Source organism: Synechococcus sp. PROS-7-1, from assembly GCF_014279795.1.
Lineage (GTDB): Bacteria > Cyanobacteriota > Cyanobacteriia > PCC-6307 > Cyanobiaceae > Synechococcus_C.
This window is the reverse complement of record NZ_CP047945.1, coordinates 944,566-994,469: the sequence shown is the minus strand read 5'-3', so window position 1 is coordinate 994,469 and position 49,904 is coordinate 944,566. Positions and strand designations below refer to the sequence as shown.

Sequence of the window (49,904 nt, the reverse complement as noted above, 5' to 3'; positions counted from 1 at the left end):
TCAACCAGACACCGTCGCGTCAGGAACTCAACCAGCGCTATCGAGCGCTCGTGGAACAGCACCCTTCACCATTCAGTGCTCTACCCCAGGCCTGGCTGTACATCGGCCTGTTTCCAAGCTCAGTGTTGGTGTTCTACCCGGAATCCGCGGGCTTTTACCGCTCGATCCCTCTCAGCACCACCCAGTCCATCATGAACGGAGCCGATTACAGCTACGCCAATGAAAGCGAAAGCATGAAACAAGCAAGGGACATTGCCACCGACATCAACGACATCGTGCTGAAAGAAGACAAACACATCTGCGCACTTCATTATCAGGCCACAGCATCAAAATATTGGCATCAAGGCTACTTCGGCGATTCAGAAAAAGCCCTTCGCGAACACCACGACAAACTGAGAAGCCTGATTCCCGAACTAGAAGGCAATCGCATCTGAGCTAAACAATTTTAATTTTCTCCATCGTCATCGATCAAAACCATTCATTATCAGATCATGCCAGCCAAAAGCCAGGAGAAGTTTGAGCAAAAGGCCCTTCAATACGGAATTATTGCCAATGCCTTTATGGCTGGTTATGGCCTCTGGGCAAGCGTAGCCTCCAATTCATCGGTTGTTCTATTTGATTCTCTTTATTCGACAGTGATGCTTTGTTCCATCCTGGTCGGAAAGAGCATCAGTCGTAATGCCAGTCGACCTCGAGACCGCAGCTATCCCTATGGATACGGAGGCCAGGAGGCTGTGTATGTGATGTTCCGATGCCTGGTGCTAGCGGGCGTCCTTGGCTTTGGAATCTTCAACGCTGTGTACACGATATGGAGTTATATCGACGGCGATGTTCCCCCTGCTCTTGAACTGGGACAGATTCTCCCTTACACCATCATCATGACCATCATCTGTGGTCTTCTTTGGATGAACTACAGGTCAAACTGGATCAAGCTTGGCCGCCAATCACTCATCCTCAGAAATGAGATGCAGAATGTCGTGGCCGATGGTGCCTACACTGTGGTGACGGGTATCGCGCTCCTGGCAAGCCCACTCCTGCAGATCACGCCTCTCGCCGTGATATCTCCGATTTTCGACTCGATTCTCCTGATCATCTGCAGTGTTGTGATCGGGAAAGATGCCATCCAGGGTTTTATTTTCAATCTTTGGCAGGTCAGCGGCGGCACAAGTGATCTCGCTAACGACAAGAGCCTCGAACAGCAAGTTGAGGGCATCTGCTCGAATCACGCGATGGCCCTCCAGAATCTCCTGATCACACAACTTGGCCGTTCAGTTTTAATCGTTGCGTATTGCAATGCAGAACATGCCATACAACCATCTCAAATTGACAACACACGTCATGCAATCAACCAGGCTCTGCAATCAGAGCTGCAAAATCCCAATGTTGCTTCTGAAGTCATTCTCACCTCCGAACCCGTCTTTGTGAGTTCAACATGACCAACATCACCTGCACCTACACCGGTGATCTCCATTGCGAGGCCACTCATTCGGGATCTGGAGCCAGGCTGAGCACCGACGCGCCCCTGGATAACGAAGGCAAGGGAGAAGCGTTCTCCCCCACTGATCTCCTGGCCACTTCGTTAGGCACCTGCATGCTCACAATCATGGGAATCACCGCCCGCAGCCGGGGCTGGTCGCTTGAGGGAGCAAGCGCCAGTGTGGACAAAGTGATGAGCAACGACGGGCCAAGACGCATCGACACCCTGCGCGTCACCCTTCAACTCCCAGAGCAACTCGATCACGACCAGCGTGCACTGCTACAACGGGTCGCCGAACAGTGCCCTGTGAAACGCAGCATCGTTCCTTTGATCAACGCCGAAATCCACTGGGCCTGATTCTGCCCCCCGCAGTCACAACGCCTGCGCAAGAACAGTTGTCAACGCAGTGTCCACACTCAGAATTCGACCGCCGAGGTGAACCCTTTGCGCACCCATTTGCTCGGCCAGCGTCAGCTCGAAGGGCACAAAACCACCCTCTGGCCCGATCATCACCACGGCGGGCTGCACCGCAACAGCCGACAAGCGAACGTTGGCGTCCTGGTGAGCAATCCAGCAAGGCCGGCCCTGGCAGATCTCAGGCAACCGGTCTTCAACAAAAGGGCGGAACAGCCGGTGGCGGTGCACCTGAGGAATGATTGTGTCGCTGGAGCGCTCCATTCCCATGCGCAAGGCCTCATCCACCTTGGCGTCTGAAAGCAGAGGGCTCTGCCAGTAACTCCTATCCACCCTGGCAGTGTGGATCAGATGAAGATGGCTCGCACCGAACTCCGCCACGGTGCGCAGAATTCTCCTGAGCATTTTGGGTCTGGGCAAGGCCAGCACAAGATCAAACCGGTGACGCGCAGGTGGCGAATCGCCCAACTGCACAGTCATCAGCACAGAGCGATCATCGATGGATTGGATGCATCCCGTGCCCCGCTGGCCTCCCAGCATTCCAACCCGCAGGGTGTCCCCTTGCTGGGAGCGCAAAACCTTGCGGATGTGCTCAGCACGGCGATCCCTGAGGAGGACGCGCTGCGTGTCAATCCACTGGTCGTCGCTGTTGAGCAGGATCAGATTCATGAACCTCAATCATGGCCTGAGGCAGCCGCAGAAATGGAAAAAGGTCAGCTGCAATCAGCAGCAATCCTTCCCCGCATCCTGCAAACCATGTCAAGCGACTGGCCCTCTTCAAGTCCCTCCTGAAGAGCTGTCACCACCCTCTTGGCGATTTGATTGAGCGTGGCCTCCCTTTTGGAGGGATCACGCAGTCCGGCCTCCAGCGAACCCTCAAGCATGCCGATCTCGAGCATCGAGACCCCCTTGCGGGGACCGCCCAACATGCCTCGGTAGTCGTAGGGGTAGGCACCGAATTCCTTGGCCAGCGCTTCATCCATCACCGAGAACCCGAAGGCCACGGCGGGAATGATTCCAGCGCCGATGCCATGGGGCGCATAGGCGTCGTAATGGATCTCCACCACGTAACCACCCTTGGCGGCATGCTCGCCCCCCACACTCCAATTCGTGCGGGGGTCATCGCCATTGCGAATCGTGCGCACCCCCGGGTCATAAAAGGTGATATCCAACCCTTGGCGCTTGCCCTCCGCCACAACAGCCTTCGCTGTGCGCAAGTTCCAGTAGAGCTCGTCAGTGATGCCGGCTTGCATCGGAGCTGCACCACCAAGATCAACTGCTCGACCAGGCGTTCCTGACCCGTACATCCTCTGGGAATCCGCATGGCCGGCAAGCACCAGAATCGGCATGTCTTTCTTGGGCATGCGATCGCCGACCCAGTTCTTGCCTCGCCCGGGCGTGGGAGGCAGCGGCGGCAATTGAGGCTCATTGCGCACAGGCGGAGCTGGCTTCATGCTCTCGAGAATGTCCATCAGCCCTGCCTCCGCAGCAAGCGGTACGGCGAGGACACCCACAAGAGCCAGAGCGATGCGACGCATGCGTTTCAGCGTGAGTGCCCCATGCTGCCCGCTTGCCGCTCAGCTGTCACCCTTTGATTCGATCGTGCCCTTGCTAAGTGAGGACAAGATGTGAATGCCCCATGGCGGACCTGATCAACCTCCTGGTGGCCTGGCGCTGGCCTGGTGCCTCAGTTCTGATCGCACTGGCTGTGAGCCGAGCCTTGATCAGCATTGCCCGCCATGGGATCAGGGTTGAGATCTACACCCGCCAACCCATCCTTGTGGGAACAGGACGGGCACCTTTGAGAGCGGAGGTCGGGAAAGTACGGATTTGAGATAAGAGGTAACTTGGTTTGCTGGTTTCAGCGGGGAACAGCCGCTGATGGAAACGGGGAAAGAACGGTGCAAATCCGTCGCTGTCCCGCAGCTGTGAAGCTTCGCCCCACGCGAAGTCAGTCAGAACGCCCGCCAGGCCATTTCACGACGAGGATCGACCTTGACTTTTTCCACTCCTGGAGCAGCTGTGCGCAGGGCAGGCCTGGTGGCAGCCCCCTTGCTGCTCAGTGTTTCGCTTGCGGCACCAGCCAACGCCCACCATCCCTTCGGCATGGGTGACAGCACTGGCTTGACGGCCTGGCAGGGACTGCTGAGCGGAATCGGCCATCCGCTTCTTGGCCCTGATCATCTCCTGTTCCTCCTGGCGATTGCCTTCATCGGCCTGCGCCGCCCGATGGCCTGGGTGATTCCCCTCCTCGCCGTGGGTCTCGGGGGAAGCGCCCTGTCGCAGTTCATTCCTCTCTCCGAGGCCATCGCACCTTGGGCCGAGGCACTGGTGTCCCTGTCTCTGGTTGCCGAAGGGCTCATCGCGCTCACCCTGTTGCCGGCGCAGTGGCTGCTGCCACTGATCGGTCTGCATGGATTTCTGCTGGGCAGCACGATCGTGGGAGCCGAGCCCACACCTCTTGCCACCTATTTCCTCGGCCTGCTGATCGGTCAAGGGGCATTACTGCTGCTGGTCACGGCATGCTCCAAGGGCGTTGTTGCCAAGCTGGGGGAGCAAGGCCGCCGTCTCAGTGCTGGCATCTGGATGGGCATTGGCCTGGCTTTTGCCTGGGTTGCCTTGATCGACTGAATCTCGACTCAGCGAGCGGAAGTTTGAAGTACTGATCTCTTTCCGGCCGACATCAAAATGTCGGCCTTTTTTATTGATCTGATTCAACCAGAATCAGAAACTAAGCGTCAGTCCAGTGCCCACGTGGTGCTGGAATCCCACTCCCCAGCCATTCCCACCTTCGGTGCTGTAAACAGGTTCCCAATGGGCAAACAACACCACATTCTCAGCCACTGGGTATTCCAGTTCGATCTCACCGCCCCAGTCCGTCCGTTGAGACAGGCCTGAGTAACTGCCTGGAGTGTAGAAACGTGGACCGCCAGACAGAGTGATATTGAGGAGGTCGACATTGAAGCCGAAGCCGAGCCAGGGGTCGGTGTAATTACCGATAAAGGTGCCGTCGCTTTCCCATCCTGTGCGGTTTTCAACGGAAACAAAGATTCCGTCAACCATGTCTTCCAGACCATCACCAAGAGCGAAATTCACATCGCCATCGCCAAAGGCATAAATCACCTGAGCACCCACTTCATTTTTCAGGCCAGTACCAAAATCCTCACCCTCATCTCCAGTGACGTAGTAGGGCATCCAAGCCACAGAGAACGCAAGACGTTCGTTCGGTTGATAGCGGGCCTCCAGATATCCCTTGATATCCGTCCGGCGGAATGGCGCACCTGAACCATGGGCATGCCCATGGTGGGCATGATCGGAATGATCATCATCGTGATGATCCTCCTCATGGTGGCCCTCGGCGTGGTCGCCATGGTCATCATCGCCATGATCCTTCTCATGGTGACCCTCGGCGTGGTCGCCATGGTCATCATCGCCATGATCCTCGTCATGGTGACCCTCGGCGTGGTCGCCATGGTCATCATCGCCATGATCCTCATCCCCATGATCATCGTGGCCCTGTTCAACGTGAACACGGCCGTAGAAGTGTTCAGCTTCACCCCACACCAACGATGGGCCCATGGAGGCTTCGATCGCGAAGCTGCCGTTATTGGGAAGACCCCATTCCAGAACAACCCCGAACTGGCCATCAATCGCGTAGTGCTGAGGGCGGCCATCCAGATTGTTCTCAAATCCACCGTGGCCTTCGATCGTGATGATCGGAATGGTGCGGAATTCACCAGCAGGCAGATCTTCACCATCGCCTCCATGACCGCCATGGGCCTGTGCACCGCGAACGGCAGCATCGCCAGCCATCAACAGAGCAAGGGTTGAGATGGTGTTGAGTGCAACGGAGCGAAAGCGAGCCATTGGGGGACGAAGAGAAATGGGAAAGAGAACTGAAAAAGAGAGTGATAAAAAAGGATCAAAGATGAACACGATCAATTGATCGCAGCCCAGCGCTTCTGCAGCTGATCAGCCGCCTTCTGATCGCACGTCCCTCCTTGAGACACCACGAAATTGCACACATTGCCGGTGGCTGTCTGAATCAGGCTTTGTCCAGGTGCCTGACCATCGCCGAACAACGGTCGCTTGGCCAAAGGCACACCGCTGGAGCGACTGATCCGGCGCATCGTCTTCGAAGGAGGTAACGCGTCGGGGAAGATCACCTTGGTGCCGGAAGCCTTGATGGCCTTGCTGATGGCACGCAGGCTGGAAGGACGCATCCGGCCACCGGTGGCGTACTCGTCAATCACCGGAAGTTCACGGATTCCATAGCGCCTGGCCAGAAACGAAAAGCCGCGATGGCCAGTCACCAGAACGCGCTGCGCTTTTGGAACAGTGCGGATCTGAGCTCCAGTCCAGGTTCCCAAGGCTTTCAACACAGAGTCCATCGATAACCGCCTGCGATTGATGGCCGTGTCTTGCTGACCCTGAAACAGCGGCTTCAACTTTGAGGCTGTGGTGTTGACCATGGCCGCCGCATTGGATGAGTCGTGCCAAATGTGCGGATCCTTGACCGGGTTCTTCGGTACAGCGATCTCACCGATCGACACCACAGGGCCACCTGCTTTGACGCCATTCAGCGCTGGCGTGAGGTTGTAGCCATTCACAAGCACCAGATTGGCCTTGCTGAGATTGGTGCGATCGGCAGGACGCAACGCCAGGGTGTGGGAATCGGCGCCGGCAGGAATCAAACAGACCACCTTGGCCTGATCAGCCACCAGCGTTTTGGTGATGTCACAGAGCACTCCATCCGCAGCAACCACGGTGGGCACCGAAGCGGCAGCAGCAATCAGGACCCCTGAGGCCGACGGAAGAAGAGGGACGAACAAGACGCATGGAAACGCGATACCAAAATGATAATCATTCTCATTCGCTTGTCCAGAAATGGGCTACCCGGCCAACTTCAGCCTCGGCAGGCATAGAAGCGCCATGCACACCACCCCGATCAGGGGACCGGGAGGCAGGTTCAGGGGCACCGCCAGCAAAAAACCGATGGCACTGACGGCCAGTCCCATGCAAGCGGACTGCACCATCGCCGCTCTCAGACTGCCCACCCGACGCAAGCCGGGCAGCACTGGTGCGCAGAGAAGACCAATCACCAGGATCACTCCGACAGCCGCCATCGCACTGACAATCACCATCGAGGTCACCAGAGCCTGCATCAATTGCAAACTGCGCACCGGTAAACCAGAGGCTTGCGCACCTTCAGGATCCACCCCGAGAAACACGAGCTGGCGGTAGCGCGTCAGCAACAGCAACCCCATGGCCGCGGTCGCCACCAGCACCCGGGTCAGATCCGACCAGTCCACGATCAGGAGATCGCCGAACAGCAAGCCCTCCAGATCCAGGCGCAGATTGAGTAGGGGAATCAGCAGCACGCCCAGCCCGAGAAATCCAGCCAGCACGGTGTTGATCACCGCTTCCTGGCCAGCCGACTGACCCCGCTGCAAGCGTTCCGCCAGTAGGGATCCCAGCAGACCGCTCAGCACTCCACCGATCGCAGGATCCAAGCCGAACGCCACGGCCACAGCAACGCCAGGCAGAACGGCATGGGAGATGAGATTCGCCTGCAACACCCGCCTCTGCGTCACCAACAGGGTGCCGGTCACCGGACAGAGCACGCCGACCAGCAGGGCCATCAACAGGGGAACAAGCCAGAGATCGATCTCAGTCATGGCAGTGGGCTCCCGGATCGAGTTGATCGCCAAGCCGATGCCGAATCTGATCAGGCGATCCGTCGGCCAGCACGCGTCCGTCGAGCACGATCACACGGTCGTACTGATCGAGGGCCGAGCCCCAGTCGTGACTGCTCACCAGCAAGGTCTGGCCTGCATCGGCCAGCTGCCGCATCAGCTGAAGCAACTGCGCCCGCGAGGGGGGATCAATGGCGGCACAGGGTTCATCGAGCAGCAGCACGCGAGACGGCTGCACGATCGCACGCGCCAGCAGAGCTCTCTGCTGCTGGCCTCCGGACAGGGCATCCAGGCGACGACCGGCTAGGGCTGTCAGACCGACCCGTTGCAGTGCTGCATCTCTGTCACAACAGCCATAAGACCTGGATCGCACCGATCCGAGATCCACGAACTCCCGCACCGTGATCGGAAACGACCAGTCAATCCGTCCGCGCTGGGGCATGAGCACCACTTGATCGCGGCACATCTGCACGGGAACGCCATCGCAGAGCACCCGGCCGATCGTGGGGGAGAGCTGCCCCTGCAACAGATGCAGGAGGGTGGATTTCCCGGCACCATTCGCGCCAACCAAGGCCGTGAGCGTGCCTGGCTGGAGTGTCAGAGACACGTCTTGAAGAACGACGCGATTGTCAAAAGCAGCCGACACCGCGTCGGCAACCAGGGGAGCACCCCCCATCCATCATGAGAACGATTCCCACTCAACCTATCGAGACCCTCTGGATCTGCCAGCCCAGGCCCCACCGGCAGGGAGCCAACGGGCCAGCACCGCAGGCTGGTCCAGAACGGTCAGATCCAACGTGCGTCCGCTAATTAAGGCCACCCGCCCGGCATCATCGTCCCCTGGGCGGCGCAGCACCGTGAGCAATTGATCGCTCACCGGATCAAAGTCGAGTTCAGCTCCGGAGCTGAGGCGCCATTCGTCGAGGGATCGATTCAGAAGCGTGCGGCCTTCGGCATCGAGCAGCAGAAGCCGATCTCGGGCCTGCTGTCCCGCCTCACGAAGCACGAGCCACAACCGCTCGCCACCGTTATCGCAGGCGGCAGCCATCACACCGGCCTCACCGATCCACACCTGGCGTGGTGGACGCCCGGGAATCACCAACTCAACCGAACGGCGATAGTCGGGCCAGTGCCGAACCAGGAGCGCACGACCAGACCCAGAACAGAACGCTTTCACCTCACGGCTGCCAGGCAGCGTCTGCCGTGAGGCGGCTCCTTGCTTGGACTCCAGAGGCAACAATTCAAGCCCCTCGAACGAGGGAAGCACCAGCCCCGTGCCGTCAGGGAGCAAGCGCAGGGCACCGCTGGCCTCAAGCGCAAGGCGACGACGTTCCGAGCCTTGCTCAAGGATCCAGATCCGGTCACTCCCGGGTTCAAATCCCCCGAGCTGAATCAAGAGATCACCGCGCTGATTGGCGCTGAGATGCACGAACAGCAGTGAACCCGATTCCAGGGTCTCCAGCGGGCCCAGGTCAGGGTCGCCCAGCCCTGATGGCACGGCGCTGAGAGAGCGCTGATCGATCCGGCGAAACAACACCTGCTGGGTGGTCTCGGCGTCATCGCCCACCACGGCCACACCCCGTCCGTCACCGAGGGGCTCCACCTGGAGAATGCGTTGCTGCGCCGGCATCAAGGAACGCCAGCGGCCATCACGGAGCCGCATCAGCAAGCGCTCGCCGTCGTCCCCGGGTGCCACAGCAAGCAGAAAGGGCCTGGGATCCCACCACAACGATTGCGGCTTCATCGGCAGGCGGCGCAGGTCCTGGCCACGAAGATCCAACTGCAGAGGACCTGAAACAGGGTCGCCGGACTCCAGAAGCAGCCGCATCCGGGTCTGCCGGCCGAGCCAGCGATGGGGGGACTCGGGCACGAGAGGGCTATCGGCCACCGTGGCGCGATCCATCGGTCGGCTGAAGGTCACATCCAGAGCGGCAGCACCGGAGCGGATCGGCTGTACCGCCACCGCCAGCAAACGGGGCGGCCGCCGCGCCAGCAGCTGTTGCTGCAGCAGCGCCACCCCGGCCAGCAACGTCAGACTGGCCGCAAGCCAGTGCCCCTTGGATCCAGAGAATCGGCCTGTCATGGTTCCAGAGGGCGCTCCGGCCGGGGAATCGCCTTGATGCCCTTGGGTTTCACCACATTCGTCGGCACGCCGTTTCGGTCCTGCACCGTCATCGTTCCCTCGATCTCCAGCCATTGATCCGGCTTTGGATCCGTTCCCTCAGGCCAGTCCACAGGCAAACCGGCGGGCGTTGCATCGGCCAGACAGCAACGCACGGTGAGACGGGCCAGCTGCGCAGGCTCCCCAGGCCGCGCCAGAACGAAACCACTGATCCGCAACGGATCTCCAGCATGCAGATCCGGATCAGGCTGACTGCGCAGCAAGCGCACCCATTCCGTCAGTGTGCGCTGCTCGGGGGGGAGGAAAAAACTGAGCTGGGGAGCCTCAGGGAGACTGTCCTGACGGTTGGCTGCCAGATCACTGAAGGAGGGAGCCGGGGGGAAGGCCAGCATCAGCAGGGCCACGCCCAGCGAGAACAACACGCCCAGCGGAAGTGGTCCAACCGGACGGGTTCGGGCCCTACGCAACTGGATCAACGCCAGCAGCAGCAGAACACCCCCGGCTGCCGTCACCACAGGGTGAAAGGCCGCATTGAGAAGCAGATCCAAACGTCCAGACGCACTGCTCCAGAGCAACAGCCAGCCCCACAGCCCCAAGGCCAGAGGCATCAACCAGGGGGATCGGCGCAGGCGTTGCAGCAGAGACATCAATTCAGTGAGCAACTCAGAGCTGAAGAAAATTGACCCACTGACCAATCAGCAACACCAGCAATGACGCCGCCACTGCGGTGATAGCGATCGCCCTGGGCGTGAGCAACACAGTGAACAGTCCAGCCAGTTTGAGGTCAACGACAGGACCGAGGAGTAGAAACGCCAGCAGTGCCCCAGGGGTGACCTGGGCGGCAAACCCCAGCGCAAGAAAGGCATCCACACTGGAACACACCGACAGCACCAAGGCCAGCAGCATCAAGGCGATCACCGACAGTGTCGGCGCACTGCCGAGTGCCAGAAGCCAGCTGCGGGGCAACCAGGTTTGAACCACCGCCGCCAGGGCGCTGCCCAGCACCAGCAAGGTGAGAAGACTCAGAAATTCCCGGGTGCTGTGGCCGAGCAACTCACCGGGTCCAAGCCGATCAGCGGATGGGGGCCGTTCAGAGATCGATGCACTGCCCCCCACCAGACCACTACCACGCTCGAGCAATCCCACCCGAGACAGCGGTTGGGTGAGGCGCCTCTCCTCCAGCAGAGCCGGCTCCAGGAGTTGGGATTCACCCAGCATTCCCAGAAGCATGCTGAGCGCCAAGGCAATCAGGAATGCACCCAGAGGCCGGGCCCAGAGCAGCCAGGTTTTATCGGGAAACGCAGCCCAGGTGCTGGCCAGCACGATCGGATTGAGAACCGGAGCCGCGAAGAGAAATCCAAACCCCGTTCCAAGGGGTGCTCCGCTGGCCAGAAGCCGCCGGGCAACAGGCACATTGCCGCATTCACAGGCCGGCAGAGCGAATCCGAGCAGTGCCCCCACAATCGGTGCGAGAAAGGCATTGCGCGGAAGCCGGCGAACCCAGGCCGACTGGGGAACGAGCCACCGAGCGATCCCTGCAATCGCCACTCCCAGCAGAAGGAAGGGAAGGGCCTCAATCAGCAGACCTTGGAAGATGGCCCAAGCCGTGGAGGCACGTGTCATTCCCTGGCCCGAGTGCTAACTCCAGCCTTGAGACGATTGCTCTTCCACGTAGGCAGCAACGTCGGCGATTTCCGATTCACTGAGCACATCCACAAAGGCGGGCATGGCATTGCGGCCGTAGGTGACCTGGGCCACGATCGCTGATTCATGGGCACCGAGATAATTGGGAAGGTGGGCCTTGAGATCAGCTTCCTGCAGGGTGCGCTCCGCCTTGATGATGTTGCCGCCGCCGGCATGGCAAGCGGCGCAATTGGTTGTAAAGATCTGACCGCCACGCACCGCATCGGTGGCATCGGCGGCAAGGGGCGAAACCAAGCCAATCAATAAAGCCAGAACGAACGAAGCAACGAAGCGCATGGCATGCCTGTCGGATGACCTGATTGTTCAAAACCTGCTGCGAGGTTTCACGCAGGCCTCAGATGATCGTCACGCAATGACATGGGATCACCCCCCCATGCCGTGACCATGACTCTCGCAGGGCATCCACTTGCTGCCCATGGCGTGCGCACCTTTGCATCCAAAACCAGGGGCAGCGGCCTCGGCTTCCTCCCGAGTATCAAACATGGCTTTCTTGCCGCCTGAGCTCTGATCGGAGTGTTGAGGTTGACCCGACAACACCATGCCGCTGTGGTCATCACCGGGCACGTGATGGGCGCGGGCCGAAGCAACACCCACCAGGGTGAGCAAACCCAAGAGCGCCATAGCGCTCTTGCGCCTGAAACGGGTGGACTGGAATTGCATCGGCTGCAATGAAAGGTTTAGGGGTCCCATTCTCCATCAGGAACGACGAGAGCGAGAATCCCTGTCACCAATCAGCGCGCATCGAACGGTGCCGAGGAGTGGTGGAGAACGATCCGCAGCGTGCCATTCATCTCGCGCACGAAGGTCCACGTTTTCTCGACAACGCCCACCTGCCCCTTGGCATCCGTCACCCGCACCAAACCCATGGTGTTGGCCGTGTTGCCGAACAGCTGGATCACGTAGTCCTCGATCTCACAGCTTTTCCAATGGCGATAGGTGGCAAAGCCCTGGTTCTTGCCGAACTGGGGAATCGAGGGATCAGGACCCACGAAATAAGCCAGAGCTCCAGCGCGGGTGGAACGGAACGTGTCCTCCCCAGTGGTGTAAGTGGGTTTGAAAGCGATCGGGCCGTAGTCGAAGCCGTAGGCCGCATCAATCACTGCAGACGCCTTGGCCTTTGCAGCGGCGTAACCACCGGTCTGATAGGCATCGCTGATCGCAACCAAAGCAGCACACCAGCCGCGCTGGGCCTTGATCACCTCCTCTTCAGTGACCATGGTGCTGAACACCTGCACTTCAGGATCCGCGACTGCAGGCAGGGGCGCCAGAGCGCTGGCCCCCAGAACCGCAGCGGCAGCCACTGACAAACAACGACCGATCATTTGCAAAAGTCGATTCATTGTTGGTTTAGCTGCAATATCCGAAACCCACCATTCCATGGTTCAGCAATTCTTGGCATGGTGATGAGGTCTACCAACGGACATGCGTCGCTACTGGACCGGTCTCCTGGCCGCCGTGTTCTTCGGCTGCAGTGCTCCATTAATCGCGGAGCTGGCCTCTGAAGGTGGCCCCTTGGCCGTCACCGCCCTGCTCTACCTCGGTGCCAGTGCCGTCCTGCTGCCCATGCAGCACCTGCGATCAAGCGCGAAAGAGAACCTGAACGCAGAGGAAACGCCGGTTCAGCCCTCCGACTGGCCGAGCCTGGCCCTGCTCACGCTCCTGGGGGGAGTGGTCGGCCCCCTCTGTCTGGTGATGGGGCTTGAACGGCTCTCCCCCGCCACAGGGTCGCTGCTGCTGAATCTGGAATCCCTGTTCACATTGATCGTCGCGGTGTTGATTGGCCGCGAGCACCTGGGTCGGCGTGGGTTCGGCGCGGCCGCACTCACCCTGGCTGGAGCCTTGATCCTGAGCGGAGGCCACCTGGGTGGCGGTTCTCTTGGCGGGGTGGTGTTGATCGCCCTGGCCTGCCTGGCCTGGGGGGTGGACAACAACCTCAGCCAAGCCCTGAGCCTGCGTGATCCCCTGCAGATCTCCTGCATCAAAGCCCTCGGAGCCTCCCTGCCACTGCTGGTGATGTCAGCCGTGTTCCAGCAATCCTTCCCTCCGATGCGAAGCAGCCTCGCGTTGCTGGTGATTGGAGCACTGGGCTACGGCATCTCGATCTGGCTAGATCTGATCGCGCTGCGTCAGCTTGGAGCGGCACGGGAAGCCGTGCTGTTTGCCACGGCGCCGTTTGTTGGAGCCGTGTTTGCCGTGGTGGTGCTGGGCAGTGCCCTGAGCAGCGCCCTGGTCCTCGCAGCGGGCCTGATGGCCGGTGGCGTGATCCTGCTGATCGGTGATCACCACAGCCACCGGCATCACCACGCGGCGATGCATCACAACCACCGCCATCAACACAGTGCGGAGGATCCCGATCCCCATCACCAGCATCAACATCCCGGTGGAGCGCCGCTGTGGCATGCCCATGAACACGAGCATGAAGCGATGCAGCACACCCATCCACACGTGAGCGACCTCCACCACCGCCATGACCACGACCCTTCAGAACCGCCTCAGGCCTGAGGGTTTCCACGGCGCAACACGCCATGACGCGGTGCCAGAAGAAAGGCCAACAGGAAAAGACCGGTTTGCACAAGAACGATGCATCCCGCCGTGGAGCTGTCGGTCCAGTAGCTCACATAAACCCCCAGCAGACTCGACAGCACACTGCTGCCAATCGCCAGCCAGGTCATGCGATCAAAGCGATCCGTGAGCAGATAGGCCGTGGCTCCGGGGGTGACGAGCATGGCCACCACGAGAATGATGCCCACCGTCTGCAGTCCGGCCACCGCCGCCAACGACAGCACTGAGAGAAGCAGGTAGTGCAGGGCACCGGTGTTGATCCCGATCGAACGGGCATGGGTGGGATCAAAACAGAAAAGCAGCAGATCCCTGCGGAACAGCAGCAGCAGCACGATCACCACGCTGGAGATCAGCACGGTTTGGAGGATGTCGGCGGAGGAGATCCCCAGCACATTGCCGAAGAGGATGTGGGTGAGGTCGATGTTGCTGCGCGTCTTCGACACCAGCACCAGCCCCAGGGCGAAGAAGCCCGTGAACACCAATCCGATCACCGTGTCTTCCTTGATCCGCGACTTCTGCTTCACGAAGCCGATGGTGGCCACCGACCCCACGCCGAACACGAAGGCACCGAGAGAGAAGGGAAGCCCCAGCGCATAGGCGAGCACCACTCCCGGCAGCACGGCGTGGGAAACGGCATCGCCCATCAGAGCCCAGCCCTTGAGGGTCATGTAGCAGGAGAGCAGACCGCAAACTCCTCCCACCAGGGCGCTGATCAACAGCGCCTTGAGCATGAAGGCGTGGCTGAGTGGTTCCAGGAGAAGATCCATCGACCCAGTCTCAGGGAGAGCTGTTCCCGGTGAGCAGGTCAGGGGGCAAGCCACCGAAGGTCAAAGACAGATTTTCGGGTGTGAACACTTCCGATGTTTCGCCATAGGCCAGCACGGTTTTGTTGATGAGCACCACGAGATCACAGAAATCACGCACGTGGGTGAGGTCGTGCGTGGAGATCAGAATCGTGCATCCCTCTCGGCGGAACTGCAGAAACAGGTCAGCCATCAATTTCTCGGTACGCACATCCACGCCGTTGAATGGTTCGTCGAGAAGCAGCACGTCAGCGCGCTGAGCGATGGCGCGGGCCAGGAAGGCACGTTTGCGCTGACCACCGGAGAGCGTGCCGATCGGACGACGGCTCAGCTCCAAAAGGTCAACCCGTTCAAGAGCATCACGGACGGCCACCCGATCGGAACTCCGGGGAATCCGCAGAGCATTCATCGATCCGTAGCGCCCCATCATCACCACATCCCAGACCGACACTGGGAATTGGCAGTCCACCTCTTCGCTCTGGGGCACATAGGCCACGGACTGCTGGCGCTGGGCCTCAGCGATGCTGCAGCCGTTGATCCGGATTCGTCCTCGCGATGGGCGGATGAACCCCGTCAAAGCCTTGAACAGCGTGGACTTGCCTGCACCATTCATGCCCACAAGCCCGCAGATGCATCCGGATGGAAGCTTCAGCGAGGCGTCGTACAACGCCACCGTGCCGTTGTAGTCCACACAGAGCTGCTCAGCAGCGATGCGCATCGTCATGGCGTTGGATCGGAGGTAGTCCCCAGCCCTTCTCGGATGAGTTTCACATTGTGGCGCTGCAGATCGAGAAGGGTGGAGGCAGGACCGTTGCGATCCGACAAGGAATCCACGTAAAAATTGCCACCGAAACGGCTGCCAGCGGCACGGGCCACCTCCCGTTGGGCTCGATCACTGACCGTGGTCTCACAGAACACAGCCGGAACCCGGTCCCGTTGGACGCGTTCAATCAGCCGGGCCATGCGACGCGGCGTGATCTGACTTTCAGCATTAACAGGCCATAGATAGGCCTCATCCAGTCCGTAGTCGCGTGCCAGATAACTGAAGGCCCCCTCACAGGTCACCAGCAGGCGCTGTTGCTTCGGAAGTGATTGCAAGGCCTGACGAAGTTCGCCATCCAGCTCTCGCAGTTTGAGCTTGTACGCCTCTCCATTCGCCCGGTAGGTCGGCGCCCCCTCTGGATCAAGAGAGGAAAAGGCTTTCACGAGTTGGTCCACATAGTGCTCGGTGCGCTGCGGCGACATCCAGGCATGGGGATTGGGCCGGCCGGCATAGGCATCGTTCTGGATCAAGAGAGGCTGAATCCCTTCCGTGAGCGTGACCGAGGGAACATCGCCGGCCGCAGCCGTGAAACGCCCCGCCCAGAGCTCCAGGCCCAACCCGTTCTCCACAATCAGATCAGCGCGCGAGGCCCGTTCGATGTCACTGGGCGTGAATTCATAGCCATGAATCTCTGCGCCAGGCTTGGTGATTGATTCCACCTTCAAGCGATCACCCGCCACGTTTCTGGCCAGATCAGCCAGCACGGTGAAGGTGGCGAGAACCCGGGGGCGCTGATCCGGGTCGTTGCGAGGTCGCTCCGTTTCACGAGGCGATGAACAAGCCGCCAGCAGACAACAACCGATCAATCCGGGGACGATCGTGCATCGAATCAAGATCCTGCGTAAATCGCAAATCGGCAAAGGCTGCTTTGAAACCGTCTCGAATCTAAGAGCGGTCAACTCATGCACGAATCCAGGCATCCGCAGATGCCCGATCCTCGAAATGACGCAACTCACCGGGCATCAGCAAACCGACAACAGAACTCAGCAACGCCAGCCAGCGCGCCTCGGTGACCAGCGCCACACGCTGAACATGACGCCCATGACGCAAGCCGAGGCGTAGATCATCGATTGCAGCCTGCGGCTCCCATCCATCCAGTTCTCGGGCATCGAAAACCAGTCGCAGTCGTTCATCTGCCTGTTCCGCGATGGCGGCCTCCAGCTGCGGAATGAAATCCACATAATCCTGATGACTGAGGCGGCCCCTAGCAAACACGGTGATCACGGATCCGTGAGCCACATCTACTGATTCCAAAGTGAAGCCATGGGAGGAGGTCAGTGTCATCTCATTAACTGCAACTGAAATTGTTGTAACCCCTTTCGCTTCTCATAAAACACTGCAAAGGGTGAGGATCTCCACCCACCCAATCAGTCGCCGAAGTCGCTGTCGTGCTTATTCATCGCCTCAATCACCAGGTCATGAATCAAGAGCTGAGTTTCCATCCTGCTGTGATGGACAATCAAGCGCTGGATTACGTAATACACGATCAACATCAGCGGAAGCATCAGCACACAGATGATCTCAAACATCGGTGCATCCTTTTGGCCGTTAGTCTTCAGCTAAGACGTCAGAGAATCGGGTGATTGATGCGATGGCCAACCATCGTGATCGCCACCATCAACAACACAACAGCGATCGATCCCACCCAGTCGACGTGAGTAATCGCCTGCAGAACAAGCTGTGAAATGCTGCCCGACATCTTCAATCGCCCGAACCTCGCAAGCTCATTCAACGCCGCCTGCAGAACCGGCACAAGGGCGAGGATCCGCCACTTCACATCTCTTGACCCAAACACGACAAACAAGGACGGACCGACAACCGTCCCGAGGCGACTGGCACTGTGACAGTTCAGGCGTGAAAGTGCTCTTGTGTGAGGAATCGTCAGCGTCAAAGAGTCGAAACAAGGTCAGACGTCTTTGCGTTGCCGAGCCTGAACCCTGCCTTTCGGCGGGGTTTTTTTATTGAACCGGGGCAGCATTTCGTCAAGGAGAGGCGCCCCACACCACATATGGGGCACGGAACGAAACAAGCACCTGAAAGAGCAACTCATCGATTCATTCGCCCGCCGTCAACACTAGATCTGGGGCTTGCGCAAATCCTCACACCAGGCCTATTGATGACTGCAAGAGTGGCACTGGAGAAACTTCTCTCTAGCGTTCATTCGACGGCCGGGTGATGGGGCCTTAAGGCACCGGCGAAGAATCCTCCGACATCCTTTCGGAGGATTTTTTATGCCTTCTGCAGCGCTCCGAGCAGTACTTCACGTCGTCCCACACATCCTTCCACTTTCGTCGCCACTGGAAAGGTCGCCCGCAGACAGGACAGATCTTGCTGGGGCGATCGCGAGGGCGGGTCATCGGTACTTCTGATCACATGACAGCGATCTGCTGTCTGGCTAGTCAAGGACCGTCTGAGTCTGGGTCATGCCCGAACAGGAAAGTCAGGATGCTCGCCGGCATCAAGGTGATGCACAACACCACGTGAAGGCTGAGCCTCTCCACGTCGACATGACGCGAAATCGCAGCTTGAATCACGCCCGCTACAACAACATCACTCCTGAGGTTCTTTCAGAAGAATTGAAGGCTTCTGGGGGTGAATCAATGGAAGAGATCAATACTGAAACGGATGCACAGATGAAAGAACAAGGTCCATCCTCATTCCGCACAACGACGTCATGAGCAACGAACATCATCAAAGCGGCCGTCGTCCCGACAAAGCTGCTCTCGAAAGGCTTCATCCAGAGCATCGCGACCGTCAACATCTGAAAGATTCACCCGATCTCGAACGCCGCAGCCAACCCAACCAGTCGCAACTTCGCGAGCACACCCACAACGATCACAACCTGATCGAGGAGATCCACCAGCTGGATGGTGATCAATAGCAGTGGAGACGCACCAGCTCCAACACGCGCCGAGGATCGCGTTCCAATTGATAGGCCTCGTCCTCGGCCGCGGCCACGCTGGGGGGCTGCTCTGAAAGCAGCAGGGCATACGCGTCCGTCTGCAACCCCCCTCCAGCACAATCCTGGGCAAGGTGCACCATTTCATGGGCAAGGGTTTCCACAGCCCGGGCCTCGGTGTTCACAAGAGCGGTGGATAGACAGAACACATTGGAACCGGTGAAATACTGCCCGGCCTTCTTGACGCCGTCACAGAACGGGCGCTCGATCAGCATTGCGCCTGAAGCCGCCGCAACCGACAGGAGCAGGGAATACAAGGCAGCCATCGCGTGACGATCCCTTGCCAATCGGATTAAAATAAAAACACGTTGAGCCCTATGGCTGCAGTTCGCTCCGCACCAGGCAACGGGGGTGTGGACACTGTGGAGTTCAGCTATGAACACCCTTCAATTGACCAAATCTCGTCAGATCAAAGCTGAGGCCCTCAAAAAGGCCCAGCAGGTGATGGCGAAGGATCAGCGTGACGCTGAATCACTGGATGCCAATCAGCCCGAAAAGGCTGAACGCAAAACCACTGAGCTGCGTTATCTCGGGTATCGCTACAGCATCTGACGCTGTTTCCCCAAAGGGAATCCACCAAGAGGGTGACCAGTGTCACCCCTCTTTTTATTGGCCATGTCTCCCCGCACATTCAGCAGTCTCGTAGATCACTAGCCATCAGAAATCTCTTGCTAACAAGAGGATCAGCCATTTCAGCCATCAATGAATGGAGCCCAGGCCCTCGTCAAATTGCTCGAGAACCACGGTGTTACCCATGTCTTCGGCATCCCAGGAGCCAAGGTCGACAGCATGTTCATCGCCCTGCTCGATTCACCGATCGAGCTGGTGCTCTGCCGTCATGAACAGAATGCCGCGTTCATGGCCCAGGCCTTCGGTCGGCTCACTGGAACAATCGGTGTGTGCCTGGTGACCTCTGGCCCCGGTGTCACCAACTTGGTGACGGGTCTGGCCACCGCCACATCGGAGGGTGATCCAGTGCTGGCCATCGGCGGTGAAGTGCCCCTCGATGACCGCTTCAAACACACCCACCAGGCACTGGACGGTGTGGATGTCATGCGTCCAGTGACGAAGTTTTCTCAATCCGCGCTCACCGTGCATGACCTGCCGGAGGTGTTCGGCAATGCGGTGCGTGCTGCGGAAAGTGGGCGCCCCGGAGCGGTGTATCTCGGTCTGCCCAAGGATGTAGGGCTGGCGACATTGGATGCACTGCCACCTGGCGCCTGGGGGCAGTCCCACTCGATTGGACCCGCCCCAGTGGCGGCATTGCAGCGGGCTGCAGAGGTCCTCAACACCAGCCGCAAGCCGATCGCTTTGCTGGGCATGCAAGCGTCTTCACCCCAGCTAGCCGAGCCCCTCCAGCGCTTTTTGCAGGCCGCCGCGATTCCGTATTGCTCCACGTTTCAGGGGCCTGGCCGCTGGGTTGTCCCCGAGCACTTCGCCGGTCGGGTGGGTCTGTTTCGCAACCAACCGGCCGACAAATTACTCGACGAAGCAGATGCCGTGATCACGATCGGCTTTGATGCCGTGGAATTTGATCCGAGCCTCTGGAACACCGGCAACCCCCGCCCCTTGATTGCCGCTGATGTGGTGGCACCAGATCAGGACCAGGCCTTCATCCCCGCAGTGGAGCTGATCGGTGACATTGGCGCCAGCCTCGAGGCTTTACAGGGGATGTTGAAGCTGACGGTGGAGGAGGACTTCCGCCGATCAGCCGCTGAGCGCATGGCGGAACTGCACAGCACCGTGGCCGAGGGGGCCCAGATGGGCGGATGCCCGGTCCCTCCCCTGAGGGTGGTGCACGACATCCAACAGGTGATTACTCCTGAAACGATTCTGGCCCTGGATGTTGGCTCCCATTACATCTGGATGAATCGCTATGTACCTGCCCAGCATGCCCGTCAGGTGCTGGTGAGCAACGGCCAGCAGACCCTCGGGGTAGCCCTGCCCTGGGCGATGGCGGCGCGGTTGCTCTATCCCGATGCTCCAATCCTCTCCGTATCAGGGGATGGCGGTTTCCTGTTCACAGCCACCGAACTGGAAACGGCCAAAAGGATCGGCAGCCGATTCGTGCATCTGATCTGGAACAGCCACTCCTACAACATGGTGGAATTCCAGGAAGAAGCCCATTACGGGCGAGTTTCCGGCGTGAAGCTCGGCGACTACGACGTTGTGAAATTCGCTGAGTGCTTCGGCTGCCGCGGCCACCGAATCGATGACCCCGACCAACTGCTTCCCCTGATCCGTGAGGGGCTGCAACAGGACGTGCCCGTGCTGATCGACATCCCGGTCGACTACTCAAAAAACCAGCGTTTGATGCAAGACGTCTACCAGGACTTCATTCACTGAACACGACCGCCTATCCCACACCATGACAACCCATCCCGACCTCGGGCACACCCTGAGCCTGCGCCTTGGTGCAGGCCTCTGGCAGGCCCTATGCGAAGAGAGTAGGCAACGTGGCGAATCTCCATCCCACCTCGTGCGAAGCCTGCTGAGCGAATCCCTCGACCTGGAACATCACACCCTTTATCAGGTCTCCACCTCGGGCGCTCTCGTCCAGGGCGTCTACCAGGGCTGCGTCACCGTTGCCGAAATCCTGAAACATGGCGACTTCGGCCTCGGGACCTACGACAGCCTCGATGGCGAGGGCATCATGCTTGATGGAGTCTGCTGGCAAGCCCGCAGCGACGGCAGTGTGCGCGAAGCACCTGCCGATGCTGAAGCCCCGTTCTGGGTGACCACCCGCTTCCACGCAGACAAGACAGAGCAGTTGAGCAACATCAAGGGATGGGAGGACCTGACTCAGCGCCTCGATGCACTGCGCGACAACGACAACCTGTTCGTCGGTTTGCGTCTGCGTGGGCACTTCAACTCCATCCGTTACCGGGTGGCCTGTCGCGCTGAAGCAGGCACAGACCTTGTCAGCGCCACCTCCCATCAGGCCGAATTCCAGCAGGAAGGGGTGAACGGCACCCTGGTTGGGTTTTGGACCCCCAGCTATGCCCGCACGATCAACGTGCCTGGATTCCATCTGCATCTACTGACCGATGACCGGCAACACGCCGGCCACGTCCTTGACCTGCAATGCGATCAGATCGAGGTGGATCTGCATCGGGAAGAGGCCCTGCATCTGGCTCTCCCTGAAACGCCAGCATTCCTCAAGGCCGATCTCAGCGGCGATCCTGCTGCTGCCCTGGCCGTCGCTGAAAGCAAACACAGTTGAATCAGGTCATGACAGACGGGACAGGTTCATCGCGATCTGACGCTGTTTCCCACCCCATGGCTATCACTGGCTGATAAGCGCCGGTGATCGCCATGGTCATTCATCCCGGAAGGCCCCTCAGCTCCGAGCTTCGGCGTTGTCTGGCGGAGAGCGGATTGTCCTGCTTGATGACCGTGGCCCGCTTGCGGGGCGAACCATCGGAACGCGCCCTTGCCGGGATCTCCGCCATTCGCGACCACCTTCTGCAGGTGGACTGTGATTTGCAACAACGCCCGAGCCTCACGCCCGCGGCCATGGCGCAGGCCGTTAGTGCCTGTGATCCCGATCCCGAATGGAAAGAACGGATTCTGCGGGGGATGACGCTCGTCGCCATGTTCGACGGCAACCCTGACCCCCAGACCCTCTCCCTGCTGGATGCTGCTGCCGAGGCGTTCGGGGTCGATGCCCGACCGGTGAGCACCTACAGGAACGTGATGCTGGATCGCCAGACGATTGTTCGCTTCGACATCGCCCGACGTGGTTTTTTGCGGCAGGCCATTGAAGCCACGGTGCGTGATGGTGGGCTTCCGGCGTTTGCGTCAACCCTCAAGGTGATCAGCGGTCATGAGGACCGCGCCATGATCGAGCGCTTCCAAAGCTTGCGCAGTTATCCATCTGGCAGCTTCGGCAAGGCCTATGCCGACTTCATCGAGCGCAATGACTTCGCCTTTCCCGGAGCCTTGGGAGGACCACCACCACCGGTGTTTCGCCATGACTGCTGCCACGTGCTCGGAGGCTATGGCACAACGGCCGCCGAGGAAGGTGGGGTGATTGGCTTCCAGGCCGGTTTCGAGCGCCTGGATCCCTTCGATGTGATCATGTTTGTGATGGCCGAGTTTGAACTGGGCATCGGCGTCTCTCCGTTCATCCCGGGGGAGTGGAGACAACTGGATCCCGACAGGGTCTTCGCAGGCCTCGAGCATGGAAGTCATGTGAACACCGACCTGATTCGCGACATTGATCCCTGGGATCACTTCAGCGACCCGCTCGAGGTGGTGAGGGATCGATTTGCAATTCCTGCAAGAGGTCGAAGCGCCGAATACCCAGAGTCCCCGTCGGTCAGCCATTGAATGGCCACCATCCGACTCCTGGAACTGCTGATTCTGCTCAGCCTGCTGAGTGGATTTCTCGGGCTGCTGCTCCGCCGCAACCTCTACCTGAAGGTGCTGGCCATGGATGTCATGGGCGGATCGGTGGTGGCGCTCTTTGTGCTGGTGGCGGCCCGCACCGGTCTGCGCAGCCCGATTCTCTCCAACGGCGAGACCGATCAGGCCTTGGCCGCTGTCGCAGATCCGATTCCCCAGGCTGTGATCCTCACGGCGATCGTGATCGGACTCTCCACCCAAGCCCTGCTGCTGGTGGTGATCAGCCGCCTCTCCATGCGTGATCCCCTCCTGGATGTGCGCACGTTCGACAGGGACGACCCGTGTTGATGACCCCTGAAACGATCCTGGTGTCCCTGCTCACGCCGGCTGTGGTGGTGGGCTGGCTGCTGGCGCCTTATCTGCTGGCCTTTTTCGGTGCTTTGGTGCCGGCGCTGGGAGAATTGCCTCTGCTGCTCTGCTGTCTGGCCACGGTGCTGATGGCGTTGCCGTCTCTGTTGCTGGGCGAAAGCATCAGCCTCAACCTGATCGGCAGCAACGGCATCAGCTTGAGCATCGATGCCACGGCTGCCTGGTTTCTGCTGCTCAATGGCGTGGTGCTGGGCGCCACCCGTTTGGCCAGCCGCAACCTTGTGGGAGCCGCTGGCCCCCTGGTGCCTGCCGTCATGCTCGGCGGACTGAACACCTGCTTCGTGGTGACAGACCTGATCAGTCTTTATGTCGCTCTGGAAGTGGTGGGCATCGCGGCCTTCCTGCTGCAACTGCGTCGGGAGGCGCCGCGTTCGAACTGGATCGCGCTCCGGTATCTGCTGGTCGCAAGCACGGCCATGACCCTGTACCTGATCGGTACCGGGTTGGTGTATGTGCGCACAGGCAGCTTCAGCATGGAGGCCATGGCAGACCTAGAACTGGGCAGTGCCCAGGTGCTGATTCTTCTGGGACTCTTCAGCAAGGGGGGATTGTTCCTGCCCGGGCTCTGGCTTCCTCGCAGTCATGCGGCAGCCAGGCCGGAGGTCGCCGCACTGCACTCAGGGGTGGTGGTCACTGCCGGAGTTCTGCCTCTGCTGCGACTGATGCAGATCGACCCAGGGCTGGCACCACTCATTCGCTGGATCGGCATCGCCAGCGCCGTGCTCGGCCTCTTACGGGCGCTCACCGAAACCGACCTGCGTCGACTTCTGGCCTGGAGCACGCTGTCCCAGATGGGGCTTGTGGCCCTCTCACCGGTGGCCGGAGGACTGATGGCCTTCGCGCACGGCCTCGGGAAAGCCCTGCTGTTTCTGATGAGTGGAGGCGTGGACTCCACCGACCTCAACACCTGGCGTCAGCGTCCCCTCACGGCCAGGTTGCAGGTTCCCCTCTGGCTCGGATCTCTCTCCATCGCAGGCTTCCCCTGGTTGATTGGCTCCACCGCCAAATCGGAGCTGGAGACTGCGTTGCCGCCGTTCTGGGCCGCCGCCGTGCTTCTGGTTTCGATCGGCAGTGTGGCGATCTACGCCAGGCTCTGGGGTGCTCCGTGGTGTGCCCCCGGCGGAAGCGCCAGCAGTGAAGGCACAGTGCAGGCACCTGCAGGGGGCAGCATCAGTCTGCTTGTGGTGGTGTTGATCGGTACATCGGCTCTGATCGGCCTCGCCGTTGCCCCCACCCACGACGGTCAGAAGCTGGCCGTGACCGGACTGGTGTTCGCTCTCGGTCTGCTGCTGGATCGGGGTCTGCAGCGGTGGCGACCTGCGCTGGAACGCCGCTGGCCTGATCTGGAATCACTCCAGGATCTGATCGGCAGCCTGGCTGTGGTTGGAGCGGGAATGCTGCTCAGCCTGCATGTCATGGAGGGGTGGGGATGACCGTGATTCTGAGCCTGGGATTCCGTTTGCTGCTGTGGGTGTTGCTCACAGGCGAAACAGGCAGAACCAACCTCCTGTTCGGTTTGCTGGTGGCGATCCTTTTACCAAGAGCGCACCACCACGGCGAACGGATCGCGCCGCTGCTCAAGGCGGTCGGGCAGAGCCTGGTCGCCATTCCCCAGGCCTATGGCGAAGCGATGGCGTTGATCCTTGCCGGTGGATGCGAACGCTGTGACGAAACAGAGCACCGTGCCAGCGGCACCGCCACACCGCTTGTCGTGTTTCTGGAACTGCTGGCGATCACGCTCACACCCTTCACCTTGGTGCTCGACCTCGTGCGCGTTGAGGATGCGGTGGAGGGATCGCACCATCGCTACAGGATCCATCGCTTGCGCCCTGCACCACGCCGGGGGCAGGCGCCGGATGGCGAGAGGACACCGCAATGACCTTGTTGCTCTGGGGCATGGTGATCGCCCTGTTGATTCCGATCGCTCTTCTCTGCCGCAACGGCAGTGTGTGGGATCGCCTGGCGGCGTTTGGAAGCATTGGCACCAAAGTGGCGATGCTGGCCCTGGTGGTGGCCGTGATGCGCGGAGATCGGATGATTGCCCTGGTGGGGGCACTGATGCTCAGCGCCGGTGACGCCGGAATGCTGTTGCTGGCCAGGCTGCTGGAGGAGAGAGAGCCATGAGTGTTGTGCTTCTGAAGGAGGCCGTGAGCCTTCTGTTTCTGATGGCGGGACTGTTCCTCTGGTTCTGGGGCAGCTGGCCTCTGCTGGAGGTGCGTCCCCTGCTCGACCGGCTGCACAAGCTCACGGTTTCCGACTCTCTGGGATCGCTGCTGATGCTGGTGGGGCTTCTGATTCGACGTCCCGACTGGTGGCCGCTCTATGGCCTGGCCATGCTGGGTTTGATGCTCTGGAACACGATCTTCGGTTACGTGGTCGCCCGGGGGGTTCACCAGAGCCGACTACTCAATGCCAAGGCGCGGGAGCTGGGTGATGCTTCCTGATTTCGATCTCTCACTGTTGAGTCTTCAAGGCTCCCTCGGGCTGCTGCTGCCGATCACCGCGTTGCTTCCGCTGGTATCGGTGCTGATGGTCTGCCAGGACAACCCCTACCAGGCCCTGATGCTGCGCGGCGTCTTCGGTTCAGTGGCCACACTGCTCTATGTGCTCCTGGGTGCTCCAGATGTGGCCCTCACCGAAGCAATGGTGGGAACCCTGCTGTCCACCACCCTTTATGTGATCGCCCTGCGCTCGTCGATGACCCTGCGCCTTGAGGATCGACGCAGCAGCGCAATGGGGGGTGCCACGGAGGGAGCCATTGAGGGATCGATCGACGCTGAAGCCGAGGTTCTGAGCCACTGGATCCAGCCCCTGCATCTGCGGCTCCGGCTGGTGCGGCAGGGTTCAGCACCCCATGGATGGCTGGAGGATCAAGGTCGCCTCACAATCGTTCAGCCATCCCTGAAGCAACGTCTCCAGAGCAGCCCGGGCTACGAGCATTGGCGCAAGAACGGCGGGGTGCTGATCCCAGCAGAGGAGCCAACACCATGATCTGGCTCTATGTGCTCGCTGCGATCGCGCTTTTCGCAGCACCGCTCACAGGACCGTTGCCTCAGGTGGGTGGCATGGGTGGACTGATCAGCGGGCTGGCCGCTGAAGGAGAGGTACCCAATCTCGTGTCGGGGGTGATTCTGCACATCCGCTTGTTCGACACCGTCGGCGAAGTGGTGGTGTTCACCTTGGCCTCCATCGGTGTGCGCATGCTGCTGCGTGACGAACCCCTGCGGACACGGATCCGAAGCCTGAGCGACATTCCCTCGCGGGTGGTGTGCGAACAAGTGGCAACGCTGGCAGCTCTGGTGGCGGTGGAGCTGGCACTGCGAGGCCACCTGAGCCCGGGCGGGGGATTCGCGGCAGGAGTTGCCGGCGGCACCGCCATTGGCCTGGTGCTGATCAGCGGCGGAAGTGAACGCAGTCGCCGGCTCCACGAACGCTGGAATGCGGATCTTTGGGAAAAAGCGGCAGTGATGGGATTCGTGGTTTTGTCCTTCCTGGCCCTCGAAGGGCTGTCGCCAGGGGCCGGTGAGTTCGGAAGTCTGCTGAGCGGAGGCTGGATTCCGCTACTGAATCTGCTGGTGGCCCTCAAGGTGACCCTGGGCTCCTGGGCGATGATCCAGCGCTTCGTGCAACACCGCGGCCTGCTTTAAGCGCCGCCTAGCAGATCGGGAGTGCGCATGTGCTGACACGCAGGCACAAGCGTGTGATCTGCAACAAATCGTTTGATTTAAGCCCGTACCTTGCCTTCATCCGTTACTGGAGATCTCGATGAACGGCAGTATTCAGCTCAGCACGGAACAACAGTTTCAGATCGAACAGTTCAACCGCGCCCTCGACACCACCCAGGATCCCGATCAACTCCGGCAACTTGCCAAGCAACTCATGCAGGCCTGGCAGACCCAGAAAGCAGCCACCAGCTGGATCATGCGCCAAGGACCATCCCCGTTTCTACGCGGGGGACAGGGCTGAAGAGCCTGCTCGGTCCGTCACATTGCCGACTCGGCCATGACTAGCGTTGACGCCGCAAAGTTTCAACCATGGTTGAGCTGTACTTGAAGGCCAAGTTGCACAGCCGCATCACCGTCGACAGCTACCGCACGGTCCTGATGCTCCAGGAACTGGATGATCAGGATCGACGCCTACGCACGGATCTCCTCCGTCAGGTGGACAACGGCTCAATCAAACTGATCCACAGCTGCGCCTGACGTGCTTGGTGTTTCAACCCAACGATCCCAGGTTCTGGCGAGCCCTCCTGGGCGTTCTGTCTCTGATCGTGGGCTGCTCACTCGCCTGGGTCATCCTGCAGCTTTGATCATCACGGCCTGTCTCGCGCTCATCACTGTCGCCAACCCTGCTGCGGCCACGTTGGACGACGAGGACATGATCCAAAACCAGGATTCTGAAACGGTCGACTTTGACCCCGATGCGCCGGCCATGAAGGCTCCTCCCCCGGATGCATCCGAGCGGTGAGCCTTCGTCCGCGGTCTGCGTCACCACACGCGCGGACGGCTTGATCGTGTCGCAAATCACTCGTGTCTGTCGCAGACGACACAATCTCTACAGATCCTGACGCTTCAGTCGACCTCAGCTCAGAACGGCCCAGAGCAGTGCCAAGACCACACCCACAGTGCCGACGCCCAAGGCGACGAGCACAAGAAGACTGCCTCCGGCGAGAAGCATCAGCCGACGAAACGACTGCGGGAACAGCAGATACACCGCAAGGCCGGCGGCCACAGGCCACAACGGTGGGATCAGCAAGAACACACCCGTCAACACCATGAGGCGCATGCGCAAGCGCTGATCGCGCTCGAGGGCAAGCCGCTCACCCTGCTTCTGCGCTGCCAGTTGTTCACGCTCCTCATCGCTGAGCCATCGCCCCATCTCCCGGGCTTGCTCAAGCTCCTCTTCGATCTGCTGTCGTGACATCGACGGATTCATCCTTTCAATGTAACGGCGTTGAAAGCAATCCTCAGCTGGTGCCGCGTCGTTCGCTCTCACGCCAGGAATGCTCCAACGACGCACGTGCTTGATCGAGATCGGTCGACGCCAAACGATTCTGCGTCGTCAAACCGGCCCGGAAGGGCTGCGTCATTCGCCAGAACCGCAGGGCCGCTGCCAGAGCCACGACCCCCCAGGCAACAAGAATCCAGCGTGGATCGTGCACGTGACTCTTCAAAACACCATCATGGAGTGATCTTGAGTCCACTGCGGCTGACCCGATACCACCATGGACGGACGACTGCTTCTCAGTGGAATTGGACTCCTTGTTCTCGCTGTAACGGTGTACGAATACGTCTTGCTTCAGGGCCTGGCCCCCGGAGCTTGAGCTCACTCCACGGCCTCGCAGGCGTAGCTGATCACGGTGCCGCGCCGCTCGCGGAAATCGGGATGCAGGGGATCCTCCACCTGCCACCACCAACGCCCGTCGGTGTAACTCGGCGTGCCCGCATTGTTGGTGCGAGGAAGCTGAAGCGTCACGCCGCGCCAGTGAAGCAACACACCATCACCCGGCACAGTGCCTGCCGCGCTGTTCGGCAGGGGAGCCGCAGTCACGCCAATCGCTTCCCGGCCAAGGCTGAGGTCTTCCGCCGTGAGCCGATCGCCATCACAGATCCAGGCCGCCGAGACAGGTTTCAAGGGAACGGCGATGCAGAGCAGAAGCAGGAAGCACAAGGCAAGCCATCGCAGACTTCGAGCCACAGCAGAAGAGAGAACACGTCAGAGTGAAAGCGTCGCACCCTTTGCGCACCTCCCGTCGATGCTCCCCCCCTTCTTTCCTTTTTGCCCGATCAGCGCCGCGAAGATGGCAGGCCTCAAGGCCACAGTGACGCTGCTGCTGGTGCTTCTGATCAAGTCCAAGCTTCTGCGCGTGAAGATGTCGCTGCTGGGTTCCTTTCTTGGCTTGATCATGCTGACCGGGTTCCTTCTGAGTACCGGCGTTCTCACCCTCGTGGCCGGAGGCGCTGTGGCCTATGCCGCCAGCCGGAGCAAAGCATGACAACACCGGAAACAAAGGCAGGTCCAAGCCCGGAGCAGATCCTTGCGGCCTCTGCCGGATGGGTGGCCGTCGTTCTCAACGTGGTTCCGGGCTTGGGAGCGGGGTACCTCTACCAACGCCGCTGGAAGGCCTACTGGATGACCTCGGCACTCGCCACCGCCTGGTTTGTTGCCGGTGCTGCCCTGGGCTTGAACGCTGAGCCAGACGCCGATCCCCAGAACCAGTTGATTGGGCTTCTCGGACTTGTGCTGCTGTCGGCGGTCACAGCGAGCGAAGCAGGCCTGGCCGTGAAACGGGTTCGTGGTTCTGACTGAACCGGCCAGAGACTCCGACGCGATTCTCCGATTCTGGTTTGAAGACTGTCGCCCTTGGCAGTGGTTCAGGCGCGATCCAAGCTTCGATCAACGCATCGGGGAACGCTTCGGTGCTCTTTGCCTGTCGGCGCAAACCGGCGATCTCATCGCCTGGGAGCAAGAGGCTTGTTCCGCACTCGCGCTGGTTCTGCTGCTGGATCAGTTCAGCCGTCATGTTTGGCGCGGACAGGCCCAAGCCTTTGCTGGGGATGCACGCGCCGTGAACCTCAGCCGCGAAGCACTGCGGCAGAGCTGGATTCAGAACGAACCGGAACGCGCCAGGCGGCAGTTCTGGTTGATGCCACTTCTGCACAGCGAGGACATCGCCACCGTTGAGAGTGCGATCCCCCTTCTCGAACGCTGGGCAGACCCTGCCACGGCAGCCATCGCCCAGCGCAATCTCAAAGTTCTGCTTGAGGAGGGACGGTATCCCTGGCGCGATCAATGAGCCAAAAAAATGGGCAAGCCCCTCAGCTCACCCGCTCGACGCATTGGAAGGTGTTTCACTTCCACATTCACTTTTTAACCAATGATCCGATCGATGTGTATCCAAAAGAACAGTGTTCGAACAAACAAACCATGAAGAATCAGTGGGAATGATTCTCATTTAAGTTGCGGACGGATGGGACGTCTGCTGTTGGCCTGATTACCAATGGGCGATGGTGCGCTCCCAACCCGTCAGGCGCATCGTTTCGAACGCTTTGATGGCGTTGACGCGCAACAAGCGTCTGCGATGTTCAGGCGTGGCCTGGCCAGGAGCAATCAACCGCCCCGTTTCCACCCAAACCCACTCTGCATGGGACGTGGGCATGGCTTGTTGAAAGCGCACAACAAGGCCTTCCTGCCGGTTCATCAACCAGCCCTGAGCGCCGGAGATCCGAGGTTTCTGGCGTTGATCGGGTTTGGACATCCACATGGGTGAATCCTGTCGGGATTCCCTGGGACTTGAACGCGCTCTTCAGCAATCACGCACAGGACGGATCAGCCATCAACGGCTCTGATGGCATCGCTCCATCACCCGATTGAGAACCTCAACCTTGACGGAGGCGCGATCCCTGGCCACGTAAATCTCCGCCTGGTGTTTGGCGCGGCCCCTCAGCTCCACCTGCTGAATTTCAGGTTCAAGGCGAGTGATCAGAGCGTCGATTTCGCTGAGAGGGTCGTGGCCGAAGTCATCGATCGCCAGCAGTTCTCGGTCCAGCGCCAGAAGCAGTTTTGTGGCCTTGCTCATGGGTCGATGCATGCTTCTGGAAGGTAGCCATGCCGTGCATGCCTCAACCCGATGACACGCCTGCGGTGAGCCAGAGCCAACACAAGGAGCAGATGATTCCCTGCGCCTTGTGTCAAAGCCCTGGCCCGGTGCACTTCCGCGTGCGCAGCAATCTGATCAAAGACTGGACCTTGATCTGCCCGCAGTGCTGGTACCGGATTGAACGCCAACCTGGATATCAGTACGGCGGCACGCGCAAGGCAAGCCGCCGGCAGCGAAAACGCTGAATCCTCAGCTCAGCTCCACACCCTTGCCGCGATAAAAAGCGAAACGCTCGCGAATCTGTTCCGCTTCAGGCTTCGGCGATTCATAACTCCAAACCGCATTGCTGATCACCTGATCACCAACCACCACATCCCAGTAGCGGGCGGTGCCTTTCCAACCGCACACTGTGGTGTGACTGGAGTCGCGAAAGTAGTCGGCGTGCATCGACGCGCGAGGAAAATAGGGATTGCCATCCACCATCACGATGTCCTCGCTCTCGGCAATCACCGTGCCGTTGAAAACAGCCTGCATCGATTGGTCCTGATCAGCTTTCATGATGGCGCCGATTCCAGCGCAAGGTCTGCTCAAGGGCGGTACGCCAGGCTCCCGGCGCAAAGGCATGGCGCCGGCCATGACCGGGCAGCAGCAAAGCCACATCAAGATCCAGCAGCCGCTCCACAGACGCAAGCTGGGTTGCAAAATCCCACCAGCAGTAGCGCTCTGAAGCCACCACCACCGCATGCTCGGGATTCCACCAGAGGTGATCGCCGCTGAACAACACGGAGCGTGCATCCCCCAGCAATGCGCAGAGCGATCCCTCGGTGTGCCCTGGCGTGGGGATGAGCTGAAGGCCTTCGGCAATCGCAACCGCATCACCGCCTGTGATCAGCTGTTCTGCCTGCGGGGCCGCGTCAGCATCAGCCGCATGAATCCAGCGGTCACAAGCAAACGTCCGGGCCCAGCGCTCATGGTCTGCGACATCGTCGCGGTGGGGCAACACGATGAAGCGCAAACCACCAAGGGCCTGGATCCGTCGGGCCAGAGGCGCACTCCATCGCGGAACATCCACCATCACGTTGCCTGAGGGCCGGGTGATCAACCAACTGCAGGCTCCGAAACTGCGCCGCGACGCCCAGCCGCAGTAGTAGATCGTTCCCTCGGAATGCTCTTTGATCAGAGCAGGAAAGCCATCAACCGGAGTGGTCTGGCGCAAGCTGCGGTCGGTTTCGATCGCAGCCACAGGGCAGGCCTGCAACGCCAGCAGCGCCTGCTCTGTGGCCTCCTGGCCAACAGGCTGGGCATGAACGCACGCACGCTCACCCTCGGGAGCGAAGTGATCCGAATCAAATTGCCAGCAGGTGCCGCAGTTGATGCAGCGATGGTTGATGCGGAACACGAAGGTGCTTATCGCAGAGCTTTCAACGGTTCAACCGCACTATTCTTGCTCCGGCTTGCATTGCTCGATTGGAGATGAAAGGTTCTTTCCCAGCCACGCTCGCTGCAGGAGCTGCATCAGTTGTTTTGACGTTTGCTTTGGTTGTTCCTGCGGGTGCCAAAACCACCCGCACCTTCAGCGGTTCCAACCCTGGCGAAGTCGAAAAAAATGCACGAAAGGCCGGCTATGACTACCCGGATGGAGAAATGAAATGCAGCAGCCGTTGCAACCAGCGTTGGGCAAAAGACTGAACCTGATCAATCTTGATCAAAACCCCTATCTCAGCATCGCCCCCTTGGCGAATTCGAGGTCTCAACGCTGAACATGCGAGCGCGGAGTATCCAGAAGCTTCAGCGGCCAAAGCGCAAGCGGCATGCCGATGCGGAAGGCAACCTTGAGCAGCCAGGGTTTCATGGTGCGACCTGATGGGTCATCTCCAGCGTGGCTGATCGCTCCATGACCATCAAGACCGAACGCGAAGATCGTTACGCCGTTGCCAAACCATGACAATTTTTTCTGCTGCTCTGGTGCTGGCTGCTGCCACAAGCCCGCCTGCTCCGATCACGGTCGACTCCTCAGCAATTCAGGAACGGCTCGCTTTCGTGCGTGATTTCCGCATGGACATCACCGAAGGGCAAACGCAGGCGGCCTACGTCCAGACCCACCATGAGTTGCTCGATCTTTACTGGAGGCATCTGGCGAACGACGCGGCTCCGGAGATGCAGCGCGTGACTTTGCTTCCTCGAGGCTCTCGCTTTTCAGCTTGCGGCCGAGCCAGAGCCCGCAACGCTTACTGCCCCGAATCGGCGGAGATCATTCTTGAGCCACAAAGCATCGGCAAACGGCAGACGCTGAGCCGCAATGTGCGTCAACGCCTCATCGCACTCACGATCCTTGCCCATGAATGGGGGCACCATGTGAATCACAGCTCCTCCCGCGGGGCCTTCAGCAATCGCGAAGAAGATGCTGCTGACTGGAGAGCCGGTCGTTATTTGGCCTGGCTGATGGACAACGGAGCGCTATCGGTGAAGGACTTCACCGATGCAGCCAATCTGTTTTTCAGTATTGGCGATTTTCACCTGCAATCACCCCACAACAACCCAAAAGCTCGCTACACAGCGTTCATTGCCGGTGTGGAAGCCGAGGGTGTTTCTTCCGAACGCCAGAAGGGGTGGGTGATGGACACAGCCGAAACCTTTTCGAAGGTGCTGCCACTGAACCCAGAGTCACCGTCAAAACGGATTCAAGCGCGCGTGTATCGCTTTGAAATCGAGCGGGGCGGGCAGATCGCTGGCAACATCCTCACTGGTTTGTTTGGAGCGGCCAGCTGTGCCCTGGGCTCAGCAGACCGCTGTGTGAACTCGCTTCAGCAAGTTGGCAAAGCCAAGCCCGATGGTTGGTACCGCCTGCGCAAACTCAGCCTCGATTGCGTGAATCGCAGCTTCGACATCGAAGGCGATGGCATTCGCAGGCAGCCGCTCCGGAACGACCGCAAGGGACAAGCGCAACGGATTGCCAACAGAACCTGCCCTGCCCTGGTCGCTGACTTCAAAGCGGTACCGGTGCCAACACCGCGGTAGCGCCGCTTGAATGACAATGAACACATCTGGATGTTCTCCATGGTGCGCCTGGTCCCCCTGATCACGTTGATCCTGTTGTTGTGCATGCCAAGTCAGGCCTCGGCCGGTTCGCTGGAGGTGACGCTCCACGCCATCAGCGCTGAGGGGGTGGGAGAACCCATCGGCAGCGTGAAGGCCCATGACAGCGACCAGGGACTGGTGATCACGCCATCACTCCAGGGGTTGAGCGAGGGTGAGCACGGGTTCCACCTGCACGCCGGCGACTCCTGCGAGGCAGCGATGAATGCCGAGGGCGTGATGGTGGCGGGCCTCGCCGCCAAAGGACATTGGGACCCCGACGAAACCAACACCCATCTCGGGCCGTTCGGGAATGGTCACCGCGGTGACCTCAGCAGGCTTGTGGTGGATGCCGATGGCAACACCACAACAACCGTGGTCGCCCCGCGCCTGAGCACCTCCGATCTGCGCGGACGAGCCCTGGTGGTGCACGCCGGTGGTGACACCTACAGCGATGTGCCACCGCTTGGGGGTGGTGGAGCGCGCATCGCCTGCGGTGTGGGCTGACGAATGACAATCACTAAAAGCGTTCTGATCACCGGTGCCTCTAGCGGCATCGGCCGGATCACGGCCCTGCGCCTGTTGCAGAAGGGCTGGACTGTGCATGCAGCCGCGAGAAGGGTCGATGCCATGGAGGACCTGGGCAGCCGCGGAGCCTTCGTGCATGCGCTCGACATCACGGATCCGGGATCACGACAAGCACTCAGTGATGCGGTTGCAGACCACGGCGGAGGCCTGGATGGCCTGGTGAACAACGCTGGATATGGAGTGATCGGCCCGATGGAAACCATGCCGCTTGATGCGGCAAGGGCGATGTTTGAAGTGAACGTGTTCGGGCTCATGGGCCTGACCCAGTCGCTGCTTCCGGTGATGCGCAACCGCGGTCGGGGCAGGATCGTGAATATCTCCTCCATCGCAGGACAGTTCGTGACGCCGGGGGCCGGCTGGTATGGCGCCAGCAAGTTCGCTGTTGAAGCCATCAGCGACGCCCTGCGCATGGAACTTCAGAGCTTCGGCGTGAAGGTGGTGGTGATCGAACCAGGATTGATCCGCACAGGATTTGAAGCCGTGAGCAAGCCTTCACTCGAGGCCGGTGGCGATGATCCGGTGTGGGGATCGATGATGCGCAACGTCGCGAGGGCGTGGGCCGAAGGCTTCCGACAAGGGTCCGACCCTGAGGTGGTGGCCGCCTGCATCGAGCGAGCACTCACGGAGGCTGACCCAAGCCCGCGCTACCGCTGCGGCAGCTCGTCGGAATCAGCGTTGATTCAGCGTTTCATCCCTACGCGCCTCTGGGACGCCATGGTGCGCCGTCAGATGATCGGCGACTGAATCAACCCGCGATCAGAAGCTCTGCTGGGTCTGGCCGGCAAAACGGCCTTCGTAGTGCTCCTCGCCATCCAGCTCCTGAAAGATGAATTGACAGATGGCGGTGCCAGGAACCACGGCCAGAGGGGCCGGACCAAAGTTGCTCATCTCCAGCACCTGCTGACTGTTGATCCCTGGCCCCATGAACGGAGCACTGATGTGCACCATCAGACCCAAACGCGCAAATCGGCTGCGTCCCTCCAACCAACCGCACAGTCCCGGTCCAAGCTTGAGGCGCTCCCGGGTGATCCCCAGAATTGTTTCGCCGGGCATGATCAGGATGTGCTCTCCTTCGGGCACCTCCACCTTGTCGGTGAACTCTCGGTAGTCGGTGTGCTCGCACACCGCAATCACCTCGTGCACTTTGCGGAACACCCGGAAGCTGCCGGCCAGGGTGAGATCCACTGAGGCTGGCCCCACAAGCTCAGGGTTGAAGGGTGTGATCGTGATCACCCCGGAGTCAATCGCCTGAAGAATGGCCTGACGTCCCAGAACTGCCATGGGCCTTCTTTACGGGGGTCAGAGTATGGCCGAAGAATCAAGAAACCATTCCTTGTGCCATCATTGTTGATGTGAAGTGGGTCGACCGATCGTCGCCTACACGCCGAGAGAGCCTGAAAACAGACCATTCAGCGCGATCCAGATACCTCAACGGAGAAACCACCATGAAGACCTTGTCCCCCCGAAGGGAGGCGTTGGCCTCTGCCGCAACGATCGGTGCAGAGAAGTCCTCGACCACCCATCGCCCTTGCGGCCACCAGTCAACGGATCGGTTGCCGGATCGGTCATCCCAGCTGATCAGTTGGGATGACCTACTCGGGCAGCGTTGAAACGATGGAGTGTCGTTGAGCGATCAGAAGAAACCGCTCTTCGAGACAGGGGTTCCAATCAACTCTTGCAAGGCCTCGGATGTGAAGAGGTCAAACCCTTGCTGTGCCTCTTCAAATGAGGCGTAGCTCCCGAGGGAGGAGGCCAGACCATCCAATCGATTGGACACCTCCTCTTCTCCAACCAGGCCTTGACCGTAGGAACCACTCACTTCTGCGTTGGTACCCCATTGCAACGCGGTCCACTGAGTGATGTCACTGAGAAGGGCGACGCGAAAACGATCCGACTCTTGCGTGGACTGAAGAATGGCCTGCGGAAGCAAGGTTTGGTCCAGCCCACCACTCACTTGAGCTTGCCAACCCTGAAGTTCAGAGGCTGTCGCCGAGCGTTTGTACAGCGTGGAGTAGGCAATTTCAACAATGTCGTTAACACTCTGATCAGCAAGGGGGCCTCCATACAACGCCTCAATCTCACCGGCATAAGCCGGCGAGGACAAGAGATTCGTGACCAACGCGGACGCCTGCTCCCCTGTTCCCAAAATCGATGCAGCTTGAGAAGCAAGAGCCGAAGGCCAAAGCAGCTTTCCGGTGTACGCCAGATAGGTCATCGACGTGAGTTGATAACGCTGCTGCACCTGTTCAGCCGTGAACGTGCTGCTGCTGGTGGTATCAACGATTCCGGTGAGATCATCGGCATTGATCAGATTCAACCCATCCAGCGGTATCACCAGCTGCTGGGTTGTGTTGATCAGGATGTCTGAATTGGAGGCATTTCCGTTCACTTCATTGCCTTGGGCGATAACGGCATGACCGTCCAAGAGAGTGCCGCCATGACCAAGGCCTGCACTGATGGTGGGAGTGACGGCCTCAGTTCCGTTCGCAAGCTGCAACTCGTCCACAAGGAACAGAGGCAATGAATTATTCCGCAGGTTTGTGATGCGTTCATCAGGAGATAAGCCAGCACCACCATGACCACCATGACCGCCATGACCGCCATGACCGCCATGACCGCCATGACCGCCATGACCACCAGATTCTGAAGAATCGGGAAGATTGGTGGCGATGAAATGACCGGCCTGGAGTTGCAGAGTGAACTGCTGTGAGCCTGCAGAAGACTGTGTCGTGAGCACCAGGTTCTCCAGTGCCGACTGGGCATAGCTGTTGAATCCAGAGGTCAACACCAACTGAGAAAGATCACTGAGGCCAGAATCCAAAAACACCGCATCGGCAAGCACGTTGCTGTCAGCGAAGAAGCCTCCTTCAATCTCTCCAGTCTGGAACGTGAGTGACAGTGCAGCTCCATCAATCACGACGAGTCGCACGCCTCCTTCAACCGCATAAGCGATCGCGACATCTTGGAAGTTATCGAGATTCATATCAGCCATCGCCACACTCACCTGGTCAGCGCTGAGCCCCATTCGGGGCATCACACTGTGGGGGGCCATCAAGGAGATGTCATCAAAGGGGTCGAAGTTGAACTGCTCGTCCCAGCTACCGGGCGCCTCACCTGACAAGAACGCCTTGATTTCAAGATCCTTAAGGTTCACCACATCCGACTGCACCTGATCGAAACCGGCGGTAACCAGATCTCTCTGACCATCCCCACTGAAATCTTCGATGAAGACCCAGGGCGCCAAACTGGAATCGGCATAGGGAGTCAATCTGGAGGTCCTGAGAGTCTCTCCACGAAGAAGCGCAGCGCCATCAAACAGTTCGATGATGCCGGCCTCTCCACCTCCCCCTGCAGCGAGGGCAATGTCCTGAACAAAATCAGCACCAAGGTCTCCTGCTTGAGCACGCTTCCAGGTCTGACCGGAATCTGGAAGCGCTAGCAGTTGCACCGAGTCAAAGGTCTGGGCCTGGTAGAGACGAACACCGGATTCGTTCTGCGAAAAGCCTTGTGCTTCGACCAACCAACTGGAATCGGTATTTTCAACCACCGTCACAATCTGCATCATGCCGGCATCCTCATGGGGAAGGATGTGGCAGTGGAAAACATACGTTCCTAAATAATCCTGGAACAGCATGCGAATGGTCTGATCGTTAGCCCCCCAGGTTGCCAAAGAAGCAATCTTCTCTGGATCTTTAGCTTCAGGGATGGAGTGAAACTCACCACGCTGTGGCTCTAAAGAAACAACCTCTTTTGCTGCCGGATCATAGAACTCATACCCAGAGGAGTTGAGTGATGTCGTATCTTCAAGATTGCGCTTATTCTGAAGCTCCGTATCACTATCCTTTACCTGATAATCATTAATGTGAATATGGAAAGGATGACCAATGTATTTCGAAGGACTATTAATACTCCAATTACGATTCACCCACTCCTCAATCGTTCCCAGCTGGGCAATGGTCATGTTCCCATAGGGGAAAACATGATCGTTGATCAAGAAAGGATTGTTATAACCCAACCAATTGTCAACCCCTGGCTTACCAACAGGAAGACTGGTGTAAGGCTCGTAAGTAGCACCATCATTCATCATGCTGTAGTGCTTAAGCAGCTCCACAGTGGCGGCGTCGTACTCACTGGCAGGCCCAACTAACGTGCCTTTGGTCCAGTTGAACTGACGCTGACGAATTGGATCCCAAAGATCGGAGCCGTCAGCATCCTGGGCGAACAGATCGACGGAAGGAACCTGAAGGGGGTCATAGTCAGCCTGGGAGGTGGTTGGGAGAATCTGTTGAACATCAATCCCGGCATTGGCCTGAGCAATGACCGCATCCAACTCCGCAGTGGTGGGCAAAGCCTGCCCGCCCTCAACGTTGAACAAGGCGAGAGGACCGGCTCCGGTGTTCGAACCAAAGCCAGTGTTGCTCTCAGTTAAATCGGGGTAAGCGCCGGCATTGTTGATCGTGTAATCAACACCATCCTGCTCGAATGAGTAGGTCGAGGCCATCTCGGTTTTTCCCTCCGGTAGATACACCAGCACGTCCACACGCTTGGCCGGAGGCAAACTGAGCAGATCCACCGCTTGCGTATATCCCGTGGGCAACTGATTAGAAGCACCAGATGCACCAAAAATCCCATCAGTTGCAGCGCGGATTTGTGGATACTGATGGCCATCTTCTCCATAAAGATAGAGAGGCAATGTTGTGCGGTTGCCATCTGAATCCGTATGAATCAGCGAGATGTTATGAAACGCTTGATTCGTTTGATTTGAGAGCGTAATCGCCTGCCAACCACCCTCTCCCGCCTCGGCCGTGGGCTGAAATTCGCCATTCACCGTGACCATCGTCATCCGATTGACGACACCGCCGAGATTGTCAAAACCATCCAAGCGAAGCTTGCCTGTTTCAGCGTCAATCCCCACATCCATGGTCTTAAGAACAGCCCAATTGCGGGGAATGTCCTTAAACAAAGGAATTTTACTGAGCGGATCACCCACTTGAAATGGCCCCGACATCCCGCCGTAAACCATCTGATTCACGGAAGGATGGTAGTGAGGGTGATACCAATAAGAACCTTGACCATGATCAGCAGGGAGATCGATCTCCGTTGTCCACTGCTGGCCCGTGGTGTAGCGAGCGACGACATTATCGCCAAATCCACCGGGATTCGTGTGCGAGCCATGCAAGTGATAATTCACAGCATTCAGAGCACCCAGACCATCGCCAGCTGCATTGCCATATGTGCTGTTGCTAACCAATGAAGCCGCTTGATTTTGCTCTTCGTTAAGGCCATCAACCTTGATATCGTTAGTGAAATTGAGGTTCATCCCATCTCCGGGTTGCATCATCAACACCGGAGCGGGGTAACTCGTTCCTTCACCCGGAACCCCGAAGGTGTAAAGCATCGAGGGGTACCAGAGATCAGGATTGGGATTTGCCTCTGGATCAGTTAAAGCTTCAAGTCTCTGCAGGAGGGCATCGGTATCAAACCGAGAAAAGACAGTTGTGCTCCCGTCGTAAGCATCCCAAAGCTCTGCAGGCTTGTAATTACTTAAATCACTAGCAGCTTTATAGAGGTCACTACCAACAACTCCAACTGCGTTCCAATAATCGTCGTTAGTGGCACTTTGATCTTTACCGGGTCCTACATAGCCAATTTTTAGTAAATCCTCCATGGATCGATTGCGCGCGTGAGTTGTCCACTTACTGAGCACGCCTTTCTTATAAGCATTAAACAGTGATTTCGAGCTGGTAGTATTCGTCAGCTGAGGAATAAACCAGTCGCGTAAAAAACGATCGATTCCAGGGATGCGTACTGGATCGGAGCTAATACGCATCGGCGTATCGAGTGTTCCTGACTGCAGCGAGGAAACCACACGACGTTCACCATCAATGGTCCTCAGCTCAAGACCAGAGGAGAGAATCAGATTAGGACTCCCATCCTGCAAGGTGGGGAAGAGTGAGCCAATTCGATAGTTAACCTCAGACAGAACATCTTCACTCGTAACGATTGGAAGCGTCAGGATCACGTCATTGAAATCCTGGTCTGAGCGGCCTGAGGTTAATTGATCTTCAAAACCAAAGGCCAGCGCACCATCCTCTGTGGTGAAACTTGAAACCTGTACACTCCCTTTTGGGTTTGCATCTTCGTAGGAGCTGAACAGCTTGGATTCATCACCATCAACGATCAGCAGGAATCCATAATTCTTCTCGGGCGAGATCGATAAATCAATGAATCCTGACTCACCGAATTCTGGCTGTTGAAACGCTGAAAAAACCTGACCGGCCTCTCTGGCTTTCTGCAAAGCGGCCTGGAGATAACCCGAGTCCCCTGGTAGCAAGCCATCCACAGCGCCTGTCAGCGCATCAGCTTCATAGAGAGCAATGCCATTATTAAAATCACCAAGCCTGCGAACAGTGGCCCTCACTGTGACGCGAGAACCTTCCGGAATCGCATTCTCAAGCAGACCGGAACCACCGACGTAATACACCGCTTCAACACCACCAGCGAAACGCGCTGTAGCGCTATTACCCGTCAGGGTCAGCTCTTCCAGTTTGAGACGTTGACCGGAAGCATCTTTGGCAATCGGCAGCCAGGTATCAGCACTGATCGGCGTTGCCTTGCGTCCACCGAGTGCAACACCCTCGGTACGCGGCCAGGTGCCGGCCAGAATTTTTTCAAGATCAAGCGAGGCGGCATTCGCTGCTTGAAAACCCGTAAGCCACGTTTGCTCGGATGCATTCTCAACACCGAAGTCAAGCCGCCGCCCTTGCGTATCAAGACGCAACAGAGTGATCTGGGAATCGGCTGCGATCGTGAATTGCTTGGAATTCTGCCCCCTGCCCAGACTGCGATTCACCCAACCGGCTTGATCAACTCCAGCCATGACGCCTGCCACAGAGAGAACAGATCCCAACTGTGAACACAGCGCAAAACAAAAGCCGCTAAACGTTGGATTCGCTCAAGCAGTCTTGAGAAAATAAAAACCCCGTGATGGTTGATCAACCGAATGTGGAGCCGTTCCAGCCCCAGCAGCTCGCCGGAACATCCTCAAAACCGATGTAGATGCGGTTTGCAGCAATCCCCGTTCGCGCACTGATCAGATCGCAAAAGGCCGCGGTCATGGCTGGGGGACGGAGGGCACCGATGGACTTCACCTCCACATAGGCGCAGGGTTCCGGGCTGCCGGCGAAGGTCATGGGCACACCGGTCTCCAGCAGCGCCATCACATAAGCCTCAGGCTTGCCGGTTTGCTCTGCCAGCAACGACGACAGCTGCTGCAGCAATCCATCGCCATCGTCGACAGACGTCAAAGACGTGCGCACGTTGATCAGGGGCATGGTCGATTCAGACGTCGTACAACTTGCACCCGGGCGCCGTTGGATCAGCAGCGCAACGACGGGTCCAATACTCCAGATCCTCGCCGCGATGATCGAGGGGTGGGCGGAAGACGGGCTTGGTGTTGAGAGCCTGCGGGCGTTTGAAGAGATTGTTCATCGTTCCTCCTCGTCTGTTTCCGGTCTACACCCGCTGCGCCCCTCAGGTCTGTTGGGAGTCCCGGAAGGCCTGAAGCTTGTCCATGTCTTTCTCCTCATCGATCGTGTAGTCGGTGAGGATCAACGCCTTGCCGATGGTGCCCAAGGCATATTCGATCCGATCGAGATCGTTTCGTCCCTCGCCATCGTTGCGCGCAGCGCGAATCACCGCTGGGGTGAGCTGATTGGCGATCCGTTCGATCGCATCAGCAATGGCCTTGGCTTGGTCGAGGGGATCGGTGGCATCCATGGCACGTACGCATGCGCTGCATAACTTTGCCAGTAGCGGACTGCGGGCGTCGATCCGCCTTGGTCGCCATCCTGAAGCGAGATGTGGGGAACGCAGCGATGCTGCTCAATGCCTTCGATCTCGAGACCAGTAGCGGCACGCGCAACCTGGAGCTTCGCGCCGGTGCCTTTGCCGGTCTGGGAATCGAGGCCGATCTCCTGGCGGTGTCGTCTGAAGGCCTGACGAATGGCGCCGCACCGGATGCCTTCCTCACCCGACTGCAACGGGACTACGGGCTCAGGCTTCAGAGCACACAACGTGCCGTGGATCTCAGCGGAAGCCTGGTGAACAGCTGGGTCAGCGCTGAACTGACCCTGCACCCGGTCCCTGCAGGACAGGGGGGCCGCCCGGTGAACAGCCACTTTCAGCGGGTGGCGGTGGTGGCGGGAGGTCTGGGCCATGAACAGGAGCGGGATCAACCCTGGACAGCGTTCAACCGTCTGTTCTCCCTGCTGGCCATCCTGCCGATGCAGGGGATCCACTGCCGCACCGTGGCCGCTCCACTGTTTGGTCTCCATCCCAACGGCCCTGACGCTGCCGCTGATTACCCCCATCTGCTGGAGATCTGCAAACAGGCCTTCCGGCATCTGCCTGAACTGCACCGGCTGATCCTGTTCGATCGGGATGATCAGGTGCTGCGCCCGCTCGGCGCCACCATCGACCGCAGGATTCAGCGCAAGGATCCCCATCACACCTTGGTGGAACTACCCCAGGATCTGGCAGCCCTGGAGAGCCTGCGTCATCTGTGCCGCTGTGTTCTGGAGGACGACAGCCTCAAACGACTGCGGGTTGGCGCGGACCTCACGGAACTGATCCAGCTTCTCCAAAGCGACCAGGTCTCACCGATCTCCCTGGGGCTGCATTCCCGCCGGCTGCTGGAGCGTCTGGTGGCGCACTGCCTGCATCAGTGCGGAGACCACCAGCAGCGAGGCCTCAACAGCGGTATTCAGCAGTTGCGCAGCCTGGGGCTGGACCCCTGGCTGCTGAGCTGCATGCACCAAGTGCGCACCTTCGGGAATTGGATGGGACATCCGCAGGACACGGGCCGGAGCCGTCGGGTGGAGCAACACGACGTTCTGGCCATGCTCTGTTCACTGCGGCGGATCCTGGCGGACTACCCCTGGATCACTCCGCCTGCATCACCAGAGCGTGAAAGTTCTGCATATGGGCCGTGAGCAGTTTCTCGAACACCCGGAACACACCGACGATTTCCCGAGCACCAAGGCCCACCCCCTCCGGCACGATGTGCTTATAGATAAAGGTGATCACCCAGGCACCACCCTCGTCCTTCTCCGCACGGGCGTGGACGGGGAATTCATCGATCAGATTGCAAGCCCTGAGCACTTGGGCCTCCGTCGCCTCTCCGTAATTGGCGCTGTAACGGAAGACGAACACCTGATCGGTTGGGCTGGCATACACCTGCACAGGACGTCCATCCGACCAGACCGTGGTGGTCACGGCCACATCTGTTTGATCATCCTGGTTGCGAACCCGGTTGGTCTCGGCCTTGTAGAAGGCTCCATCGAACAGCGACGTGACGTTGTCGGGGGAGAGCTGCTCAAGGGTGAACTCCATGGACGATCAAGACAGAACGGGCTCTGCCTTCATGCTGAACGCGGTTCAGCGGCCGCGCCATTGATTCCAGATCCTGCGGTGCCAGGGCGTGACATCTCTAGGGAGAGGAGGCTCACCACGCTGACGCCGCTCCAGCTGCTCCACCTCGAGCCTCAGCTGTCTGAGAACGGGGATCAGCAGCAACCCCGCAATCAGCCCCACGAACAGCAGAACGGGAAGCAGGGTGACCAGCCAGATCGTGCCGACAACGGCGGCACCCAATGCAGCCAGTTGTTGGATCCACTTCGGCCGGCCCCGGCCAGGCAGCTGCTTCATCGCGAGGGGAGCATCCCCTTCAGCCTGCCACTAACGGTGGCCGCTGGCTCGGAAGCGAGACGACCGACTGGTCATCCCATGCTTTGTGCGACGTCCGCTCACGCGTTTGCGCCACATCCGGAAGGAGGAGGGTTTCAGCGCGCTGCGCATGATGGCGATCACCTCCGGTTCGCCGAGACCGAACTGATGCTGGATGGCCTCAAAGGTGGTGCGGTCTTCCCAGGCCATTTCAATGATCCGGTCGAGATCGGCGGAATCAAAACGTTCAACGGGACGACTCACAGCAAATCCAAGGCCCGGAGCACATCCACGCGGATGCCGCCAAGGCGCGCCCAGGCCTGAAGAGCGTCGGCTTGCGAGCCATAGGGACGCCAGTCATTCTCGGCAAGGCGACGCTGCATATGCCTGGCCACCCGATCCACGACAAGGCGATCGCTGGGCACGGAAATCCTGATGGGCTTGCCGTTCAATTCGTGAGTGAGCTCGCTAGCAGGCATGGGTAGGAACGCTGATTGTGCCTTTCGACACAGGACACAAGACTGAAAACAAGGTCAACGGTGCACAGCATGAACCAGTCCTCGACCAAGACGGCTGACGTTAGGAAGCAGGAGACTCTGCTGACGACTGCCCAGCCAACCGCTGAGTGCCGCCTGCGCAACGACCGTCAGAGCTATTTCGCCATCACGCGCGCGCTTGTGCAGGCACAGTTCGTTCTGGCCGATGGTGTGCTCAGCCAGCGCCTGTGGCAGGAGGTTGCCGACCGCGACATGGAGGTGGGTCGCATCCTCAACCTTCTATATGGCTGCTGGTTTCAGGACGACGAGACTGAGATGACCGCCCTCGACGATGCCTTCCTGGCCCTGCACGTGAGCTGAGCCGGCTTCAGTAATACCGGCCTGGGTATTCCCCCGGGTGATCCACGCGGGTCACCCGCACGCCATCAACATTGCGGCCAGAGAGCAGCAGCAGATCAGTCCCGGACACTGCATAGCCGAGCTCCTGAGCCAGCAGGGCCACCTCATCGGCTGTGACGGCGGCCTGCACCTGTGCCTGCAGCCGAGGGTCACGGCCGAGATGAGCCAGAAACGCCTGCACTGGGGAGGAGTCCATCGCGCCGAGCAGGAGCAGAAGGCTCCATCGTCCCTGACGGCGCGCCAACCTGAAGGCACTCAGCTCCTCACCAGCCGCCATGCACGACCAACGGGCAGCGTTGCTGCAGCACAACATCGGCCGATGGGCGGGATGCTTCATCCGTCTCAATGGGGATGGCTACGAGCAGGCACGCTTCCCCACGTCGCTTTCGGTGAAGGAGTGCGACGGACTGATTCAAGCCTGCCTCTCCTACGAACACACCGGCCAGCAGCGGTCGATGACCTTTCAGACCCTGCCACCCGCCATGCAGGTGAGTTCCCAGGGCGGATGGTCCCTTGGCCCCTCAAGCATCACGCCCAGGAGCTGGGTGGCGGAACTCTGCGTGGTGCACCAGCAAGAGCGCAAGAGGATCGTGGCGCGTCATGGAATGAGTGGATTGGAGCAGGTGGTGTACGTGGTGGAAATCGAAGGCACCAGGAAACCTGAGGCGCCCTTGGAACCACTGCAATGCCGCAGGCAAAGCGAGGCAGACCTGATGATCTGGGAACCCGAAGAGGGCGTTGAACTGCTGCTGGACCCGCGCGATCGCCAAGCGGGCGACGCCACAGCTTGCGGACTGCGCTGGACCCTTCCAGACGGAACAGTGCGGCAGATGGTGCGTCGCTACGGCGCCAACGGAGGCTTACTGCCCTTGAGCCAGGCCTGGCCATAACGCCGGTACGTTGCACTCCTTAACAAAGGGTCGTAATGTTTCGTTAACTGGTTAATGAAACATGGATTCCACTTCAACGAACAAAGACGCCTGGTTCCAGGACGCTGCTGCCGCACAGATCAAAGGCGAGCGCATGGCACGCGCTGAACTGCTGAACGGTCGCGTGGCCATGCTCGGTTTCGTGATCGGCGTTCTCACCGAGGCCCTCACCGGACACAGCATCCTCAGTCAGATCACCTTCGGAGTGCTCGGCTTGAGCTGACGCCCCTTCCAGGTCCATCCCCGACCGGTCGGAGTCCACCAGACCGAGACCGGTCCAATCACTCCTGATTGGCTCTCAGGCGACCCACTGGTCTGCATCCATGATTCGCTTGATCAACAACCCCAAACGCTTGAATTCCGAGAAGTTCAAGTTCGTGATGGCCTGATCGAGTCCGCAGTCCACCCAGGCATCGCCACGTTTCTCGTAGATCGTGAAATCCTCTTCGAGGGAGTTGCGACGGATGCAGTAGGTAACGCCATCGTCGTGAACGAAATCCGCCGAATGCAGCTGAAGGGCCATTCGCTCTGATTCCCCGCTTCCCGGCAAGCACATCACTCGCACTCTCGCCCCTTTTAACCAGAGCAACAATGCGCCTTAACACGGATTGCCTCCGCTGCTCAGGCCGACGACAGTGTGCTCATCGAGATCGGAGGCGCTGATGACAGCCGACACTCCACCACAGCCCAATCACGAAGCAGCCTGAGTCAACCGGCCCCTGCTCCAATAGTTTCCACTTTCCGTGAGGCTTCGTCCCTCGGCAGGCAATCACTGGTACGCCACGTCGACCGACACTCCATTGCATCGTTCGGGCTGCATGAGCAGCCATAGGTGCCCCGGAGTCCTAGCAGCCTTACCTCTGAACTTCAGGCCCCAGGCGCCTAACGGCCAGACGCTTCTTCATCCTCATGGTGCTGCCGTCTCCTCCTTAGGGAAGGGGCGGCTTTTCACTTGGATGGATCCGTGTCATCGCCTTGTTTGCGGAAGTCGCCGATCCGGGCATCAGCCCAACGGGCGAAGAAATACACGCCCACGAATAGAGGCACATAAGCGATCCACATCCGATCTGGGGCCAGACCACTGTTGTTGATCACTGCCAACCCGCCATATCCCACAACGAAGTAGATCACCGCACGCCGGATTGCTCCGACCTGTTGAGGATTCATGATCACAATCCGCGGGCTTTCAGCCTAGGAAGCCCCAGGGCGACGGGACGTGTTGCATGCGGCCTACCACAAGCAAGGCAAAAACGCGAGAAATCGGCGGAGCATCGCCCAGATCCGCAACATAGTGTTACGGTTCAAGGCACCTCGATCGCTCCGGATGTTCACGCTCGACAAGGCTCGTCAGATTTTCCCGGAGACCATGACCGCCGATGCCGTGCCGGCGATTACCGCACGGTTCAAGCTGCTCAGCCCTGAAGACCAACTGGCTCTGATCTGGTTCGCCTACCTGGAGATGGGACAAACCATCACCGTTGCCGCACCTGGCGCAGCCCGCATGGCTCTGGCGAAGCCCACCCTCGATGAAATCGAGGCGATGAGCTTCGACGAGCAAACCAAGGTGATGTGCGACCTGGCTGCCAAGATCAACAGCCCGATCTCCTGCCGGTATGCCTTCTGGTCGGTGAACGTGAAGCTCTGCTTCTGGTACGAGCTTGGAGAGCTCATGCGTCAGGGCAAAGTGGCCCCGATCCCCCAGGGCTACAAGCTTTCTGCCAACGCCAACTCGGTGCTGGAAGCGGTGAAGAAGGTGGAGCAGGGCCAACAGATCACCCTGCTGCGCAATTTCGTCGTCGACATGGGCTACGACCCCGATGTGGACGACAGCAAGGTGGTGGCTGAGCCGATCGTGGCGCCGACTCCTGAAGATCAGCGTGAAGAGATCTTCATTCCCGGTGTGCTGAATCAGACGATCCTCAGCTACATGCAGCTGCTCAACGCCAACGACTTCGACACCCTCATCGATCTCTTCCTCGACGACGGTGCTCTGCAACCTCCCTTCCAACGTCCGATCGTGGGGCGTGAGGCCATTCTCAAGTTCTTCAAGCGTGACTGCCAGAACCTCAAGCTGATTCCCCAGGGTGGTTTCGGCGAACCTGCCGACGGTGGCTTCACCCAGATCAAGGTCACCGGCAAGGTGCAAACCCCTTGGTTCGGCCGGGAAGTGGGCATGAATGTGGCCTGGCGCTTCCTGCTCGACGACAACAACAAGATCTACTTCGTGGCGATCGACCTGCTCGCTTCCCCCGCCGAGCTGCTGAAGCTTGGTGGCAAGTGATCCCTCGGGGACCAATCACTGGAGGGGATTGCAACTGGCGGGGCTGATCGGCTGCGCCTGGTTGCTCACACTCGCGGTGGGTCTTCGCCTTCCCTTCCAGCAGCTCCACCCTTTGGCCCTCATGGCCTTCGTGATGCTGCGCAGCTTTCTGCACACCGGGCTGTTCATCGTGGCTCACGACGCCATGCATGGCACCCTTGCTCCAGCAAGCCACCGCAAGCTGAATCGAAGGATCGGTCAAGGTTGCCTCTGGGCTTACGCCGGCCTGAACTACCAGAGGTGCCTGAGCCATCACATTCAGCATCACCACTCGCCTGGATCGGCCACTGATCCCGACTACTGCAGTGCGGCTGATCCTTCACCCTTGGCCTGGTATGCACGCTTTCTCAGTCACTATCTGAATCCGATGCAGCTGCTCAGGTTGGCGGTCTGCTTGGGGCTTTTGCTGCTGATCATGCCCTCCAATCAGGATCAGCCTCTGCTCACGCTGGCGTTGATCTATGTGATTCCTTTGATCATCAGCTCCTGGCAACTTTTTGTGGTGGGAACCTTTCTGCCGCACCGCAAAAACCCCCATCAAGCTGATGGTTTCCATCAACCAATCAGCCTCGATCTTCATCCGATACTGTCGTTCGCAGCTTGTTACCACTTTGGCTATCATCGCGAACATCACAGTTATCCAACAGTGCCCTGGCATCAACTCCCCGAAGCCCGCACTGCTTACGCTCAAATCTGAACCCGGTTCAGCACCTCTGCCCCGACCTCACACCTCGACAAAACCATGTCAGCAGCTGACTGGACACACCAGGAACAGTCCATTGCCAAGAACGCCTTTGAAACTGGCAAACAGCGCTCAATTGAAGCATTGATTGTGATTTTGAGAGAGCAAAGTGCTCTGCTCGACACACCCGAATCAATCTGGAAATATCACGATTTTCTCAGCAGTGAACGTTATCAATATGAAGGACGAGCTGAATTTGACACATCCAATATTTTGTTCAATCTGGCTGACATGATCAAACAAAATTTAATAAGCTACGAAGACATTGAAGGCCTTGAACAAACCAAACTCAGCAAAATCAAAGCCATGGCCATGTTTTGACGTCAGCCCAGGCTGAACGCATGCTTTTCAACTGAGGATTGCACTGAATTGGCTTTCGGTTGAATCTTGATCGATGTCGGCCTCAGAGCACAGGCCAGGGCGCGGAACGGCTGATGCACGCCCTCCACAATCAACGTTCCCATTGGATGGGAGTGGGCAAGATTGAGCTTCATCGTCAAACCGGTTGTGAAACGGAATCTGCGTCGCCTTGATTCCTTCACGCAGCCTCGCGGATTCAAGGGCTCTTGACGAGCCATGTTCAGAAAATCTTCCAGGCCGTACTTGCAAAGTTGTCGCCGTTGTCACGGCCGGCTTGCCCTGTCCCCCCAACCATGAGCTGATCGACATGTTCAGCCATGACCAGCGAACAG

General features: G+C 59.1%; 79 protein-coding genes and 1 riboswitch (2 of these 80 only partly in view). Of the genes, 39 read left to right on the top strand and 40 right to left on the bottom strand.

Annotated elements, in window-relative coordinates; all coding sequences use genetic code 11:
• The 3 genes in view from SynPROS71_RS05440 to SynPROS71_RS05430 are tightly spaced (at most 57 nt apart) and all read left to right on the top strand, a layout consistent with a single transcriptional unit that may run on beyond the window.
• On the top strand, positions 1–434 hold the 3' portion of the coding sequence (locus SynPROS71_RS05440) for an aromatic ring-hydroxylating dioxygenase subunit alpha (RefSeq protein ID WP_186597252.1). 697 nt of this gene lie to the left of the window's left edge; 434 of the gene's 1,131 nt are visible here — the last part of the coding sequence; its start codon lies off the left edge, out of view; it ends in the stop codon at positions 432–434.
• Positions 435–491: 57 nt separating this feature from the next.
• The gene (locus tag SynPROS71_RS05435) at positions 492–1,436 is read left to right on the top strand and encodes a cation transporter (RefSeq protein WP_186597250.1); all 945 of its coding nucleotides are present in this window, start codon (positions 492–494) and stop codon (positions 1,434–1,436) included.
• A complete protein-coding gene (locus SynPROS71_RS05430; protein ID WP_186597248.1) occupies positions 1,433–1,834 on the top strand; it encodes an OsmC family protein in 402 nt (133 codons plus the stop codon). Before SynPROS71_RS05435 ends, SynPROS71_RS05430 begins: the two co-directional genes overlap by 4 nt.
• Before the next feature lie 15 nt (positions 1,835–1,849).
• Here the strand turns inward: SynPROS71_RS05430 and SynPROS71_RS05425 are convergent, their stop codons facing one another.
• Both SynPROS71_RS05425 and SynPROS71_RS05420 read right to left on the bottom strand, forming a co-directional pair.
• Positions 1,850–2,560, bottom strand: coding sequence for a 16S rRNA (uracil(1498)-N(3))-methyltransferase (locus SynPROS71_RS05425; protein WP_186597246.1), 711 nt, complete (start codon positions 2,558–2,560; stop codon positions 1,850–1,852).
• A gap of 44 nt (positions 2,561–2,604) precedes the next feature.
• Complete coding sequence (locus SynPROS71_RS05420; RefSeq protein ID WP_186597244.1) at positions 2,605–3,429, bottom strand: dehydrogenase; 825 nt, start codon at positions 3,427–3,429, stop codon at positions 2,605–2,607.
• 101 nt (positions 3,430–3,530) lie between these two features.
• Here SynPROS71_RS05420 and SynPROS71_RS05415 point away from each other — a divergent pair, with 101 nt between their 5' ends.
• Together SynPROS71_RS05415 and SynPROS71_RS05410 are read left to right on the top strand one after the other, a co-directional pair.
• Positions 3,531–3,725, top strand: a complete 195-nt coding sequence (locus tag SynPROS71_RS05415) for a hypothetical protein (RefSeq protein WP_186597242.1) — start codon at positions 3,531–3,533, stop codon at positions 3,723–3,725.
• 5 nt (positions 3,726–3,730) lie between these two features.
• Positions 3,731–3,878: riboswitch (cobalamin riboswitch) on the top strand.
• A 119-nt stretch (positions 3,879–3,997) separates the two neighbouring features.
• Entirely contained in the window at positions 3,998–4,522 is a 525-nt protein-coding gene (locus tag SynPROS71_RS05410; protein WP_255442484.1) for a HupE/UreJ family protein, read from the top strand.
• A 93-nt stretch (positions 4,523–4,615) separates the two neighbouring features.
• Here the strand turns inward: SynPROS71_RS05410 and SynPROS71_RS05405 are convergent, their stop codons facing one another.
• From SynPROS71_RS05405 to SynPROS71_RS05360, 10 genes are all read right to left on the bottom strand, one after another.
• Positions 4,616–5,704, bottom strand: a complete 1,089-nt coding sequence (locus SynPROS71_RS05405; RefSeq protein WP_186597896.1) for a hypothetical protein — start codon at positions 5,702–5,704, stop codon at positions 4,616–4,618.
• Positions 5,705–5,829: 125 nt separating this feature from the next.
• Positions 5,830–6,723 carry a metal ABC transporter substrate-binding protein gene (locus SynPROS71_RS05400; RefSeq protein WP_186597241.1) on the bottom strand — a complete coding sequence of 298 codons (894 nt, stop codon included), beginning with the start codon at positions 6,721–6,723 and terminating at the stop codon, positions 5,830–5,832.
• 60 nt (positions 6,724–6,783) lie between these two features.
• Entirely contained in the window at positions 6,784–7,569 is a 786-nt protein-coding gene (locus tag SynPROS71_RS05395; RefSeq protein WP_186597239.1) for a metal ABC transporter permease, read from the bottom strand.
• Positions 7,562–8,263, bottom strand: a complete 702-nt coding sequence (locus SynPROS71_RS05390) for a metal ABC transporter ATP-binding protein (protein WP_186597237.1) — start codon at positions 8,261–8,263, stop codon at positions 7,562–7,564. The genes SynPROS71_RS05395 and SynPROS71_RS05390 overlap by 8 nt, the downstream gene beginning before the upstream one ends.
• Before the next feature lie 27 nt (positions 8,264–8,290).
• Entirely contained in the window at positions 8,291–9,670 is a 1,380-nt protein-coding gene (locus tag SynPROS71_RS05385; RefSeq protein ID WP_186597235.1) for a hypothetical protein, read from the bottom strand.
• Positions 9,667–10,356, bottom strand: coding sequence for a TIGR03943 family protein (locus SynPROS71_RS05380; RefSeq protein WP_186597234.1), 690 nt, complete (start codon positions 10,354–10,356; stop codon positions 9,667–9,669). Before SynPROS71_RS05380 ends, SynPROS71_RS05385 begins: the two co-directional genes overlap by 4 nt.
• 16 nt (positions 10,357–10,372) lie before the next feature.
• Positions 10,373–11,332, bottom strand: coding sequence for a permease (locus SynPROS71_RS05375; RefSeq protein ID WP_186597232.1), 960 nt, complete (start codon positions 11,330–11,332; stop codon positions 10,373–10,375).
• 15 nt (positions 11,333–11,347) lie between these two features.
• The gene (locus tag SynPROS71_RS05370; RefSeq protein ID WP_186597230.1) at positions 11,348–11,689 is read right to left on the bottom strand and encodes a c-type cytochrome; all 342 of its coding nucleotides are present in this window, start codon (positions 11,687–11,689) and stop codon (positions 11,348–11,350) included.
• A gap of 87 nt (positions 11,690–11,776) precedes the next feature.
• A complete protein-coding gene (locus SynPROS71_RS05365) occupies positions 11,777–12,073 on the bottom strand; it encodes a DUF3721 domain-containing protein (RefSeq protein ID WP_255442417.1) in 297 nt (98 codons plus the stop codon).
• Positions 12,074–12,144: 71 nt separating this feature from the next.
• Entirely contained in the window at positions 12,145–12,714 is a 570-nt protein-coding gene (locus SynPROS71_RS05360; protein WP_255442416.1) for a hypothetical protein, read from the bottom strand.
• A gap of 121 nt (positions 12,715–12,835) precedes the next feature.
• On the opposite strand from SynPROS71_RS05360, the gene SynPROS71_RS05355 reads away from it, so the two are divergent.
• On the top strand, positions 12,836–13,915 hold the full coding sequence (locus SynPROS71_RS05355; protein WP_186597228.1) for a DMT family transporter: 1,080 nt from the start codon (positions 12,836–12,838) through the stop codon (positions 13,913–13,915).
• Here SynPROS71_RS05355 and SynPROS71_RS05350 read toward each other — a convergent pair.
• The 7 genes from SynPROS71_RS05350 to SynPROS71_RS05325 all read right to left on the bottom strand — a co-directional run bounded on the left by SynPROS71_RS05350 (position 13,906) and on the right by SynPROS71_RS05325 (position 17,958).
• Positions 13,906–14,742 carry a metal ABC transporter permease gene (locus SynPROS71_RS05350; protein WP_186473012.1) on the bottom strand — a complete coding sequence of 279 codons (837 nt, stop codon included), beginning with the start codon at positions 14,740–14,742 and terminating at the stop codon, positions 13,906–13,908. The genes SynPROS71_RS05355 and SynPROS71_RS05350 overlap by 10 nt on opposite strands.
• Before the next feature lie 10 nt (positions 14,743–14,752).
• Complete coding sequence (locus tag SynPROS71_RS05345) at positions 14,753–15,496, bottom strand: metal ABC transporter ATP-binding protein (RefSeq protein WP_186597888.1); 744 nt, start codon at positions 15,494–15,496, stop codon at positions 14,753–14,755.
• Between the two features lie 2 nt (positions 15,497–15,498).
• Positions 15,499–16,434, bottom strand: a complete 936-nt coding sequence (locus tag SynPROS71_RS05340; RefSeq protein ID WP_370586861.1) for a metal ABC transporter substrate-binding protein — start codon at positions 16,432–16,434, stop codon at positions 15,499–15,501.
• 67 nt (positions 16,435–16,501) lie between these two features.
• The gene (locus SynPROS71_RS05335) at positions 16,502–16,885 is read right to left on the bottom strand and encodes an STAS/SEC14 domain-containing protein (protein WP_186597226.1); all 384 of its coding nucleotides are present in this window, start codon (positions 16,883–16,885) and stop codon (positions 16,502–16,504) included.
• Positions 16,886–16,968: 83 nt separating this feature from the next.
• Positions 16,969–17,130 (bottom strand): hypothetical protein, encoded by a 162-nt coding sequence (locus SynPROS71_RS05330; RefSeq protein ID WP_186597224.1) that lies wholly within the window; start codon positions 17,128–17,130, stop codon positions 16,969–16,971.
• A 38-nt stretch (positions 17,131–17,168) separates the two neighbouring features.
• Positions 17,169–17,300, bottom strand: coding sequence for a hypothetical protein (locus SynPROS71_RS13840; RefSeq protein WP_255442415.1), 132 nt, complete (start codon positions 17,298–17,300; stop codon positions 17,169–17,171).
• Between the two features lie 484 nt (positions 17,301–17,784).
• Positions 17,785–17,958, bottom strand: coding sequence for a DUF2256 domain-containing protein (locus SynPROS71_RS05325; RefSeq protein WP_186597222.1), 174 nt, complete (start codon positions 17,956–17,958; stop codon positions 17,785–17,787).
• Between the two features lie 66 nt (positions 17,959–18,024).
• Between SynPROS71_RS05325 and SynPROS71_RS05320 the strand changes: the two genes are divergently transcribed.
• Both SynPROS71_RS05320 and SynPROS71_RS05315 read left to right on the top strand, forming a co-directional pair.
• A complete protein-coding gene (locus tag SynPROS71_RS05320; protein WP_186597220.1) occupies positions 18,025–18,279 on the top strand; it encodes a hypothetical protein in 255 nt (84 codons plus the stop codon).
• Positions 18,276–18,482, top strand: a complete 207-nt coding sequence (locus SynPROS71_RS05315; RefSeq protein WP_186597219.1) for a hypothetical protein — start codon at positions 18,276–18,278, stop codon at positions 18,480–18,482. The genes SynPROS71_RS05320 and SynPROS71_RS05315 overlap by 4 nt, the downstream gene beginning before the upstream one ends.
• Here SynPROS71_RS05315 and SynPROS71_RS05310 read toward each other — a convergent pair.
• Positions 18,476–18,826 (bottom strand): hypothetical protein, encoded by a 351-nt coding sequence (locus tag SynPROS71_RS05310; RefSeq protein WP_186597217.1) that lies wholly within the window; start codon positions 18,824–18,826, stop codon positions 18,476–18,478. The genes SynPROS71_RS05315 and SynPROS71_RS05310 overlap by 7 nt on opposite strands.
• A gap of 109 nt (positions 18,827–18,935) precedes the next feature.
• Between SynPROS71_RS05310 and SynPROS71_RS05305 the strand changes: the two genes are divergently transcribed.
• The 14 genes from SynPROS71_RS05305 (at position 18,936) to SynPROS71_RS05240 (ending at position 27,803) form a co-directional block, all read left to right on the top strand.
• Complete coding sequence (locus SynPROS71_RS05305; RefSeq protein ID WP_186597215.1) at positions 18,936–19,112, top strand: hypothetical protein; 177 nt, start codon at positions 18,936–18,938, stop codon at positions 19,110–19,112.
• A gap of 150 nt (positions 19,113–19,262) precedes the next feature.
• Positions 19,263–20,906, top strand: coding sequence for an acetolactate synthase AlsS (gene alsS, locus SynPROS71_RS05300; protein WP_186597213.1), 1,644 nt, complete (start codon positions 19,263–19,265; stop codon positions 20,904–20,906).
• Positions 20,907–20,928: 22 nt separating this feature from the next.
• Entirely contained in the window at positions 20,929–21,783 is an 855-nt protein-coding gene (gene budA / locus SynPROS71_RS05295) for an acetolactate decarboxylase (protein ID WP_186597211.1), read from the top strand.
• Positions 21,784–21,875: 92 nt separating this feature from the next.
• Positions 21,876–22,892, top strand: a complete 1,017-nt coding sequence (locus SynPROS71_RS05290) for a TerB family tellurite resistance protein (protein ID WP_186597209.1) — start codon at positions 21,876–21,878, stop codon at positions 22,890–22,892.
• Complete coding sequence (locus SynPROS71_RS05285) at positions 22,893–23,255, top strand: cation:proton antiporter subunit C (RefSeq protein ID WP_186597207.1); 363 nt, start codon at positions 22,893–22,895, stop codon at positions 23,253–23,255.
• Positions 23,255–24,769: a proton-conducting transporter membrane subunit gene (locus tag SynPROS71_RS05280; RefSeq protein WP_186597205.1), complete on the top strand. Its 1,515-nt coding sequence runs from the start codon at positions 23,255–23,257 to the stop codon at positions 24,767–24,769. Before SynPROS71_RS05285 ends, SynPROS71_RS05280 begins: the two co-directional genes overlap by 1 nt.
• Positions 24,766–25,215: a Na+/H+ antiporter subunit E gene (locus SynPROS71_RS05275; RefSeq protein ID WP_186597203.1), complete on the top strand. Its 450-nt coding sequence runs from the start codon at positions 24,766–24,768 to the stop codon at positions 25,213–25,215. Before SynPROS71_RS05280 ends, SynPROS71_RS05275 begins: the two co-directional genes overlap by 4 nt.
• Positions 25,212–25,460: a hypothetical protein gene (locus SynPROS71_RS05270; RefSeq protein ID WP_011932877.1), complete on the top strand. Its 249-nt coding sequence runs from the start codon at positions 25,212–25,214 to the stop codon at positions 25,458–25,460. Before SynPROS71_RS05275 ends, SynPROS71_RS05270 begins: the two co-directional genes overlap by 4 nt.
• Positions 25,457–25,780 (top strand): monovalent cation/H(+) antiporter subunit G, encoded by a 324-nt coding sequence (locus tag SynPROS71_RS05265; RefSeq protein WP_186597202.1) that lies wholly within the window; start codon positions 25,457–25,459, stop codon positions 25,778–25,780. The genes SynPROS71_RS05270 and SynPROS71_RS05265 overlap by 4 nt, the downstream gene beginning before the upstream one ends.
• On the top strand, positions 25,770–26,327 hold the full coding sequence (locus SynPROS71_RS05260; RefSeq protein WP_186597200.1) for a hydrogenase subunit MbhD domain-containing protein: 558 nt from the start codon (positions 25,770–25,772) through the stop codon (positions 26,325–26,327). The genes SynPROS71_RS05265 and SynPROS71_RS05260 overlap by 11 nt, the downstream gene beginning before the upstream one ends.
• Positions 26,324–26,983, top strand: coding sequence for a Na(+)/H(+) antiporter subunit B (locus SynPROS71_RS05255; protein WP_186597198.1), 660 nt, complete (start codon positions 26,324–26,326; stop codon positions 26,981–26,983). Before SynPROS71_RS05260 ends, SynPROS71_RS05255 begins: the two co-directional genes overlap by 4 nt.
• A gap of 118 nt (positions 26,984–27,101) precedes the next feature.
• On the top strand, positions 27,102–27,302 hold the full coding sequence (locus SynPROS71_RS05250) for a hypothetical protein (RefSeq protein ID WP_186597196.1): 201 nt from the start codon (positions 27,102–27,104) through the stop codon (positions 27,300–27,302).
• Positions 27,303–27,370: 68 nt separating this feature from the next.
• Positions 27,371–27,538, top strand: a complete 168-nt coding sequence (locus SynPROS71_RS05245) for a hypothetical protein (RefSeq protein ID WP_186597194.1) — start codon at positions 27,371–27,373, stop codon at positions 27,536–27,538.
• 103 nt (positions 27,539–27,641) lie between these two features.
• Entirely contained in the window at positions 27,642–27,803 is a 162-nt protein-coding gene (locus SynPROS71_RS05240) for a hypothetical protein (protein ID WP_186597192.1), read from the top strand.
• Positions 27,804–27,917: 114 nt separating this feature from the next.
• Here the strand turns inward: SynPROS71_RS05240 and SynPROS71_RS05235 are convergent, their stop codons facing one another.
• The 3 genes from SynPROS71_RS05235 to SynPROS71_RS05225 all read right to left on the bottom strand — a co-directional run bounded on the left by SynPROS71_RS05235 (position 27,918) and on the right by SynPROS71_RS05225 (position 29,033).
• Entirely contained in the window at positions 27,918–28,259 is a 342-nt protein-coding gene (locus SynPROS71_RS05235) for a hypothetical protein (RefSeq protein ID WP_186597190.1), read from the bottom strand.
• A gap of 43 nt (positions 28,260–28,302) precedes the next feature.
• A complete protein-coding gene (locus tag SynPROS71_RS05230) occupies positions 28,303–28,497 on the bottom strand; it encodes a hypothetical protein (RefSeq protein ID WP_255442412.1) in 195 nt (64 codons plus the stop codon).
• Positions 28,498–28,661: 164 nt separating this feature from the next.
• Positions 28,662–29,033: a hypothetical protein gene (locus SynPROS71_RS05225; protein ID WP_186597186.1), complete on the bottom strand. Its 372-nt coding sequence runs from the start codon at positions 29,031–29,033 to the stop codon at positions 28,662–28,664.
• A 58-nt stretch (positions 29,034–29,091) separates the two neighbouring features.
• On the opposite strand from SynPROS71_RS05225, the gene SynPROS71_RS05220 reads away from it, so the two are divergent.
• Genes SynPROS71_RS05220 through SynPROS71_RS05210 form a run of 3 tightly spaced genes read left to right on the top strand, consistent with a single transcriptional unit; the run spans position 29,092 to position 30,132 of the window.
• Positions 29,092–29,331 (top strand): hypothetical protein, encoded by a 240-nt coding sequence (locus SynPROS71_RS05220; protein WP_186597184.1) that lies wholly within the window; start codon positions 29,092–29,094, stop codon positions 29,329–29,331.
• Entirely contained in the window at positions 29,328–29,645 is a 318-nt protein-coding gene (locus SynPROS71_RS05215) for a hypothetical protein (protein WP_186597182.1), read from the top strand. Before SynPROS71_RS05220 ends, SynPROS71_RS05215 begins: the two co-directional genes overlap by 4 nt.
• Positions 29,632–30,132 carry a DUF924 family protein gene (locus tag SynPROS71_RS05210; RefSeq protein ID WP_186597180.1) on the top strand — a complete coding sequence of 167 codons (501 nt, stop codon included), beginning with the start codon at positions 29,632–29,634 and terminating at the stop codon, positions 30,130–30,132. The genes SynPROS71_RS05215 and SynPROS71_RS05210 overlap by 14 nt, the downstream gene beginning before the upstream one ends.
• A 198-nt stretch (positions 30,133–30,330) precedes the next feature.
• Here SynPROS71_RS05210 and SynPROS71_RS05205 read toward each other — a convergent pair whose 3' ends face one another.
• Positions 30,331–30,600 carry a DUF1651 domain-containing protein gene (locus SynPROS71_RS05205; protein ID WP_186597178.1) on the bottom strand — a complete coding sequence of 90 codons (270 nt, stop codon included), beginning with the start codon at positions 30,598–30,600 and terminating at the stop codon, positions 30,331–30,333.
• Between the two features lie 72 nt (positions 30,601–30,672).
• Positions 30,673–30,915 (bottom strand): hypothetical protein, encoded by a 243-nt coding sequence (locus SynPROS71_RS05200; protein ID WP_186585088.1) that lies wholly within the window; start codon positions 30,913–30,915, stop codon positions 30,673–30,675.
• A gap of 38 nt (positions 30,916–30,953) precedes the next feature.
• Between SynPROS71_RS05200 and SynPROS71_RS05195 the strand changes: the two genes are divergently transcribed.
• A complete protein-coding gene (locus SynPROS71_RS05195; RefSeq protein WP_186597176.1) occupies positions 30,954–31,181 on the top strand; it encodes a hypothetical protein in 228 nt (75 codons plus the stop codon).
• Between the two features lie 4 nt (positions 31,182–31,185).
• On the opposite strand, the gene SynPROS71_RS05190 is transcribed toward SynPROS71_RS05195, so the two are convergent.
• Both SynPROS71_RS05190 and SynPROS71_RS05185 read right to left on the bottom strand, forming a co-directional pair.
• Positions 31,186–31,470, bottom strand: coding sequence for a DUF427 domain-containing protein (locus tag SynPROS71_RS05190; protein WP_186597174.1), 285 nt, complete (start codon positions 31,468–31,470; stop codon positions 31,186–31,188).
• 13 nt (positions 31,471–31,483) lie between these two features.
• A complete protein-coding gene (locus tag SynPROS71_RS05185; RefSeq protein ID WP_186597172.1) occupies positions 31,484–32,335 on the bottom strand; it encodes an MBL fold metallo-hydrolase in 852 nt (283 codons plus the stop codon).
• A 74-nt stretch (positions 32,336–32,409) separates the two neighbouring features.
• On the opposite strand from SynPROS71_RS05185, the gene SynPROS71_RS05180 reads away from it, so the two are divergent.
• The 4 genes from SynPROS71_RS05180 (at position 32,410) to SynPROS71_RS05160 (ending at position 35,343) form a co-directional block, all read left to right on the top strand.
• A complete protein-coding gene (locus tag SynPROS71_RS05180; protein WP_186597170.1) occupies positions 32,410–32,625 on the top strand; it encodes a hypothetical protein in 216 nt (71 codons plus the stop codon).
• A gap of 252 nt (positions 32,626–32,877) precedes the next feature.
• Positions 32,878–33,954, top strand: coding sequence for a Zn peptidase (locus tag SynPROS71_RS05170; RefSeq protein ID WP_222929543.1), 1,077 nt, complete (start codon positions 32,878–32,880; stop codon positions 33,952–33,954).
• 39 nt (positions 33,955–33,993) lie between these two features.
• On the top strand, positions 33,994–34,518 hold the full coding sequence (gene sodC, locus SynPROS71_RS05165) for a superoxide dismutase family protein (RefSeq protein ID WP_186597164.1): 525 nt from the start codon (positions 33,994–33,996) through the stop codon (positions 34,516–34,518).
• A 3-nt stretch (positions 34,519–34,521) separates the two neighbouring features.
• Positions 34,522–35,343: an SDR family NAD(P)-dependent oxidoreductase gene (locus SynPROS71_RS05160; protein ID WP_186597162.1), complete on the top strand. Its 822-nt coding sequence runs from the start codon at positions 34,522–34,524 to the stop codon at positions 35,341–35,343.
• Positions 35,344–35,355: 12 nt separating this feature from the next.
• Here SynPROS71_RS05160 and dcd read toward each other — a convergent pair whose 3' ends face one another.
• Positions 35,356–35,880 carry a dCTP deaminase gene (gene dcd, locus SynPROS71_RS05155; RefSeq protein WP_186597160.1) on the bottom strand — a complete coding sequence of 175 codons (525 nt, stop codon included), beginning with the start codon at positions 35,878–35,880 and terminating at the stop codon, positions 35,356–35,358.
• Between the two features lie 164 nt (positions 35,881–36,044).
• On the opposite strand from dcd, the gene SynPROS71_RS05150 reads away from it, so the two are divergent.
• Positions 36,045–36,209, top strand: coding sequence for a hypothetical protein (locus SynPROS71_RS05150; protein WP_186597158.1), 165 nt, complete (start codon positions 36,045–36,047; stop codon positions 36,207–36,209).
• Positions 36,210–36,232: 23 nt separating this feature from the next.
• Here SynPROS71_RS05150 and SynPROS71_RS05145 read toward each other — a convergent pair whose 3' ends face one another.
• From SynPROS71_RS05145 to SynPROS71_RS05130, 4 genes are all read right to left on the bottom strand, one after another.
• Positions 36,233–41,479 (bottom strand): multicopper oxidase domain-containing protein, encoded by a 5,247-nt coding sequence (locus tag SynPROS71_RS05145; protein ID WP_186597156.1) that lies wholly within the window; start codon positions 41,477–41,479, stop codon positions 36,233–36,235.
• A 115-nt stretch (positions 41,480–41,594) separates the two neighbouring features.
• A complete protein-coding gene (locus tag SynPROS71_RS05140; protein WP_186597155.1) occupies positions 41,595–41,933 on the bottom strand; it encodes a phenylpyruvate tautomerase MIF-related protein in 339 nt (112 codons plus the stop codon).
• A 7-nt stretch (positions 41,934–41,940) separates the two neighbouring features.
• The gene (locus tag SynPROS71_RS05135) at positions 41,941–42,090 is read right to left on the bottom strand and encodes a hypothetical protein (RefSeq protein WP_186597153.1); all 150 of its coding nucleotides are present in this window, start codon (positions 42,088–42,090) and stop codon (positions 41,941–41,943) included.
• A 42-nt stretch (positions 42,091–42,132) separates the two neighbouring features.
• Positions 42,133–42,378, bottom strand: coding sequence for a hypothetical protein (locus SynPROS71_RS05130; RefSeq protein ID WP_186597151.1), 246 nt, complete (start codon positions 42,376–42,378; stop codon positions 42,133–42,135).
• A gap of 11 nt (positions 42,379–42,389) precedes the next feature.
• Here SynPROS71_RS05130 and SynPROS71_RS05125 point away from each other — a divergent pair, with 11 nt between their 5' ends.
• Positions 42,390–43,592, top strand: a complete 1,203-nt coding sequence (locus SynPROS71_RS05125) for a DUF4145 domain-containing protein (RefSeq protein WP_186597149.1) — start codon at positions 42,390–42,392, stop codon at positions 43,590–43,592.
• On the opposite strand, the gene SynPROS71_RS05120 is transcribed toward SynPROS71_RS05125, so the two are convergent.
• Genes SynPROS71_RS05120 through SynPROS71_RS05105 form a run of 4 tightly spaced genes read right to left on the bottom strand, consistent with a single transcriptional unit; the run spans position 43,543 to position 44,750 of the window.
• On the bottom strand, positions 43,543–43,992 hold the full coding sequence (locus SynPROS71_RS05120) for a hypothetical protein (protein WP_186597147.1): 450 nt from the start codon (positions 43,990–43,992) through the stop codon (positions 43,543–43,545). The two genes, SynPROS71_RS05125 and SynPROS71_RS05120, sit on opposite strands and share 50 nt — an antisense overlap.
• A gap of 45 nt (positions 43,993–44,037) precedes the next feature.
• A complete protein-coding gene (locus SynPROS71_RS05115; RefSeq protein ID WP_186472984.1) occupies positions 44,038–44,307 on the bottom strand; it encodes a hypothetical protein in 270 nt (89 codons plus the stop codon).
• Between the two features lie 30 nt (positions 44,308–44,337).
• Positions 44,338–44,589, bottom strand: coding sequence for a TIGR03643 family protein (locus SynPROS71_RS05110; protein ID WP_186597145.1), 252 nt, complete (start codon positions 44,587–44,589; stop codon positions 44,338–44,340).
• A complete protein-coding gene (locus SynPROS71_RS05105; RefSeq protein ID WP_370586860.1) occupies positions 44,586–44,750 on the bottom strand; it encodes a hypothetical protein in 165 nt (54 codons plus the stop codon). The genes SynPROS71_RS05110 and SynPROS71_RS05105 overlap by 4 nt, the downstream gene beginning before the upstream one ends.
• A 123-nt stretch (positions 44,751–44,873) precedes the next feature.
• On the opposite strand from SynPROS71_RS05105, the gene SynPROS71_RS05100 reads away from it, so the two are divergent.
• On the top strand, positions 44,874–45,182 hold the full coding sequence (locus SynPROS71_RS05100) for a hypothetical protein (RefSeq protein ID WP_186597141.1): 309 nt from the start codon (positions 44,874–44,876) through the stop codon (positions 45,180–45,182).
• Between the two features lie 7 nt (positions 45,183–45,189).
• Here the strand turns inward: SynPROS71_RS05100 and SynPROS71_RS05095 are convergent, their stop codons facing one another.
• The gene (locus SynPROS71_RS05095) at positions 45,190–45,498 is read right to left on the bottom strand and encodes a Nif11-like leader peptide family natural product precursor (RefSeq protein WP_370586859.1); all 309 of its coding nucleotides are present in this window, start codon (positions 45,496–45,498) and stop codon (positions 45,190–45,192) included.
• On the opposite strand from SynPROS71_RS05095, the gene SynPROS71_RS05090 reads away from it, so the two are divergent.
• Together SynPROS71_RS05090 and SynPROS71_RS05085 are read left to right on the top strand one after the other, a co-directional pair.
• Positions 45,497–46,111, top strand: coding sequence for a DUF3598 family protein (locus SynPROS71_RS05090; protein WP_186597139.1), 615 nt, complete (start codon positions 45,497–45,499; stop codon positions 46,109–46,111). The two genes, SynPROS71_RS05095 and SynPROS71_RS05090, sit on opposite strands and share 2 nt — an antisense overlap.
• 61 nt (positions 46,112–46,172) lie before the next feature.
• Positions 46,173–46,373, top strand: coding sequence for a chlorophyll a/b-binding protein (locus SynPROS71_RS05085; RefSeq protein ID WP_186597137.1), 201 nt, complete (start codon positions 46,173–46,175; stop codon positions 46,371–46,373).
• A gap of 75 nt (positions 46,374–46,448) precedes the next feature.
• Here the strand turns inward: SynPROS71_RS05085 and SynPROS71_RS05080 are convergent, their stop codons facing one another.
• Positions 46,449–46,673 (bottom strand): hypothetical protein, encoded by a 225-nt coding sequence (locus tag SynPROS71_RS05080; protein ID WP_186597135.1) that lies wholly within the window; start codon positions 46,671–46,673, stop codon positions 46,449–46,451.
• A 425-nt stretch (positions 46,674–47,098) separates the two neighbouring features.
• The gene (locus tag SynPROS71_RS05075) at positions 47,099–47,317 is read right to left on the bottom strand and encodes a hypothetical protein (RefSeq protein ID WP_186597134.1); all 219 of its coding nucleotides are present in this window, start codon (positions 47,315–47,317) and stop codon (positions 47,099–47,101) included.
• A 157-nt stretch (positions 47,318–47,474) separates the two neighbouring features.
• Between SynPROS71_RS05075 and SynPROS71_RS05070 the strand changes: the two genes are divergently transcribed.
• The 3 genes from SynPROS71_RS05070 to SynPROS71_RS05060 are packed head-to-tail and all read left to right on the top strand — an operon-like array spanning position 47,475 to position 49,533.
• Positions 47,475–48,431: an orange carotenoid-binding protein gene (locus tag SynPROS71_RS05070; protein WP_186597133.1), complete on the top strand. Its 957-nt coding sequence runs from the start codon at positions 47,475–47,477 to the stop codon at positions 48,429–48,431.
• Entirely contained in the window at positions 48,421–49,167 is a 747-nt protein-coding gene (locus tag SynPROS71_RS05065) for a fatty acid desaturase (RefSeq protein WP_186472972.1), read from the top strand. The genes SynPROS71_RS05070 and SynPROS71_RS05065 overlap by 11 nt, the downstream gene beginning before the upstream one ends.
• A gap of 45 nt (positions 49,168–49,212) precedes the next feature.
• Positions 49,213–49,533, top strand: coding sequence for a hypothetical protein (locus SynPROS71_RS05060; protein WP_186597131.1), 321 nt, complete (start codon positions 49,213–49,215; stop codon positions 49,531–49,533).
• Positions 49,534–49,535: 2 nt separating this feature from the next.
• Here the strand turns inward: SynPROS71_RS05060 and SynPROS71_RS05055 are convergent, their stop codons facing one another.
• Positions 49,536–49,676 carry a hypothetical protein gene (locus SynPROS71_RS05055; protein ID WP_186598116.1) on the bottom strand — a complete coding sequence of 47 codons (141 nt, stop codon included), beginning with the start codon at positions 49,674–49,676 and terminating at the stop codon, positions 49,536–49,538.
• 213 nt (positions 49,677–49,889) lie between these two features.
• Between SynPROS71_RS05055 and SynPROS71_RS05050 the strand changes: the two genes are divergently transcribed.
• Positions 49,890–49,904, top strand: partial view of a hypothetical protein gene (locus tag SynPROS71_RS05050; protein WP_186472970.1) — the start only. It continues 174 nt past the right edge of the window; the window shows 15 of its 189 coding nt (coding positions 1–15); its start codon is at positions 49,890–49,892; its stop codon lies beyond the right edge, outside the window.

Bases quoted from the DNA above. Each gene is read 5' to 3' on its own strand.
- SynPROS71_RS05435 (WP_186597250.1), top strand. From the start codon at position 492: ATGCCAGCCAAAAGCCAGGAGAAGTTTGAGCAAAAGGCCCTTCAATAC.
- SynPROS71_RS05430 (WP_186597248.1), top strand. From the start codon at position 1,433: ATGACCAACATCACCTGCACCTACACCGGTGATCTCCATTGCGAGGCC.
- SynPROS71_RS05425 (WP_186597246.1), bottom strand. From the start codon at position 2,560: ATGAATCTGATCCTGCTCAACAGCGACGACCAGTGGATTGACACGCAG.
- SynPROS71_RS05420 (WP_186597244.1), bottom strand. From the start codon at position 3,429: ATGCGTCGCATCGCTCTGGCTCTTGTGGGTGTCCTCGCCGTACCGCTT.
- SynPROS71_RS05415 (WP_186597242.1), top strand. From the start codon at position 3,531: ATGGCGGACCTGATCAACCTCCTGGTGGCCTGGCGCTGGCCTGGTGCC.
- SynPROS71_RS05410 (WP_255442484.1), top strand. From the start codon at position 3,998: ATGGGTGACAGCACTGGCTTGACGGCCTGGCAGGGACTGCTGAGCGGA.
- SynPROS71_RS05405 (WP_186597896.1), bottom strand. From the start codon at position 5,704: ATGGCTGGCGATGCTGCCGTTCGCGGTGCACAGGCCCATGGCGGTCAT.
- SynPROS71_RS05395 (WP_186597239.1), bottom strand. From the start codon at position 7,569: ATGACTGAGATCGATCTCTGGCTTGTTCCCCTGTTGATGGCCCTGCTG.
- SynPROS71_RS05390 (WP_186597237.1), bottom strand. From the start codon at position 8,263: ATGGGGGGTGCTCCCCTGGTTGCCGACGCGGTGTCGGCTGCTTTTGAC.
- SynPROS71_RS05385 (WP_186597235.1), bottom strand. From the start codon at position 9,670: ATGACAGGCCGATTCTCTGGATCCAAGGGGCACTGGCTTGCGGCCAGT.
- SynPROS71_RS05380 (WP_186597234.1), bottom strand. From the start codon at position 10,356: ATGTCTCTGCTGCAACGCCTGCGCCGATCCCCCTGGTTGATGCCTCTG.
- SynPROS71_RS05375 (WP_186597232.1), bottom strand. From the start codon at position 11,332: ATGACACGTGCCTCCACGGCTTGGGCCATCTTCCAAGGTCTGCTGATT.
- SynPROS71_RS05370 (WP_186597230.1), bottom strand. From the start codon at position 11,689: ATGCGCTTCGTTGCTTCGTTCGTTCTGGCTTTATTGATTGGCTTGGTT.
- SynPROS71_RS05365 (WP_255442417.1), bottom strand. From the start codon at position 12,073: ATGCAATTCCAGTCCACCCGTTTCAGGCGCAAGAGCGCTATGGCGCTC.
- SynPROS71_RS05355 (WP_186597228.1), top strand. From the start codon at position 12,836: ATGCGTCGCTACTGGACCGGTCTCCTGGCCGCCGTGTTCTTCGGCTGC.
- SynPROS71_RS05350 (WP_186473012.1), bottom strand. From the start codon at position 14,742: ATGGATCTTCTCCTGGAACCACTCAGCCACGCCTTCATGCTCAAGGCG.
- SynPROS71_RS05345 (WP_186597888.1), bottom strand. From the start codon at position 15,496: ATGCGCATCGCTGCTGAGCAGCTCTGTGTGGACTACAACGGCACGGTG.
- SynPROS71_RS05335 (WP_186597226.1), bottom strand. From the start codon at position 16,885: ATGACACTGACCTCCTCCCATGGCTTCACTTTGGAATCAGTAGATGTG.
- SynPROS71_RS05330 (WP_186597224.1), bottom strand. From the start codon at position 17,130: ATGTTTGAGATCATCTGTGTGCTGATGCTTCCGCTGATGTTGATCGTG.
- SynPROS71_RS13840 (WP_255442415.1), bottom strand. From the start codon at position 17,300: ATGTCGGGCAGCATTTCACAGCTTGTTCTGCAGGCGATTACTCACGTC.
- SynPROS71_RS05325 (WP_186597222.1), bottom strand. From the start codon at position 17,958: ATGACCCGCCCTCGCGATCGCCCCAGCAAGATCTGTCCTGTCTGCGGG.
- SynPROS71_RS05320 (WP_186597220.1), top strand. From the start codon at position 18,025: ATGCCCGAACAGGAAAGTCAGGATGCTCGCCGGCATCAAGGTGATGCA.
- SynPROS71_RS05315 (WP_186597219.1), top strand. From the start codon at position 18,276: ATGAGCAACGAACATCATCAAAGCGGCCGTCGTCCCGACAAAGCTGCT.
- SynPROS71_RS05310 (WP_186597217.1), bottom strand. From the start codon at position 18,826: ATGGCTGCCTTGTATTCCCTGCTCCTGTCGGTTGCGGCGGCTTCAGGC.
- SynPROS71_RS05305 (WP_186597215.1), top strand. From the start codon at position 18,936: ATGAACACCCTTCAATTGACCAAATCTCGTCAGATCAAAGCTGAGGCC.
- alsS (WP_186597213.1), top strand. From the start codon at position 19,263: ATGAATGGAGCCCAGGCCCTCGTCAAATTGCTCGAGAACCACGGTGTT.
- budA (WP_186597211.1), top strand. From the start codon at position 20,929: ATGACAACCCATCCCGACCTCGGGCACACCCTGAGCCTGCGCCTTGGT.
- SynPROS71_RS05290 (WP_186597209.1), top strand. From the start codon at position 21,876: ATGGTCATTCATCCCGGAAGGCCCCTCAGCTCCGAGCTTCGGCGTTGT.
- SynPROS71_RS05285 (WP_186597207.1), top strand. From the start codon at position 22,893: ATGGCCACCATCCGACTCCTGGAACTGCTGATTCTGCTCAGCCTGCTG.
- SynPROS71_RS05280 (WP_186597205.1), top strand. From the start codon at position 23,255: ATGACCCCTGAAACGATCCTGGTGTCCCTGCTCACGCCGGCTGTGGTG.
- SynPROS71_RS05275 (WP_186597203.1), top strand. From the start codon at position 24,766: ATGACCGTGATTCTGAGCCTGGGATTCCGTTTGCTGCTGTGGGTGTTG.
- SynPROS71_RS05270 (WP_011932877.1), top strand. From the start codon at position 25,212: ATGACCTTGTTGCTCTGGGGCATGGTGATCGCCCTGTTGATTCCGATC.
- SynPROS71_RS05265 (WP_186597202.1), top strand. From the start codon at position 25,457: ATGAGTGTTGTGCTTCTGAAGGAGGCCGTGAGCCTTCTGTTTCTGATG.
- SynPROS71_RS05260 (WP_186597200.1), top strand. From the start codon at position 25,770: ATGCTTCCTGATTTCGATCTCTCACTGTTGAGTCTTCAAGGCTCCCTC.
- SynPROS71_RS05255 (WP_186597198.1), top strand. From the start codon at position 26,324: ATGATCTGGCTCTATGTGCTCGCTGCGATCGCGCTTTTCGCAGCACCG.
- SynPROS71_RS05250 (WP_186597196.1), top strand. From the start codon at position 27,102: ATGAACGGCAGTATTCAGCTCAGCACGGAACAACAGTTTCAGATCGAA.
- SynPROS71_RS05245 (WP_186597194.1), top strand. From the start codon at position 27,371: ATGGTTGAGCTGTACTTGAAGGCCAAGTTGCACAGCCGCATCACCGTC.
- SynPROS71_RS05235 (WP_186597190.1), bottom strand. From the start codon at position 28,259: ATGTCACGACAGCAGATCGAAGAGGAGCTTGAGCAAGCCCGGGAGATG.
- SynPROS71_RS05220 (WP_186597184.1), top strand. From the start codon at position 29,092: ATGCTCCCCCCCTTCTTTCCTTTTTGCCCGATCAGCGCCGCGAAGATG.
- SynPROS71_RS05215 (WP_186597182.1), top strand. From the start codon at position 29,328: ATGACAACACCGGAAACAAAGGCAGGTCCAAGCCCGGAGCAGATCCTT.
- SynPROS71_RS05205 (WP_186597178.1), bottom strand. From the start codon at position 30,600: ATGTGGATGTCCAAACCCGATCAACGCCAGAAACCTCGGATCTCCGGC.
- SynPROS71_RS05200 (WP_186585088.1), bottom strand. From the start codon at position 30,915: ATGAGCAAGGCCACAAAACTGCTTCTGGCGCTGGACCGAGAACTGCTG.
- SynPROS71_RS05195 (WP_186597176.1), top strand. From the start codon at position 30,954: ATGCCTCAACCCGATGACACGCCTGCGGTGAGCCAGAGCCAACACAAG.
- SynPROS71_RS05190 (WP_186597174.1), bottom strand. From the start codon at position 31,470: ATGCAGGCTGTTTTCAACGGCACGGTGATTGCCGAGAGCGAGGACATC.
- SynPROS71_RS05180 (WP_186597170.1), top strand. From the start codon at position 32,410: ATGAAAGGTTCTTTCCCAGCCACGCTCGCTGCAGGAGCTGCATCAGTT.
- SynPROS71_RS05170 (WP_222929543.1), top strand. From the start codon at position 32,878: ATGACAATTTTTTCTGCTGCTCTGGTGCTGGCTGCTGCCACAAGCCCG.
- sodC (WP_186597164.1), top strand. From the start codon at position 33,994: ATGGTGCGCCTGGTCCCCCTGATCACGTTGATCCTGTTGTTGTGCATG.
- SynPROS71_RS05160 (WP_186597162.1), top strand. From the start codon at position 34,522: ATGACAATCACTAAAAGCGTTCTGATCACCGGTGCCTCTAGCGGCATC.
- dcd (WP_186597160.1), bottom strand. From the start codon at position 35,880: ATGGCAGTTCTGGGACGTCAGGCCATTCTTCAGGCGATTGACTCCGGG.
- SynPROS71_RS05150 (WP_186597158.1), top strand. From the start codon at position 36,045: ATGAAGACCTTGTCCCCCCGAAGGGAGGCGTTGGCCTCTGCCGCAACG.
- SynPROS71_RS05145 (WP_186597156.1), bottom strand. From the start codon at position 41,479: ATGGCTGGAGTTGATCAAGCCGGTTGGGTGAATCGCAGTCTGGGCAGG.
- SynPROS71_RS05140 (WP_186597155.1), bottom strand. From the start codon at position 41,933: ATGCCCCTGATCAACGTGCGCACGTCTTTGACGTCTGTCGACGATGGC.
- SynPROS71_RS05135 (WP_186597153.1), bottom strand. From the start codon at position 42,090: ATGAACAATCTCTTCAAACGCCCGCAGGCTCTCAACACCAAGCCCGTC.
- SynPROS71_RS05130 (WP_186597151.1), bottom strand. From the start codon at position 42,378: ATGGATGCCACCGATCCCCTCGACCAAGCCAAGGCCATTGCTGATGCG.
- SynPROS71_RS05125 (WP_186597149.1), top strand. From the start codon at position 42,390: ATGCGCTGCATAACTTTGCCAGTAGCGGACTGCGGGCGTCGATCCGCC.
- SynPROS71_RS05120 (WP_186597147.1), bottom strand. From the start codon at position 43,992: ATGGAGTTCACCCTTGAGCAGCTCTCCCCCGACAACGTCACGTCGCTG.
- SynPROS71_RS05115 (WP_186472984.1), bottom strand. From the start codon at position 44,307: ATGAAGCAGCTGCCTGGCCGGGGCCGGCCGAAGTGGATCCAACAACTG.
- SynPROS71_RS05100 (WP_186597141.1), top strand. From the start codon at position 44,874: ATGAACCAGTCCTCGACCAAGACGGCTGACGTTAGGAAGCAGGAGACT.
- SynPROS71_RS05090 (WP_186597139.1), top strand. From the start codon at position 45,497: ATGCACGACCAACGGGCAGCGTTGCTGCAGCACAACATCGGCCGATGG.
- SynPROS71_RS05095 (WP_370586859.1), bottom strand. From the start codon at position 45,498: ATGGCGGCTGGTGAGGAGCTGAGTGCCTTCAGGTTGGCGCGCCGTCAG.
- SynPROS71_RS05085 (WP_186597137.1), top strand. From the start codon at position 46,173: ATGGATTCCACTTCAACGAACAAAGACGCCTGGTTCCAGGACGCTGCT.
- SynPROS71_RS05080 (WP_186597135.1), bottom strand. From the start codon at position 46,673: ATGGCCCTTCAGCTGCATTCGGCGGATTTCGTTCACGACGATGGCGTT.
- SynPROS71_RS05075 (WP_186597134.1), bottom strand. From the start codon at position 47,317: ATGAATCCTCAACAGGTCGGAGCAATCCGGCGTGCGGTGATCTACTTC.
- SynPROS71_RS05070 (WP_186597133.1), top strand. From the start codon at position 47,475: ATGTTCACGCTCGACAAGGCTCGTCAGATTTTCCCGGAGACCATGACC.
- SynPROS71_RS05060 (WP_186597131.1), top strand. From the start codon at position 49,213: ATGTCAGCAGCTGACTGGACACACCAGGAACAGTCCATTGCCAAGAAC.
- SynPROS71_RS05055 (WP_186598116.1), bottom strand. From the start codon at position 49,676: ATGGGAACGTTGATTGTGGAGGGCGTGCATCAGCCGTTCCGCGCCCTG.